Annotated in this window: 56 protein-coding genes, 2 tRNA genes and 2 pseudogenes (2 of these 60 cut by a window edge); 25 read left to right on the forward strand and 35 right to left on the reverse strand. The window is 65.8% G+C overall.

Annotated features, from left to right (window positions below):
- Both MI302_RS01075 and MI302_RS01080 read right to left on the reverse strand, forming a co-directional pair.
- Positions 1-6, reverse strand: partial view of a hypothetical protein gene (locus MI302_RS01075; protein ID WP_015718256.1) — the 5' end (the start) only. 837 nt of this gene lie to the left of the window's left edge; only the first 6 of its 843 coding nucleotides appear in the window; the start codon lies at positions 4-6; its stop codon lies off the left edge, out of view.
- Positions 7-58: 52 nt separating this feature from the next.
- On the reverse strand, positions 59-892 hold the full coding sequence (locus MI302_RS01080) for a hypothetical protein (RefSeq protein ID WP_038029866.1): 834 nt from the start codon (positions 890-892) through the stop codon (positions 59-61).
- Positions 893-1044: 152 nt separating this feature from the next.
- Here MI302_RS01080 and MI302_RS01085 point away from each other — a divergent pair, with 152 nt between their 5' ends.
- Positions 1045-2775, forward strand: a complete 1731-nt coding sequence (locus tag MI302_RS01085) for a hypothetical protein (protein ID WP_239725963.1) — start codon at positions 1045-1047, stop codon at positions 2773-2775.
- A gap of 217 nt (positions 2776-2992) precedes the next feature.
- On the opposite strand, the gene MI302_RS01090 is transcribed toward MI302_RS01085, so the two are convergent.
- From MI302_RS01090 to rlmB, 5 genes are read right to left on the reverse strand one after another with little or no spacing between them, the layout of a single operon-like run.
- Entirely contained in the window at positions 2993-3214 is a 222-nt protein-coding gene (locus tag MI302_RS01090) for a DUF2905 domain-containing protein (RefSeq protein WP_038029865.1), read from the reverse strand.
- The gene (locus tag MI302_RS01095; RefSeq protein WP_019550379.1) at positions 3201-4109 is read right to left on the reverse strand and encodes a glucokinase; all 909 of its coding nucleotides are present in this window, start codon (positions 4107-4109) and stop codon (positions 3201-3203) included. The genes MI302_RS01090 and MI302_RS01095 overlap by 14 nt, the downstream gene beginning before the upstream one ends.
- Positions 4106-4342, reverse strand: a complete 237-nt coding sequence (locus tag MI302_RS01100; protein ID WP_038070601.1) for a hypothetical protein — start codon at positions 4340-4342, stop codon at positions 4106-4108. The genes MI302_RS01095 and MI302_RS01100 overlap by 4 nt, the downstream gene beginning before the upstream one ends.
- Positions 4327-5397, reverse strand: coding sequence for a M20 family metallopeptidase (locus MI302_RS01105; RefSeq protein ID WP_239725964.1), 1071 nt, complete (start codon positions 5395-5397; stop codon positions 4327-4329). The genes MI302_RS01100 and MI302_RS01105 overlap by 16 nt, the downstream gene beginning before the upstream one ends.
- 4 nt (positions 5398-5401) lie before the next feature.
- The gene (rlmB, locus tag MI302_RS01110) at positions 5402-6118 is read right to left on the reverse strand and encodes a 23S rRNA (guanosine(2251)-2'-O)-methyltransferase RlmB (protein ID WP_239725965.1); all 717 of its coding nucleotides are present in this window, start codon (positions 6116-6118) and stop codon (positions 5402-5404) included.
- 46 nt (positions 6119-6164) lie between these two features.
- Here rlmB and MI302_RS01115 point away from each other — a divergent pair, with 46 nt between their 5' ends.
- The 5 genes from MI302_RS01115 to MI302_RS01135 all read left to right on the forward strand — a co-directional run bounded on the left by MI302_RS01115 (position 6165) and on the right by MI302_RS01135 (position 8723).
- Positions 6165-6599: a universal stress protein gene (locus tag MI302_RS01115; RefSeq protein ID WP_239725966.1), complete on the forward strand. Its 435-nt coding sequence runs from the start codon at positions 6165-6167 to the stop codon at positions 6597-6599.
- A complete protein-coding gene (locus MI302_RS01120; protein WP_239725967.1) occupies positions 6600-7115 on the forward strand; it encodes an LOG family protein in 516 nt (171 codons plus the stop codon). It begins immediately after the preceding gene.
- A complete protein-coding gene (locus MI302_RS01125) occupies positions 7112-7495 on the forward strand; it encodes a glyoxalase/bleomycin resistance/dioxygenase family protein (protein WP_038028704.1) in 384 nt (127 codons plus the stop codon). Before MI302_RS01120 ends, MI302_RS01125 begins: the two co-directional genes overlap by 4 nt.
- Before the next feature lie 13 nt (positions 7496-7508).
- Entirely contained in the window at positions 7509-8258 is a 750-nt protein-coding gene (locus MI302_RS01130; protein WP_239725968.1) for an HAD family hydrolase, read from the forward strand.
- 75 nt (positions 8259-8333) lie between these two features.
- The gene (locus tag MI302_RS01135; RefSeq protein WP_239725969.1) at positions 8334-8723 is read left to right on the forward strand and encodes a hypothetical protein; all 390 of its coding nucleotides are present in this window, start codon (positions 8334-8336) and stop codon (positions 8721-8723) included.
- 54 nt (positions 8724-8777) lie between these two features.
- On the opposite strand, the pseudogene amrB reads toward MI302_RS01135, so the two are convergent.
- Positions 8778-8879: pseudogene (gene amrB / locus MI302_RS01140) on the reverse strand (AmmeMemoRadiSam system protein B); the annotation flags it as partial.
- 54 nt (positions 8880-8933) lie between these two features.
- Between amrB and MI302_RS01145 the strand changes: the two are divergent.
- Positions 8934-10370: an SWIM zinc finger domain-containing protein gene (locus MI302_RS01145; protein WP_239725970.1), complete on the forward strand. Its 1437-nt coding sequence runs from the start codon at positions 8934-8936 to the stop codon at positions 10368-10370.
- 164 nt (positions 10371-10534) lie between these two features.
- On the opposite strand, the gene MI302_RS01150 is transcribed toward MI302_RS01145, so the two are convergent.
- Positions 10535-10867, reverse strand: a complete 333-nt coding sequence (locus MI302_RS01150; protein ID WP_239725971.1) for a nucleotidyltransferase domain-containing protein — start codon at positions 10865-10867, stop codon at positions 10535-10537.
- Positions 10830-11214 (reverse strand): annotated as a pseudogene (locus MI302_RS12225) (HEPN domain-containing protein). Before MI302_RS12225 ends, MI302_RS01150 begins: the two are co-directional and overlap by 38 nt.
- Positions 11215-11268: 54 nt before the next feature.
- Here MI302_RS12225 and MI302_RS01160 point away from each other — a divergent pair.
- The 3 genes from MI302_RS01160 (at position 11269) to MI302_RS01170 (ending at position 12207) form a co-directional block, all read left to right on the forward strand.
- A tRNA-Ser gene (locus MI302_RS01160) sits at positions 11269-11359 on the forward strand.
- Between the two features lie 8 nt (positions 11360-11367).
- Positions 11368-11460 (forward strand) — tRNA-Ser (locus MI302_RS01165).
- 36 nt (positions 11461-11496) lie between these two features.
- A complete protein-coding gene (locus MI302_RS01170; protein ID WP_239725972.1) occupies positions 11497-12207 on the forward strand; it encodes a DNA/RNA nuclease SfsA in 711 nt (236 codons plus the stop codon).
- Here the strand turns inward: MI302_RS01170 and MI302_RS01175 are convergent.
- Together MI302_RS01175 and MI302_RS01180 are read right to left on the reverse strand one after the other, a co-directional pair.
- The gene (locus MI302_RS01175) at positions 12160-12906 is read right to left on the reverse strand and encodes a ZIP family metal transporter (RefSeq protein ID WP_239725973.1); all 747 of its coding nucleotides are present in this window, start codon (positions 12904-12906) and stop codon (positions 12160-12162) included. The genes MI302_RS01170 and MI302_RS01175 overlap by 48 nt on opposite strands.
- A gap of 10 nt (positions 12907-12916) precedes the next feature.
- Positions 12917-13615, reverse strand: coding sequence for a carboxylesterase (locus MI302_RS01180; protein WP_239725974.1), 699 nt, complete (start codon positions 13613-13615; stop codon positions 12917-12919).
- A gap of 94 nt (positions 13616-13709) precedes the next feature.
- On the opposite strand from MI302_RS01180, the gene MI302_RS01185 reads away from it, so the two are divergent.
- Together MI302_RS01185 and MI302_RS01190 are read left to right on the forward strand one after the other, a co-directional pair.
- The gene (locus MI302_RS01185) at positions 13710-14534 is read left to right on the forward strand and encodes a DUF4388 domain-containing protein (protein WP_370687352.1); all 825 of its coding nucleotides are present in this window, start codon (positions 13710-13712) and stop codon (positions 14532-14534) included.
- A gap of 2 nt (positions 14535-14536) precedes the next feature.
- Positions 14537-15892, forward strand: a complete 1356-nt coding sequence (locus tag MI302_RS01190; RefSeq protein ID WP_239725976.1) for a sodium:alanine symporter family protein — start codon at positions 14537-14539, stop codon at positions 15890-15892.
- Here MI302_RS01190 and MI302_RS01195 read toward each other — a convergent pair.
- Genes MI302_RS01195 through MI302_RS01205 form a run of 3 tightly spaced genes read right to left on the reverse strand, consistent with a single transcriptional unit; the run spans position 15889 to position 17755 of the window.
- A complete protein-coding gene (locus tag MI302_RS01195) occupies positions 15889-16164 on the reverse strand; it encodes a hypothetical protein (RefSeq protein ID WP_239725977.1) in 276 nt (91 codons plus the stop codon). The two genes, MI302_RS01190 and MI302_RS01195, sit on opposite strands and share 4 nt — an antisense overlap.
- A 2-nt stretch (positions 16165-16166) precedes the next feature.
- Positions 16167-16643 (reverse strand): YbaK/EbsC family protein, encoded by a 477-nt coding sequence (locus tag MI302_RS01200; protein WP_239725978.1) that lies wholly within the window; start codon positions 16641-16643, stop codon positions 16167-16169.
- Positions 16640-17755 (reverse strand): M20 family metallopeptidase, encoded by a 1116-nt coding sequence (locus MI302_RS01205; protein ID WP_239725979.1) that lies wholly within the window; start codon positions 17753-17755, stop codon positions 16640-16642. The genes MI302_RS01200 and MI302_RS01205 overlap by 4 nt, the downstream gene beginning before the upstream one ends.
- Positions 17756-17953: 198 nt before the next feature.
- Between MI302_RS01205 and MI302_RS01210 the strand changes: the two genes are divergently transcribed.
- On the forward strand, positions 17954-19573 hold the full coding sequence (locus MI302_RS01210; protein WP_126178055.1) for a 30S ribosomal protein S1: 1620 nt from the start codon (positions 17954-17956) through the stop codon (positions 19571-19573).
- 95 nt (positions 19574-19668) lie between these two features.
- Here the strand turns inward: MI302_RS01210 and MI302_RS01215 are convergent, their stop codons facing one another.
- The 11 genes from MI302_RS01215 to thrS all read right to left on the reverse strand — a co-directional run bounded on the left by MI302_RS01215 (position 19669) and on the right by thrS (position 30068).
- Positions 19669-20931 carry a cytochrome bc complex cytochrome b subunit gene (locus MI302_RS01215; RefSeq protein WP_239725980.1) on the reverse strand — a complete coding sequence of 421 codons (1263 nt, stop codon included), beginning with the start codon at positions 20929-20931 and terminating at the stop codon, positions 19669-19671.
- A 9-nt stretch (positions 20932-20940) separates the two neighbouring features.
- Positions 20941-21570: a ubiquinol-cytochrome c reductase iron-sulfur subunit gene (locus MI302_RS01220; RefSeq protein WP_239725981.1), complete on the reverse strand. Its 630-nt coding sequence runs from the start codon at positions 21568-21570 to the stop codon at positions 20941-20943.
- Positions 21571-21599: 29 nt separating this feature from the next.
- Entirely contained in the window at positions 21600-22085 is a 486-nt protein-coding gene (locus MI302_RS01225; protein WP_239725711.1) for a DDE transposase family protein, read from the reverse strand.
- A gap of 50 nt (positions 22086-22135) precedes the next feature.
- Entirely contained in the window at positions 22136-22690 is a 555-nt protein-coding gene (locus MI302_RS01230; protein ID WP_239725712.1) for a transposase, read from the reverse strand.
- 44 nt (positions 22691-22734) lie between these two features.
- Positions 22735-23217 (reverse strand): cytochrome C, encoded by a 483-nt coding sequence (locus MI302_RS01235; protein WP_126200189.1) that lies wholly within the window; start codon positions 23215-23217, stop codon positions 22735-22737.
- Between the two features lie 13 nt (positions 23218-23230).
- On the reverse strand, positions 23231-23959 hold the full coding sequence (locus MI302_RS01240) for a c-type cytochrome (protein ID WP_239725982.1): 729 nt from the start codon (positions 23957-23959) through the stop codon (positions 23231-23233).
- Positions 23960-24055: 96 nt separating this feature from the next.
- Positions 24056-24823, reverse strand: a complete 768-nt coding sequence (locus tag MI302_RS01245) for a sugar phosphate isomerase/epimerase (RefSeq protein WP_239725983.1) — start codon at positions 24821-24823, stop codon at positions 24056-24058.
- 24 nt (positions 24824-24847) lie between these two features.
- On the reverse strand, positions 24848-26065 hold the full coding sequence (locus MI302_RS01250; protein WP_239725984.1) for an ABC transporter substrate-binding protein: 1218 nt from the start codon (positions 26063-26065) through the stop codon (positions 24848-24850).
- A 48-nt stretch (positions 26066-26113) separates the two neighbouring features.
- The gene (locus tag MI302_RS01255; protein ID WP_019550353.1) at positions 26114-27304 is read right to left on the reverse strand and encodes an ABC transporter substrate-binding protein; all 1191 of its coding nucleotides are present in this window, start codon (positions 27302-27304) and stop codon (positions 26114-26116) included.
- Positions 27301-28089 (reverse strand): PaaX family transcriptional regulator C-terminal domain-containing protein, encoded by a 789-nt coding sequence (locus MI302_RS01260; RefSeq protein ID WP_019550352.1) that lies wholly within the window; start codon positions 28087-28089, stop codon positions 27301-27303. Before MI302_RS01260 ends, MI302_RS01255 begins: the two co-directional genes overlap by 4 nt.
- A complete protein-coding gene (gene thrS / locus MI302_RS01265) occupies positions 28089-30068 on the reverse strand; it encodes a threonine--tRNA ligase (protein WP_239725985.1) in 1980 nt (659 codons plus the stop codon). The genes MI302_RS01260 and thrS overlap by 1 nt, the downstream gene beginning before the upstream one ends.
- A 203-nt stretch (positions 30069-30271) precedes the next feature.
- On the opposite strand from thrS, the gene MI302_RS01270 reads away from it, so the two are divergent.
- The 4 genes from MI302_RS01270 (at position 30272) to MI302_RS01285 (ending at position 37634) form a co-directional block, all read left to right on the forward strand.
- A protein-coding gene (locus MI302_RS01270; protein ID WP_239725401.1) for an IS630-like element ISTth6 family transposase occupies positions 30272-31305 on the forward strand; the annotation gives its coding sequence in 2 pieces (ribosomal slippage) (positions 30272-30761 and positions 30761-31305; 1035 coding nt in all).
- Between the two features lie 117 nt (positions 31306-31422).
- The gene (locus MI302_RS01275; protein WP_239725986.1) at positions 31423-34803 is read left to right on the forward strand and encodes a PEGA domain-containing protein; all 3381 of its coding nucleotides are present in this window, start codon (positions 31423-31425) and stop codon (positions 34801-34803) included.
- 216 nt (positions 34804-35019) lie between these two features.
- Positions 35020-36291: a carboxypeptidase-like regulatory domain-containing protein gene (locus MI302_RS01280; protein ID WP_239725987.1), complete on the forward strand. Its 1272-nt coding sequence runs from the start codon at positions 35020-35022 to the stop codon at positions 36289-36291.
- Positions 36288-37634: a S8 family serine peptidase gene (locus MI302_RS01285; protein WP_239725988.1), complete on the forward strand. Its 1347-nt coding sequence runs from the start codon at positions 36288-36290 to the stop codon at positions 37632-37634. Before MI302_RS01280 ends, MI302_RS01285 begins: the two co-directional genes overlap by 4 nt.
- Here the strand turns inward: MI302_RS01285 and MI302_RS01290 are convergent.
- Together MI302_RS01290 and MI302_RS01295 are read right to left on the reverse strand one after the other, a co-directional pair.
- On the reverse strand, positions 37631-38950 hold the full coding sequence (locus tag MI302_RS01290) for an S-layer homology domain-containing protein (protein ID WP_239725989.1): 1320 nt from the start codon (positions 38948-38950) through the stop codon (positions 37631-37633). The two genes, MI302_RS01285 and MI302_RS01290, sit on opposite strands and share 4 nt — an antisense overlap.
- Before the next feature lie 34 nt (positions 38951-38984).
- Positions 38985-40208 carry an MFS transporter gene (locus MI302_RS01295; RefSeq protein WP_239725990.1) on the reverse strand — a complete coding sequence of 408 codons (1224 nt, stop codon included), beginning with the start codon at positions 40206-40208 and terminating at the stop codon, positions 38985-38987.
- Here MI302_RS01295 and MI302_RS01300 point away from each other — a divergent pair.
- Complete coding sequence (locus MI302_RS01300) at positions 40165-41133, forward strand: hypothetical protein (protein ID WP_239725991.1); 969 nt, start codon at positions 40165-40167, stop codon at positions 41131-41133. The two genes, MI302_RS01295 and MI302_RS01300, sit on opposite strands and share 44 nt — an antisense overlap.
- Before the next feature lie 45 nt (positions 41134-41178).
- On the forward strand, positions 41179-41598 hold the full coding sequence (locus tag MI302_RS01305) for a hypothetical protein (protein WP_019550349.1): 420 nt from the start codon (positions 41179-41181) through the stop codon (positions 41596-41598).
- 55 nt (positions 41599-41653) lie between these two features.
- Here the strand turns inward: MI302_RS01305 and MI302_RS01310 are convergent, their stop codons facing one another.
- Positions 41654-41854, reverse strand: a complete 201-nt coding sequence (locus tag MI302_RS01310; protein ID WP_239725992.1) for a hypothetical protein — start codon at positions 41852-41854, stop codon at positions 41654-41656.
- Between the two features lie 13 nt (positions 41855-41867).
- The gene (locus MI302_RS01315) at positions 41868-42491 is read right to left on the reverse strand and encodes a hypothetical protein (protein ID WP_239725993.1); all 624 of its coding nucleotides are present in this window, start codon (positions 42489-42491) and stop codon (positions 41868-41870) included.
- A gap of 23 nt (positions 42492-42514) precedes the next feature.
- Here MI302_RS01315 and MI302_RS01320 point away from each other — a divergent pair, with 23 nt between their 5' ends.
- From MI302_RS01320 to MI302_RS01335, 4 genes are read left to right on the forward strand one after another with little or no spacing between them, the layout of a single operon-like run.
- Complete coding sequence (locus MI302_RS01320; RefSeq protein ID WP_239725994.1) at positions 42515-43237, forward strand: metallophosphoesterase; 723 nt, start codon at positions 42515-42517, stop codon at positions 43235-43237.
- On the forward strand, positions 43204-44013 hold the full coding sequence (locus MI302_RS01325; RefSeq protein ID WP_126205237.1) for a DNA polymerase III subunit delta': 810 nt from the start codon (positions 43204-43206) through the stop codon (positions 44011-44013). The genes MI302_RS01320 and MI302_RS01325 overlap by 34 nt, the downstream gene beginning before the upstream one ends.
- Positions 44010-44798: a regulatory iron-sulfur-containing complex subunit RicT gene (locus MI302_RS01330; protein WP_239725995.1), complete on the forward strand. Its 789-nt coding sequence runs from the start codon at positions 44010-44012 to the stop codon at positions 44796-44798. The genes MI302_RS01325 and MI302_RS01330 overlap by 4 nt, the downstream gene beginning before the upstream one ends.
- A gap of 1 nt (position 44799) precedes the next feature.
- Positions 44800-45075 (forward strand): hypothetical protein, encoded by a 276-nt coding sequence (locus tag MI302_RS01335; protein ID WP_239725996.1) that lies wholly within the window; start codon positions 44800-44802, stop codon positions 45073-45075.
- Here MI302_RS01335 and MI302_RS01340 read toward each other — a convergent pair.
- Together MI302_RS01340 and MI302_RS01345 are read right to left on the reverse strand one after the other, a co-directional pair.
- Positions 45063-45986 carry an ABC transporter permease gene (locus MI302_RS01340; protein ID WP_019550342.1) on the reverse strand — a complete coding sequence of 308 codons (924 nt, stop codon included), beginning with the start codon at positions 45984-45986 and terminating at the stop codon, positions 45063-45065. The two genes, MI302_RS01335 and MI302_RS01340, sit on opposite strands and share 13 nt — an antisense overlap.
- Positions 45983-47815: an ABC transporter permease gene (locus MI302_RS01345; RefSeq protein WP_239725997.1), complete on the reverse strand. Its 1833-nt coding sequence runs from the start codon at positions 47813-47815 to the stop codon at positions 45983-45985. Before MI302_RS01345 ends, MI302_RS01340 begins: the two co-directional genes overlap by 4 nt.
- A 102-nt stretch (positions 47816-47917) precedes the next feature.
- Between MI302_RS01345 and ubiE the strand changes: the two genes are divergently transcribed.
- Positions 47918-48595, forward strand: coding sequence for a bifunctional demethylmenaquinone methyltransferase/2-methoxy-6-polyprenyl-1,4-benzoquinol methylase UbiE (ubiE, locus tag MI302_RS01350; RefSeq protein ID WP_239726482.1), 678 nt, complete (start codon positions 47918-47920; stop codon positions 48593-48595).
- 2 nt (positions 48596-48597) lie between these two features.
- On the opposite strand, the gene MI302_RS01355 is transcribed toward ubiE, so the two are convergent.
- Together MI302_RS01355 and MI302_RS01360 are read right to left on the reverse strand one after the other, a co-directional pair.
- Complete coding sequence (locus MI302_RS01355; RefSeq protein WP_239725998.1) at positions 48598-49047, reverse strand: arsenate reductase ArsC; 450 nt, start codon at positions 49045-49047, stop codon at positions 48598-48600.
- Positions 49048-49103: 56 nt separating this feature from the next.
- Positions 49104-50792 carry a M3 family oligoendopeptidase gene (locus MI302_RS01360; protein ID WP_015718207.1) on the reverse strand — a complete coding sequence of 563 codons (1689 nt, stop codon included), beginning with the start codon at positions 50790-50792 and terminating at the stop codon, positions 49104-49106.
- Between the two features lie 49 nt (positions 50793-50841).
- Between MI302_RS01360 and MI302_RS01365 the strand changes: the two genes are divergently transcribed.
- The gene (locus MI302_RS01365; RefSeq protein WP_015718206.1) at positions 50842-51243 is read left to right on the forward strand and encodes a thioesterase family protein; all 402 of its coding nucleotides are present in this window, start codon (positions 50842-50844) and stop codon (positions 51241-51243) included.
- Here the strand turns inward: MI302_RS01365 and MI302_RS01370 are convergent.
- On the reverse strand, positions 51240-53091 hold the 3' portion of the coding sequence (locus MI302_RS01370; protein ID WP_239725999.1) for an endonuclease MutS2. The gene runs 389 nt beyond the window's last position; the window shows 1852 of its 2241 coding nt (coding positions 390-2241); its start codon lies off the right edge, out of view; it ends in the stop codon at positions 51240-51242. The two genes, MI302_RS01365 and MI302_RS01370, sit on opposite strands and share 4 nt — an antisense overlap.

Raw genomic sequence — 53091 nt, forward strand, 5'->3', positions numbered from 1 at the left:
TTTCATGGTTCACCGAAAGGGCGAAGGCCTGGCCCTAGGGCCAGGCCTTCAAGGTCGCTTACCAAGCAGTCGTGGCCAGGGTGTAGGTGAGGTTCGCGGTGCTCTTGCCCCAGAGGTCGCTGTTGACCTTGACGGCCACCACCACCAGGTCGTCCAGCCAGCTCTTGTAGCCGCATCGCTCGGGGTCTTGGCCAGAGCGGGTTCCCGTGGGGCCGGCCTGCAGGTTGCGGGGTACCAGTTCCAGGGTGGCTCCGTTGGGAAGCTCGTAAAGCCCCGTGGGCGCGCCGAAGGTATCGCAGGGGTTGTCCTGGATGTAAAGGTGCTGGATGCCCTGGGCTCCTTGGGGGTCGTTGCGGTTCACGGTCAGGTGCCACTGCTTCCCGTTGGAGAACTTCTGCAGAACGAAGGTGCGGTAGCAGACGAAGTAGTTCTTGCTCCCCGGCACCAGTTCCCCGTCCTTATCCAGCTTGATGGGAGGATAGGCAGTCACCGCCCCGCCGCCATTGATGGCGATGTTGGGCCAGGTGGTGGGTGCGTAGCTGGTGCCCAGGGGCAGGGTCTGCACCTGGTTGTAGAAGTTATCTCCCAACTGGGTCTTGACGTCCTTGTCTGTAAGCCCATAGACGCAGACCATCTGCCCGCCGAAGTCCGGCGTGGAGTTGGGCCAGGAGGCCCCGTCCAGCCCCGTCAGGTCAAAGGTCAGGGTGGTCACGTCCAGGTGCAAAGCCGTGGCCTTGGGGAGGATGAGCTCGATGGTCTGGTTCACGGCGGCCGAGTCGGCGCCCTTGGCGTAGGCGTCGGGGCCGTTGCCCCTGGTGGGGGCCACGGTGGGAGCCTGGGCCAGGGCCAGGGGTGCCAAAACCAATACTGCTGCCAGAATGCCTTTGCGCATATTTCCCTCCGAATCTGCCCCTCGAGGTGGTGGCCTCTCAGGACGCCCTCACCCTAAGGGAAGGAGCGTTACGGAAGCGTTACAGGAAGAAGACCCGTAGCCTAGGGACCTTCCAGGGATGTGGTAGTATGGAGGGCAAGGAAGGTAACGCTTTGAAACGCGCCCTTAACGATCCCGTTTATGCCCTGCCCCTTTGTGGCCGGGCGAGGGTGCTTTACCAGGGCAAGGAGGTACGCCTTTCCCGGAAGGGGCTCGCCCTCCTTTATTACCTGGCCCTCGAGGGACCCACCTCGAGGGCCCGCCTGGCTGACCTCCTCTACGGCCACGGCTCGGCCCTGCAGAACCTGCGGGTGGAGCTCCACCGCCTGGGCCAGGCCTTGGGGCGGGAGGTGTTTCCCAAGGGGCAGGATCCCCTGGTCTTGCCTCCCTGGCTGCGGCTGGAAACCTCGGGGCACGGGGAGGTCTTGGAGGGATTGGAGGAGGTGGGGGGGCTCGAGGAGTGGGTTTTGGAGGTGCGCGCCCGCCATGAGCCTGCTCCTGGCCTTCCCTGGCGCCAGGAGCTTTTGCGGGAGCTGGCTTCCTTGCGCCCTCCTTTTCTTTTGGTCTTACGGGGCAGGTTGGGGGCAGGGCAGCGGGAGCTGGCCAGGGAGCTGGCCCGGGTCCTGGGCTTGGCCTTTCACCAGAGCCTGCGTCCGGAGGGCCTGGTTTACCTGGAATTCCCTTACCCTCAGGTCCCCGTGCGGGAAATCCTGCGCTCCAAGGCTTTTCTGGTCCTGAGCCTGGACCCCGGGGAGGACCCCCGCTTCTTCCTGGAGCTAAGGGCCCACTATCCCCCAGAGCGCATGCGGGTGCTGGAGCTGGCTCCCTTAAGCTGGCTGGAGGCCCGGGAGGGGCTTTTGGCCGGGTACACCTTCCAGCAGGCGGCAGGGGCCTACTTCTTGGCAGGAGGGCAGCCGGAGTGGATACCCGAGTGGCTGGCGTGCACCACTTCCCCCCAGCGCCCCCTGGCCCAGCTTCGCCTTAAGGCCCGCTGGCTGAGCGAGCCGGCCCGGGTGGCCTTGGAGCGGCTTTCGGTGGTCTCCGGCCTCATCCCCGAGCAGGTCTTGGATGCCCTCGGAGCCTTACCTTACCTGGAGGAGCTGGAGCGCAAGGGGTGGCTGGTGTACCAGGGAGGGTATCGCTTCGCCAGGGAGGCGGAGCGCCGCCTCTTCTATTCCATCCTGTCCCCGGGCCGGAGGCACGAGCTCCACGAGCGGGCGGCCACCGCCTTGGCCTTGGCGGGGCGCGGCCAGGTGGAGGCTTGGCACCGAAAAGTCTTAGGGGAAAGCTACGAAAGCCTTCTTAACCCTCATCTACGGGAGGCTCTTGTGACGACTCCCCGGACTAAAGTCCGGGGCTTCTCGGGGTTTCCCCCGAAGGCCCCGTCCGGGCCCAGAAAGACCTTGACTCCGTATCGGCAGGCGAGCGCAATGCTTCTGGCTCTGCCACGGGTGTTCGTTTGGAGTTTTACCCATCGGACTACCCGATGGAACCCCCTACTCCAAGTTTCAAGGTCCACGGGGAACTTTGTCCCCAAGAACATTGTACCAAATCCGTGTCCACCTGTGGTGGACGTGGGGGAGTCCATGTATCCCCGGTTTGAAAACCGGGGGATTATAGCTCCCCCACACCCCCTCTTTTCTCTAAGCGGGGGAAGGGTGTGGGTCAAAAGAGGGCTGGGACGGGAACTCGCCTTGCTCACGCAAGGGGGCGAAGGCGCCTTCCCCCTGGGGCAGGGGTTTGGCCTGGCCCTTCTGGAACCGGGGGGAGAAGGCGCACCTGGACTTTTCCTCCCTGGAGGAGGAGGCGGTGTTGGAGCTTCTGGGGGAGGCCTATGCTCCTGAGGATTCCTGGGGGCTACTTTTAAGCGTGCGGGGGGCCTGGGGGGAAGGGCACCTGCGGCTGGAGGGATCCTTTGCCCATCGGCTTCTCCTTCCCCCTGGTCCTTTTCACCTGCGCTTTTCCGGCGTGGGGGTGGCCGAGTTTACCCTGCGGGCCTACCGCCCGCGGTCGGACGAGGGCACCTTCCGTTCGGGCAAGGCTCCGGTGGACGTGTGGGTTTTAGCGGCGAAGAAGGCCCAGGAGGTTCCAGAGCAGGGTGAGAAGAAGGGAAAGAACCAGGGCCGAGGTGAGGGGAATGTACACCCGTAGGCCTTCCCGCTCGATGCGGATGTCCCCCGGCAGGTGGCCGAACCAGGAAAAGAGCTTGGGGAAATAGAGGAGCACCAGGCCAAGAAGGACCAGCAAAACTCCCAGGAAAAGTAGAGCCTTACCCACCTCCATCCCGAACCTCCAGATAGGCGGTGAGGGCGGCACCCAAGAGCCCAGCCTCCCCTCCCAGAAGAGCCCGGCGCAAGGGGGGAGCCTCCCAGCCCGCCAGGTAGTGCCGGTAGGCTTCCTCCAAGGCTTCCCAGTAGGCCTGGGGGGCGTTTAGGGCAAGTCCCCCGCCCACCACCACCACCCCGGGGTCGAAGGCCTTGACCAGGCTGGCCAGGCCCATGCCCACATAGCGGGCTGCCTGAAGGAGGATGCGCCGGGCCCTAGGCTCGCCTTCCTGGAAGAGCTGGAAGAGCTCCTTGGTATCCACCTTGCGGTGGTAGGCGTAGGAGGCTTCCCGCTCCAGGGCCCTGCCCGCCGCCAGGGCCTCGAGGCATCCCTCCAGCCCGCAGCCGCACACCGGCCCCCCGGGAAGCAGGGTGATGTGGCCGAGCTCCCCTCCCTGGCCTCTTTCCCCCCTCAAGACCCGCCCCCCCAGAACCACCCCACCCCCGATCCCCGTGGATACCGTGAGGAAGAGGGAGCTACCTTCTCCCCTTGCCGCTCCCAGGTGGTGCTCGGCCAAGGCGGCGGCGTTGGCGTCGTTTTCCAGATGGACGGGCCTTTTGGTGGCCTCCTCCAGAAGGCGGCGGATGGGGAAGTTCACGAGGCCCCGGATGTTGGGGGTGAAGCGGATCACCCCCTCCTTAAAGTCCAGGGGCCCCGGGGTGCCCAGGCCGATGGCCACACCCTCCACCCCAGCCTCCGCCTCCGCCTTCCTGGTGGCCTCGGCCAGGGCCTGCACCACCGCCATCCCGCCTTCCTCGGGGGTGGGAAGGACCACCTTGGAAAGAAGCCTCGTGCCGTCAAAGACCCCGGCGGCGATCTTGGTGCCCCCTAGGTCCAGGCCCACCACGGTCATGGGATCTCCTCCTCCAGGGCTGCTTCCGCTTCCCCCAGAAGGGCCTCGGGCACAAAGAGGTTCACGTCTCCCATGTAGGTGCCCAAGGCCGCCTCGGGCAGACCGGAAAAAGGGGTTTCCAGGACGACGGGGATGCCCCTGGCCTCGAGCCTCGCCTTCACTCCCTCGGCCACGGGCCGGGGGGCGGTGAGGAGCTTCCGGTAGGGGGTGCCGGCGATCAAGCGGCGTTCCATAAAGCCTCCACCAGGCGCACGTAGTCCTGGGCGGCCCTTTCCACCTCGGCCAAGGAAATATGCTCCCTGGGGGTGTGGGCTAAGGAGGGATCCCCCGGGCCGTAGCCCATGACGGGAGCCTTGGTGCCCAGATAGGGGGCGTCGGTGGTGAAGGGCCAAAGGCCCGCCCCTTCCTGGCCCAGGGCCTTAAGGGCCGCAAGGAGCAAGGGGTGGTCCTCCGGCAGGCGGTAGGGAGGCCAGAGGGCGGGGATGACGAGGCGCACCTCCCCCGAGGCCCGTTCCTCCTCGGGAATGTAGACCGAGGCATCCCCCAGGGCCTTGAGCCTTTCCAAAAGAGCTTCCAGGTTGGCCTCGGGCTCGTAGCGCACATCCAGGTACAGGCGCACCACCCCGGGGGTCTGGTTCCGGGCCCCGGGGTAGGTGTCCACCCGGGTGGGGGTGAGCTTGAGGCCGGGGGAAAGGGGAAGCTCCTTTAGGGCCAGGAGGTACTCCCCGAGGCCGAAGAGAGGGTTTTCCGGGCCCGAGAGGGCGGCGTGGGCCTCCTCCCCTTCAAAGTCAACCCAGACCTCCGCCCGGCCCCGGTGGCCCCGCATGAGCCTTCTTCCCGAGGGCTCCCCCAGGATGAAGGCCAGGGGGGAAAGCCTTTCTGCGGCATGACGGCTCCCCAGGCCCCCCACTTCCTCCTGCACCGTGGCGAGGAAGCGCACCCGTCCCTTGAGGGGTCTTTGGGCAAGGGCCTCGAGGGCCAGGAGCATGGCCACCAAAGGACCTTTCATGTCCACCGCCCCCCGGCCCCAGACGGCCTCCTGGGCCACGGTGCCCTGGGGGTAGGGCCAGTGCAGGGGATCCCCCACGGGCACCACGTCCAGGTGCCCGGTTAGCACCACCTCGGGTTCCTTCTCCCCCAGAAGGGCCTCCACGTTTCCCGCCTCGTCCAGGGTGGCCGTCAGGCCCATGCCCTTAAGGGCCTCCAGGAGAAGGGCCGCCGCCTCCCCTTCCTGCCCGGGGAGGCTTTCCGCCTGGAGGAGGCGGGAAAGAAGCCGGATCCAGTCCACGACCCTATCCTACACCCCGGCCCAGGGCTGCCATGTAGAGGGCTATCCCCAAGGCCACAGAGGCGTTCAGGGACTCGGCCTCCTCCCGGATGGGGATGCGGAAAAGCTCGTCGCAGCTTTCCCTGACCAACCGGCGCATCCCTTCCCCTTCCGAGCCCACCACCAGGGCCAGGGGCCTTTGGAAGTCCAGCTCCTTGGGGGTTTTCCCCCCCCTTACATCCAGGCCGTACACCCAAAGCCCCTTTTGCTTGACCTCCTCGAGGGCCCGGGGAAGGTTTTTCACCTTCACCACGGGAAGCTTTAAGGCGGCCCCGGCGCTGGCCTTCAGGGCCAGGGGCGAGAGGGGGGCGCTTCGGCGCTCCTCGGACACCACCCCGTGGGCTCCTAGGGCCAAGGCGCTTCGGATCATGGCCCCGTAGTTCCTGGGGTCGGTGATGCCGTCCAGGAAGACCAGAAGGGGAAGCTCCTTGCGGGCTTCCGCCAGAAGGAAGGCTTCCTCCAGGGGAGCGTAGCGGGGTTCCTCCACCTCCGCGGCCAGGCCCTGGTGGTGGGTGGTCCGCAAGAGGGTATCCAGCTCAATCCTGGGGACCAAGGTGTAGTCCGCTCCCAGCCTTTCCAATTCCCTTAGGAGCCAGGCCTCCACCCCTCTGGCCACCAAAACCCGCCGTACCCGGCCTTCCTTCAGGGCCTCGAGGACCGGGTTCCTTCCGTAGATCCACATGGCCTGAGTTTACGACGGGGTATCATGAAGGCGAAGGAGGCGAGCCATGTACAAGACCATCCTGATGCCCACGGACGGAAGCCCCTGTAGCTTCCAGGCCCTAGAGCACGGCCTTTCCCTGGCCAAGGCCTTGGGGGCCAAGGTTCACTTCCTCTACGTGCTGGAGAATCCCGCCCAGGCCATCTGGATCGTTCCCGAAAGCGTTCCTTATGGCCTTGAGCTTTTGGAGGACCTGAAAAAGGCGGGGGAGGAGGCCATTGCCAAGGCCTTGAGCCTGGCTCAAGAGAAGGGGGTGGAGGCCACGGGGGAGGTGAAGGAGGGGGTGCCGGTACCCACCATCGTGGAGGCGGCCAAGGGCTTTGACCTTCTGGTCATGGGTACCCACGGGCGCACCGGGCTGGACAAGCTCCTCCTGGGCTCGGTAACGGAGGGGGTCCTGCACCGGGTTTCCATTCCCGTCCTGGTGGTGCGCTGCCGCTAGATGCGCTTGGTCTCTGCCTTTGTCTCCTCTCGCCTCGCCCCGGAGGACCCCCTTTACGCCAAGCTGGTCCGCTACGGGGAGGTGATGGCCGAGGAGGGCTTCGGCCTGGCCTGTGGGGGCTACCAGGGAGGGATGGAGGCCTTAGCCCGGGGGGTGAAGGCCAAGGGGGGCATGGTGGTGGGGGTCACCGCCCCGGCCCTTTTCCCCGAGAGGCAGGGGCCCAACCCTTACGTGGACCTAGAGCTTCCGGCTGCCACCTTGCCCGAGCGCATCGGTAGGCTTTTGGACCTGGGGGCGGGGTACCTGGCCCTGTCGGGTGGGGTGGGCACCTTGGCCGAGCTCACCCTGGCCTGGAACCTCCTCTACCTGCGGCGGGGCCTGGGGCGGCCCTTGGCGGTGGATCCTTACTGGCTTTCCCTCCTCAAGGCCCACGGGGAGATCGCCCCGGAGGACCTGGCCCTTTTGCAGGTGGTGGCGGACGAAGAAGACTTGCGGGCGTTTTTGCGGAGCCTATGAGCGAAACCCTTGTGGTGTACGTGCCGGATCTGGGCCAGGGCGTGAGCTTCTATCAGGCTTTGGGGCTGGCCCTGGAGGAGCTGATCCCGGAACGGGAGGCCCTTCTGGCTCCCCTCGAGGGGCCCCTCCTCCTCCTGCGCCCTGGAAGCGGGGGAGTGGAGCAGGGGCCCAACCGACCCCGGCCCGAGGGGCATGGTTTTGCCCGGCTGGGGGTGGAGGAAGGCCGTCTGGTGTTCTTCGTGGAGAACCTGGAGCACGAAAAGCTTCGCCTTGCCAAGTACGGCCTTCCCTTTCGCGAGGCAGGGGAGCACCTCCTCCTCTTTGACCCGGGGGAGAACCCGGTCTTGGTGCGGGAGCTTCCCCCAGAGAAACATTCCTGACCCGAGGAGATACATGAAGCTTTGGCTTTTGGACCTGGACGATACCCTTCTTGTGGACCACCGGGTGAGCGAGGAGATCTTGGGCCGCCTGGGGCAGGAAGCAGGGATGGAGGGGCTACCCCAGGCGGTGCGGAGAAAAGCAGAGGAGTTCTTCCGGCAGGCTCCCTTCTACCCCTGGGCCGAGCGCATCGGCCATTCGGCCCTGGAGGCCCTTTGGGCCCGCTACTCCACCCCGGGGCTGGAAGCCCTAGCGGAGTGGGCCTGGCCCTTTCGGGAAAGGGTTTTCCGTGAATCTCTTTTGGAGCTTGGGGGTCCAGGGGAAAGGGCGCGGGAGTTGGCGGAGGCCTTCTTTTGGGAACGGCGCCGCTACCCCCTTTTCCCCGAGGTGCCGGAGTTTCTGGAGGCCCTTGGAGCCAGGGGGGGCATCCCGGTCCTCCTCACCAACGGCGTGCCCGACCTGCAGCGGGAGAAGCTCGTCGGGGCAGGCCTTGGGGAGGCTTTTCCCCTCACCTTGGTTTCCGGGGAAGTGGGGCTTGGCAAACCCGACCCCAGGCTCTTCCGCATGGCCCTTTGCGCCTTTGGCGTGGGCCAGGAGGAGGCGGTGATGGTGGGGGATAACCCCGAGCGGGACATCAAGGGAGCCCTTTCGGCGGGGATAAGGGCGGTGTGGGTGGACCGGGGCCACCGCCCCAAGGACCCCCGGTATCCCGCCCACCTGGAAGTCCAGGACCTCCGGGAGGCCTTGGCCCTCCTGGAGACTTGACCCTCCTTGGCCGCATTTAATACCCTTTGTGATTTCCTTCCGTGGGCCAAGGGCTTCCTGGGATAGCCTTGGACCATGTACGAGGCTTTGCTCTTCCTCCACAACCTGGTGCGCTGGTTCGTTCTAGCCTTTGGCTTCCTGGCCCTTTGGCGCCCTGGGGCTAAAGAAGGAGCTTTTTTCGCCCATGCCCTCACCCTGCAGGTGGTGTTGGGGATCCTGCTGGCCTTTGTGAGCCCTCTCTTTCAGGGAGCCTTGGCCAGCCTCGAGGCGACCCTGCAAACCCCAAGCGAGGCCCGCTACTTCGTGGCCGAGCACTGGGTGGGGGGGCTTGTGGCCTTGGGCCTGGCCCACGCTGGGCTTTCCCAGGCCCGAAAGGGAAAGCCCCGGGCCCGGCTCCTCTTCGCCCTGGCCCTGGCGCTGGTGCTCCTTTCCATTCCCTGGTTCCGGCCCCTCTTTAGGCTTTAGGTGGGGAAGGCCAAGGTGGCCCCCCTCAACCGCTTGCCCACTGAGGTCAGGGGTTCATAGGCCTTCCCCAAGATAGGCTAAGGCAGCGTACCCCACCACCCGGCTTTGGTCCCCGAAGGCCTCGGCGCTGGTGGCGTAGGCCAAAAGCTTTGGCCGATTTCATGATACCACGCCTCTTGGGTTCCTCCTGCTGCGCCTTAAACTGGTCTTGTGCTGCCTTTCCCCCCAAAAAAGGAGGAGGACTTTGCCCCTCTTTTTCCCCCGGAGGTCCTCAGGCGGGGACTGGCCTACTTCCAGGAGGGCCGGGTGCTCCGGGTTTTTCGGGTAGGGGAGAGGGTTTTCGGCCTGGTGCAGGGTTCGGCGGAAGCCCCCTACCAGGTGGAGGTGGGTCCCGGGCTTTTGGGCCAGTGCACCTGCCCTTATCCCGACTTCCCTTGCAAACACGCAGCGGCGCTTCTCTATGCCTACGTGGAGGGAACGGTGCCCGACCTTGCGCCCCTGATTGAGGCTTTGACGCCCGAGGAGGCCAAGGACCTTTTGAAGAAACTCGCCGTGATTCCCGATGTGGCTTTGTATCTGGCGGAGGCCCTGGCCCCGGAGAAGGCCTTCTTGGAGGCGGTAAAGGCCCTGCGTTGGGCTTTCCGGCTGGGAGGAGGGTTGGGGGAAACCAAGGCCTTGTCCCTACGCTTGGACCGGGCGGGGAGGGAGGAGGTGGAGGCCTATCTGGAGGCGCTATTGGAAGCTCCCTTTGACCCGGAGCCCTACTTGCGGGTAGCCCTGGAGCGCTACCTGGCCCTCACCCCTAGGCTTTCCTTCCTCCTGAACCTTTACCTGAGGCACCCTTCCGAGGCCTTGCGGGAGGCTTTCCTGCAGGTGGCGGGGGAAAGGGGGGAGGAGGCCCTTCACCTTTTAAGGGGTGGGAACGGCTTGGGGCTTAAGCGGGCGCTTAGGGCCGAGCTTCTCTTCCGCCTGGGGCGGGTGGAGGAGGGGCTTTCCGCCTTGCGGGAGGGGCTTGAGGGGGTGGAGGACTACCTCCATCTGGTGCACCGGCTCCTTTCCTTAGGCCGGGTGGAGGAGGCCTTAAGGTATGCGGAGGAAGCCCGGGACTGGTTTGGGAAAGACCCCAGGCTCCTTTCCCTTCTGGACCTGTTGGTGGCCCATAGGGGGAACCCGGAGGACCACCGGGCCCGCTTTGGGGTAAGGCCGAACCTCGAGGACTACCTGGCCCTAAAGTCCAAGCTGGGCCGGGAGTTTTACCGGGAGCGCAAGGCTCTTCTCAGGCAGGTGCGGGACCCTGCTCTTCTTGCCCGCATCTACCTCTTGGAGGAGGATTGGAAGGCCTTGGACCGCCTGTTGAGGAACGCCCCGCCGGAGGCCTATCCCGCCTTGGCGGAGGTCCTGGAGGAGAAACTTCCCGAGGAGGCCAAGAGGCTTTACCTGGAGGCGGCAAGGCGCGAGGTGGAAAAGGGAACCCGCAAGGCCTACCGGGAGGCAGCCAGGCTCCTTGGGCGCCTTTCCCGCCTGGACCCCAAGGCAGCCCGTGAGGCGGCCTTGGCCTTGCTGCAGGCTTATCCCCGTCGACGCGCCCTGAAGGAGGAGCTCAGCTTTTGGCTCTCGGAAAAGCCTCATGGGCCTATGACAGAATAGCCTTGTGCAGCGCTTTCCCTGGGTGGAGGTCTTCCGGGGGCTTGCCATTTTGGAAGTGGTTCTCCATCATGTTACGGGCCGCTTCCTGCGGGAGCTTGATCCGGGAGGCTGGGAATGGCATCTTCTGGCGGCGGTGAACCGCGGTTTGTCCTGGCCTGGCTCCGCTAAGAGTCTAGAAGGGGGATGGCCTGGGCCAGCATCTGCCTAAGAAGGGGTTCTAAAGCCTTTGCTTCCTCCTCCGTGTAGGCGTGAAGCTCCACCGGAAGGCCCTTAAAAGCCTTCCGCGCTAGGCGGTTAAGGTCCCCGCGGGCAGGGCCTTGGTAGATGAGGAGGAGGTCCAGGTCGCTTCCCGGTAGCGCCCGACCTGTGGCCCAGGAACCGAAGAGGTAGGCCTGCCGCAGGGGAAGGTCTTCCCTTAGCACCCCAAGCCCCTCCTTCAGGCGCTTTAGGATTTCCTCTTTAGTCCATGGAGGGAAGAAGACCCTGACAGAAGGCATAGATTTCCTCGGTATGCTGCAAAAGCCGCTCGGCCTCGGGGCGCCGGTAGCGCTCAAAGGGAGCCCCTTCAGGGAGGGCATCGGGATAACGGGTGGGGATGTAGGCCTTATCCAGCTCGCTGGCTGCGTCTAGGAGGGACTCGCTTACGGGATGCCGCTTGGCCAGCTCCTCCAAAAGACCCAGCACCGAGTGCCCCCAGGCCACAGCTCCTAGGTGCTGATTGTTGGGCGGAGAAGGCGGCCCACTCGTAAAAGCCCTTTTCCAAGGCGAAGCGGGCGTGCTCCAAGTCCCTCCTTGCTTGAAGGATAAAGTCCCGGCTTCGCTCCACAAAGGCAGTATAGCCCATCCCGATTGACAACCTGAGGAGCTTGCCGCATAGTAAACCTTGCGGCCATACCTTGGAGGGTTGGCCGAGCGGTTGAAGGCGGCGGTCTTGAAAACCGCTGTGGGCTTCAGGCCCACCGGGGGTTCGAATCCCTCACCCTCCGCCAGAAGGCTTGGAGAGGTGGCCGAGTGGTCGAAGGCGGCACCCTGCTAAGGTGTTGTACCGGGAAAACCGGTACCGCGGGTTCGAATCCCGCCCTCTCCGCCAGGAAGCCCGGTCTTAGACCGGGCTAACGTTTTGGTCATGCTGGCCTTGCCCTTGCCTCCCTTAAAACCCTGCCGTTTCCTGAAGAGGAAAAACCGCTTCCTGGTGGAGTCGGACGTGGGGCCCTTGCACCTTCCCAACTCCGGGCGGATGGGGGAGCTTCTCCTTCCCGGGACCCCTTGCTTTTACCATCCCAGGGCTACCCCCAAGACGGTGGGGCAGCTTCTTCTTTTGGAGAGCCGGGGCGTGCTGGTGGGGGTGGATGCTTCCTTGGCCAACCGCCTCCTGGAATTGCTTTTGAGGGAAGGGGTTTTCGGCTCCCTTGCGGATTTGCGAAAAGAGGTGCGCCTGGAAGGGGAGAGGCTGGACTTCTCCGCCCGGATTGGGGGGAAAGAAGCCCTTTTGGAAGCCAAGAACTGCAACCGGGTGGAGGAAGGCCTGGCCCTTTTCCCCGATGCCCCTACCCCTCGAGGCGCCCGGCACCTGAGGCTTCTTTCGGGGTTTGCCCGGGCCGGGGGCTTGGCCTATGCGGTGTGGATGGTCCAGCATCCCCTGGCCCGGGCCTTTGCCCTCGACCCTGAGGACCGGGTTCTTTACCAGGCAGCCCGGGAAGCAAAGCGGGCTGGGGTGCAGCTTCTGGCCTACCGGGTGCGGCCGACCCTCGAGGCCCTCCACCTGGAGGAGCAGCTTCCCTGGGTCTGGTTACCCTCCCAGGAGGATCTGGAAGGCCACCATCACGGCCGCGGCTAGGGTGAGGACCGTGGCCACCCACTCGGCCTTGGCTTCCTTCAGGGCCTCGGGGAGGATCTCCGCCGCCACCATCCAGATCATGGCTCCGGCGGCGAAGCCCAGGCCCACCGGCAGGGCGGGCTTGAAGACCTCCACGAAGAGGAAGGCGGGCACGGCCATAAGGGGCTGGGGGAGGCTAGAGAAGATGCTCCAAAGGGCGGCTCCCAGCACGCTAACCCCCCTGGGGATCAGAACCAGGCTGATGGCCAGGCCTTCGGGAATGTTGTGCACGGCGATGGCCAGGGTGATGAAAACCCCCAAGGCCTCCCCGCCTCCAAAGGCCACCCCCACCCCCACGCCCTCGGCGAAGGAGTGGAGGGTCATGATCCCCACGATCATGAGGGCCTTGCGGGCATCCAGGCCGCTCAGGCTCCCAAAGCTTATTTCCCGGCCATGGAGGAAGCGGTGGGAAAGCTGGATGAAAAGAAGACCCAGGACCACCCCCAAGAGGGTGCGGCCCAGGTGGTAGTGCACCCCCTCGTAGATGAGGCCGAAGCTGGCCGAGAGCATCAGGCCAGCGGCCGCGGCGTTGGCCAGGCCCAGGTGGTGGGCCAGGATGCGGCGGGTGAAGAGGAAGGGCAGGGCTCCCAGGCCCGTGGCGATGGCAGTGAATAGGGCGTATAGAAAGACGGTCCAGGGGTAGGTGGAGGCAGACTCCATGGCCTTTATCTTAATGCAAGTGAGTACTATTAGCAATAAGCCAATCCCGGACCGCCAGGGCCACCGCCTCCCGGTCCCGGTCCAGAAGAAGGTCGTGTCCGCTTTCGGGAAAGACCAGGTACTCCTTCCTCGAGCTTCCCAAAAGGGCATGGTAGCCCCGCACCCCGGCGGGGTCCACCACCTTGTCCCGGCCCGCCTCGATCACCAGGGCGTTGGCCTTCACCTTGGGCAGGACATCCGGGGTGCGGCGCATTAAGGCCAGAAGCTGAAGCAGGGCCCGGGTGGGGAAGTAGGGGTAGTTGGGGTTTTGCTTCTTGAGCTCGGGGTCCTGGATGGAATCGGGGCCGGGAAAGCGGGGGATCAGCCAGGCCAGGAGGGGCGCCAGGGGGGCAAGGGGATGCTTGAGGGCCATGGCCGGGGCCAGGGCCACCAGGGCCTGGGTGGGGGTTTCCGCCGCCAGGTGGGCGGAAAGCAGGGCTCCCATGGAAAGCCCCACCACCCCTCGAGGCTCGGGCAGTTCCCGGTAAAAAGCCCGGGCTGTTTCCAGCCAGTCCTGCCACCGCACCTTGAGGAGGTCCTCCGGCCGGGTGCCGTGGCCGGGAAGGGCTGGCTGGCTCACCTGAAACCCAGCCTCCCGCAACACCTGGGGCAAGGGACCCAGGGTGAGGACGGGATGCGAGGTAAACCCGTGAAGCAAGAGGAGGTTCATGCCCCTAGCTTACGCAAATGGGTTTGCCCTTCGGGCAAAGCAACAGGGTACCCCGCCTGGACGCTTGGGAGGTGGCATGGTAAAACGGGGGGGAATGCTGGGTCAACCGCCGGGCCATTCTGGGCAACCTTCAGGCCACCTTGAAGGCAACCTTGCGGAGTTTCCCTTCTCGGCTTTGGTGGGGGCTTTGATGAGCACCGGGCGCACGGGCCGGCTTCTCCTCCGCACCCCTTACCTGGAGGGGGAGGTCTTCCTGCAAAACGGCCAGGTGGTCCATGCCCGGGTGCGCTCGGGGGAGAAGGTCTTGGAGGGGGAGGAAGCCTTGGACCTTCTCACCGGGATCAAACGGGCTCCCTACCGCTTTGAGCCCGAGGTGTCGCCTCCCCACACCACCCTTCTTGGGGGGCTTGCGGTGCCTGCTCGCCTGGCCGAGGCCGAGGCTCAGTGGCGGGGGCTTGCCCTTCCCGCCGACTGGGGGTATGTCCTGCGCCTGCCCGCAAAGGGAGGTGCGGTGGAACTTGGCCCCGAGGCCTTGCGGGTTCTTGCCCAGGTGGAGGGAAAACGCATCGTGGAGGTGCTCCTGGCCCCCGGGACCCTGCGCCTGGCCCGCATCCTGCATACCCTTTTGCAAATGGGGGCCCTCGAGGCGGTCCCCCTGGTGGAGGTGCCGCCCGCTTCCCTTCTGGTCCTTCCCATCTACGGCCCGGGGTCCGGGGTGGCCTATGTGGACGAGGCCCTTTACGCCGAGTGGGCCCGGGCCATCCGCCACGGGTTCCGCCTGCGCCTAAGGCCTCCCGAGGTGGTGATGGAGGTGCGGCCCAGGCCCAACATCCCGGGCCGGCTGGGCCTATTGGAGGAGGATCTCAGGCGCCTCCGCCTCAGGCGGGGGGATAAGGTGGAGGTGGTGCCGGAGGTATAGCCATGGATATCCTGGCCTTAAACGAGTATCTCAATCGGGTCGTATACGGCTTTCCCATGAAGCTGGTCTTCCTCCTGGTGGGGGCCTATCTGGTCATCTTCCAGATCCGCTGGTTCAGCGCCCCCTTGCGGATGATGCGGGTTTCCTTCAGCGAAACCCTGGGAGCCATCCGCGAGCGCACCTACGGCTTCGGCGGGCAGATCACGCCTTTCCAGGCCACCATGGTGGCCCTCTCCGCCACGGTGGGGACCGGTCACCTTTTGGGCATGCTGGCGGCGGTGCTCGTAGGGGGCCCGGGGGCGGTCTTCTGGATGTGGCTGGGCTACTTCTTCGGCACCGGCACCAAGTTCGCCGAGGCCACCTTGGCGGTGCATTTCCGCCGCCGCTATGCCGATGGCTCGGTTTCCGGCGGGCCCATGTACTACCTGTACCGGGGCCTACCCAGGCTCCGTTTTCTGGCCTACTTCTTCGCCTTCTTCGCCGCCGTGGCCGCCTTCGGCATCGGCAATCTCTCCCAGGCTGGGGCGGTGGGGGGTGCCCTGGCTCCTTTAGGGGCGCCTCCAGCTTTGGTGGGGCTTTTCCTGGCCCTGCTGGTGGGGGTGGTGCTGGGGGGAGGCATCGTGCGGGTGGCCCGCTTCGCCCAGGTGGTGGTGCCCTTGAAGCTCCTTCTTTTCCTGGTGGCGGTGGTTCCCCTTCTGGTGGTTTACGGGGGCCAGATTCCAGAGGCCCTGGCCCTGGTCTTCCAGGCGGCCTTCAGCCCGGAGGCAGCCTTGGGGGGAGCGGCGGGGTATAGCCTCTTCGCCGCCATCAACGCCGGGCTTGGCCGGGGCATCTTCGCCAACGAGGCGGGCTTGGGCTCCGCGCCCATCGCCCACGCCCAGGCCCAGGTGGACCATCCCGTGCGCCAGGGCTTCTGGGGGGTCACGGAGATGTTCGTGAGCTTCCTGGTGACCAGCCTCACCGCCCTTACCTTCATCGCCTCCGGGCTTTGGCGAGGAGGGGGGAGCGCCGCCGAGGCTGCTAGCGCCCTCTTCCAAGCCCATCCCCTCGGGCCGATTATCCTGGCCGTCACCGTGGCGGTCTTCGCTCTGGGGACCATGGTCTCCTGGGGGTTTTACGGGGAGGAGGCCGCGGCCTTTATCTTCGGGGAGGGGATCCGCTGGCCCTACCGCCTCACCTTCGCCGTCTTGGCTTTCGTGGGGCCCTTGGGGGGCCTCGAGGCCTTCCTGGCCATCTCCGACACCCTAAACGGCCTCATGGCCATCCCCAACCTCATCGGCCTGGTGCTCTTGGGGCCGGTGGTGGGGCGGCTCGTCTACGGCTTCTTCCGGGGAGAGCCCTGGGTGCCTCCCCGCTAACCCCACTCCCGGATGGGCACCAGCTCGCCCCCCGCCACCTCCTTGCGCACCGGGCGGAACCGCCGGTCAAACCAGATCTCCAGCACCGCCCGGTCCAGGCTCTTGGGGGCCACGATCTCCTTGCGCACGTAGTAGCCTCCTTCCACCGGGCTGATCTCCATGCTCTTGGAGAGTCGAAGCTCCACCACCTCGCCGCTTTTCGTGCGCACCCGCACCCGGAAGGCCAAAGGCCCTTCGGGCTTCACATGGGGGTCTTCACGAAAAAACCACATGCCTAGGCCTCCTTGAGATCGGCCACCTGGGCTCCTGTGAGGGCCAGAAGCTCCTCTGGGGTCAGGGAGAAGAGGGCCTTGGGAGTACCCCCTGCGGCCCAGACCAGGGGGTAAGCCAGGAGGTCCTGATCCAAAAAGGCAGGAAGGGGGGTTTCGTGCCCCACAGGGGGCACCCCACCGATGGCGTAGCCGGTCAGGGCGCGCACCTCCTCCGGGGTGGCCCGCCTCAGGGCTTCACCCGTGGCCCTTTGGGCCTTGAAGGGGTCCAGGCGGTTTTTGCCGCTTATCAGGAAGAGGTAGGCCCCGTTTTCTCCCAGGAAGACCAGGCTTTTTACAATCTGACCCACCTCGGCCCCCACGGCCTCCGCCGCCTCCTGGGCGGTGCGGGTGGAGGTGGGAAGCTCCACCACCCTTAGATGGCCGAATCCCCTTTCCTCCAAGAACCTTTGCACCTTCTTTGCGGAAGGGGAGAGGTTCATAGGGCATAGAGGAGTTCGGCCAGCAGGGCCGTGCGTCTGGGGATCTCCGAGACCACCACGTACTCGGTCTTCTGGTGGGCGTCGCCTCCAAAGAGACCGAGGCCATCCAGGGTGGGCACCCCAAGGGCGGCGGTGAAGTTGCCGTCGGACCCTCCGCCCACCCGGCCTGGACATAAGGAGAGGCCCAGGGCCTCGCCGATGGTCCGGGCCTTTTCAAAGAGGGCCAGGCTTTCCGCCGTGGGCTCCATGGGAGGGCGGTTAAGGCCTCCGGAAAGCTCCAGCCTGGCCCCGGGGAGGATGGGGGTGAGGCTTTTAAGGCCCTCCTCCACCCGCTTCACCTCCTCCAGGGTCCAGGCCCGGAGGTCGATCTCCACCCAGGCTTCCTCCGCCACCACGTTGCTCACCGTGCCCCCCGCCACCACGTTGGGGCCCAGGGTGGTGCCCTTTTCCCGGTCCTCGAGGGCCGCGACCCTTACGATCTGGTGGGCGAGTTCCAGGATGGCGTTCACTCCCTTTTCCGGCTCCACCCCCTGGTGGGCGGCCTTGCCCAGGGCCTTAAGGCGGTAAAGCCCCACCCCTTTTCGGGCCACCTTGAGATCCCCTTCCGCCGTGGGAGGCTCGAGGACCAACACTGCCCTGGCCTTTCTGGCGGCGGCCTCGATGAGGGGCCGGCTTTCTTTGGAGCCGATCTCCTCGTCCGGGGTGAAGAGGATTTCCAAAGGGGGAAGCTTTCTTCCCGTGGCCTCCGCATGGCGAAGGGCGTAGAGCAAGGCCACGATGCCCCCTTTCATGTCGTAGACCCCGGGCCCCACCGCCCGGTCCCTTTCCACTCGGAAGGGCTCGGGGAAGCTTCCCCTGGGATGGACGGTGTCGTAGTGGCAAAGCACCAGGACCGGGGCTCCTTCCCCTTCCCGCTTCAAGAGAAGGATGGGGCCCAAGGGAGTGTCCTTGCGGGAAAGCCGCCCCTGGAGGGGCCCGAAGGCCTCTTCCAGGAAGGCCGCCGCTTCCATTAGACCCTTCAGGTCCTTGGAGGGGGATTCCCGGCGCACGAAGGCCTCGAGGTCCTTTAAAAACTCAGGGAGCTTCGCCTGCATCCAGGCTAGGGTTTCCATGGGCTCATTATGACCTAAGCCCAAGGGGCCTGGTGCCTCTTGGCAAGGGGGCCTCCCCGTGGTATAAAGGAAGGGTATGCCCTTCGGGGCCGGTTCACACGGAAGCGGGGAGTGAGGCTTCTCCCCCTCCTTTTCGTGTGGACGTGCGCAAAGTGCGCCCGCCTTCCCTGGAAGGCGCGTAAGGAGGAAAGAGGCGGCATGGAAGAAAAGGCGACCCAGGTCAGCGAAGCCAACTTGACCCCAGGCCAGACCTTCAGCATGGAGGAGGCCCTTCAGGAAACCGAGGCCCGCTTGGAAAAGCGCGTGCGCCCGGGCCAGATCCTGACGGGCAAGGTGGTCCTGGTGGGCTCGGAGGGTGTGGCGGTAGATATCGGCGCGAAGACGGAAGGCATCATCCCCTTTAACGAGCTTACGGAGAAGTCCCTTCCCGAGGAGGAGCTAAAGGCCCTTTTGAAGCCCGGGGATCTGGTGCGGGTCCAGGTGATCAAGGTGGACCCCGAAACGGGCCAGGTCCTTCTTTCCCGCAAGCGGGTGGAGGCCACGGAGCACTGGGACCGCATCCGGGAGCTTTATGAGAAGGGCGAGCCGGTGACCGTCACCGTGAAGGAGAAGGTCAAGGGGGGCGTGGTTGCCGACCTGGATGGCGTGTCCGCCTTCATCCCCGCTTCGCAGCTGGACCTCAAGCGCATCCCCAACCTGGATGCTTACGTGGGCCAGCAGATCCTGGTGAAGATCATCGAGTTTAACCGCAAGAAGGGGCGGGTTCTCCTCTCCCGTCGGGCGGTTTTGGAAGAGGAACAGAAGCGGGCCAAGGAGGCCTTTTTCCAAAGCCTGCAGCCCGGCCAGGTGGTGGAGGGTACGGTGGTGGACGTCACCGACTTCGGGGCCTTCGTGAACCTGGGCCCGGTGGACGGCCTGGTGCACCGTTCCGAGATCACCTGGGGGCGGTTTAACCACCCCAAGGAGGTCATCCACAAGGGGCAGAAGGTGCGGGCCCAGGTGGTTTCCGTGGACCCCGAGAAGGAGCGGGTCAACCTTTCCATCAAGGCCCTGATCCCCGATCCCTGGACCACCGTGGCCGAGAAGTACCCGGTGGGAAGCCGGGTCCGGGGCAAGGTGGTGGGCCTCACCCAGTTCGGGGCCTTCGTGGAGGTGGAGCCTGGCCTCGAGGGGCTCATCCACATCTCCGAACTCTCCTGGACCAAAAGGCCCAAGCACCCCTCCGAGGTGGTGAAAGAGGGGGACGAGGTGGAGGCGGTGGTCCTTCGGCTGGACCCCAGTGAGCGCCGCCTTTCCCTAGGGCTCAAGCAGACCCAGCCCGATCCCTGGCAGCTCCTCACGGAAAAATACCCCCCGGGTACCGTGGTCAAGGGCAAGGTCACCGGGATCACCGACTTCGGCGTCTTTGTGGAGCTGGAGCCGGGCATGGAGGGGCTGGTCCATATTTCCGAGTTGGACCACGGGCGCATTGAGAACCCCGCCGCCCTCTTCAAGAAGGGGGAGGAGATGGAGGTGGTGGTCCTCAACATCGACCCCGTGGAGCAACGGATCTCCCTCTCCCGCAAGCGCCTCCTGCCCCCCCCGCCTCCTAAGGTGGAAGAAGAGCGGCCTCGTCGGGCCAAGGGCAAGGAGGCCCGGGGCAAGAGGAAGCCTGGACCGCGCCGCGAGGAGCGCCGGGAGTACGAGTACGGGGCGGTGGCCGAGTACAACCTGTACGATGCCTCCGCGGTGCCCACGGCAAGCGCCAGCGTGAAACTCGGGGACCTCTACGGAGACCTGCTGGCCAGCCTGGGCCTCGAGGAGGAGAAGCCCTCCTAAAGCTTCCAGAAGTTATGGGACCCCGCCTTGGCGAAAGCCAAGGCGGGGTGGTTTACCGGGGCCCCCACTCCGCCGGTAGGCAGAGCGGGGTGGTATTACTGGAGAGCCTCTTCCTCCTTCTTCCCGTAGAAGATGCGGAGCAGGGTGTAGGAAACGAGGTAGGTGAGCAAGGGCCCGCCCAGGACCAAGGTCCAGAGCACGGCGTTGTTCCCCAGGAGGGAGCCCTGCTGCTGGAAGTCGATCTTGTACCCGGCTAACGTGGTCATGAGGAAGAAGACCAGGAGAGCCAGGATGACACTGGTGCGCACCGGATGCTCTGAGGGAAGCTCCATGTAGCGCATCTTGTCCTTGCGGGTGTCCACGAAGGGCAGGAGGAGACCCACCAGGCCCAGGATCCCCGGGATCACCACCCCCCCGATGAACTCCGGTCCTATGGTGGCCCCGAAGAGGTGGAACTCCCAGCTGGAGGGGATGATCTGCAGGATGCCGTAGATCCAGAGGAAGTACCAGTCGGGCTTGACCGCCGGGGTGTTGGGGGTGGGAGGGCCGAAGGCTTCGATGGGGTGGGCCAGGAAGGCCCCGGCGATCATGGTCATGATGCCCACGTACAGGGCGAAGAGGATGCCCATCATCACCAGCTGCTGGGGGTACATGGGCACGCCGAGAATCCTTCCAGGGGCCACCCTTTCCGCATACCGGGGCTGGGTGTGCTTCTGCTTCATCATGATGGCCATGTGCGCCCCGATGAGGGCCATGAGAAGCAGGGGAAGCCAGAGGACGTGGAGACTATAAAGCCTGGGGATGGACTTCTCCGAGCCCGGGAACTCTCCCCCGAACATCACCTGGGCCAGGGTGGTACCCACCCAGGGGATGGAGTTTGCGATCCCGTAGCCGATGCGGGTGGCGGTGACCGCGTAGTTGTCGTAGGGAAGGGCATATCCGGTGAAGGCGGTGACCACCGCCAGGCCCAAAAGGGCCAGGCCCACCAGGTAGTTGAGCTCCCGGGGCTTTTTGTAAGCTCCCGAAAGTAGGATCCGGAGCATGTGCAGGAAGGCGGCGGCGATCATCACGTGGGCCGACCAGTGGTGGAGGCTACGGATCACCGCCCCGAAGGGAAGGCTGTCTATGTAGAGGACGCTGGCGTAGGCAGCGGGCACGGTGCGGCCGTCGGGGAGCTTCACCTCCCGGATGGAAGGCTCAAAGTTCAAGGTGAGGAAGATGCCGGTGAGCACCAGGACGATGAAGGCGAAGAGGGTGATCTCCCCCAGGAAGAAGGAATGGTGCACCGGGAAGGCCTTGCGCAAGACCTTCTGGTAAAGGCCCGTGAGGTCCAGGCGTTCGTCTAACCACTTGTACATGCTTCCCTCCTAGACGTGGCGGAAGAAGCCCGCTTCCGCCTTCACCCCCACCTCGCCCAGGAACTCCCCGGCGGCCACCAGGACGCCTTCTTCCACCTTAAGGGGAAGCTGGGGTACAGGCCTGGGCGGGGGGCCAGCGATGACCCTGGCTCCGCGGGCGAGGTCATAGATTCCACCGTGGCAGGGACAAAGGCCTGCCTTCTTGTCCGCCACCCACTGGCTCACGATGCAACCCAGGTGGGTGCAGACGGCGGAGTAGGCCACGATCCCTTCCACCCCGTTCTGGGCCACCTCGGGGGCGAGCTCCTCGGGGTTATAGCGCACCACCAGGACGGTGTTTTTGGCCTCGCCGCTTTTCACCACTTTGGTCTTGGGGTCCATGGGGTAGGCCAGAACGAAGGGGTCGCCGGGCTTGAGCTCCTCAGGGCGGATGGGTTTAGGCTCACCCCCGCCTTGGGCGTAAACCAGAATGTCTCCCGGCTTCAGGGGTTCCTTCTCCGGGGTGACCTCGGCCTTGGGGCGCAGGCTCGCCCCCACGTAGAAGGCGGAAACCAAGGAGAGGCCGATTCCGGTGCCGATGGCGGTCTTCAGGAAAAGCCGCCTGCGGGATCTTTGCAAGCGAATCTCGCGTTCGTCCATGCTTCACCTCTTACCAGCAGACTTGACCGCTATACCGCATAGAGCCCCAGGAACCTGAGGGCGGAGAGGGGATGGAAGGAGAAGGTCTCCAGGGCCGCCTTCTTCTTCCGCACCCCCCTGCGGTACAGCAGGGACACCAGAAAGGCCCGGAGGACCGCCAAGACTTGCGCCCCCACGCCCCGCACCTGGCAGGCGTCCTCATGGAGGAGGACGTCCCGTACCCAAAAGGACCGGTTCTCCACCTCCCACCGGGAAAGGAGAAGCTCCCCAAGCCGCCTCGCGTCCGCCTCCTCGGCTCCCAAGCTGGTGAGGGCGTAGCTCGCCGCGCGCCGTACCTCCCCCGTCCCCTTGTGCACCACCTCCCGCTCCACCCGCACCACCTGTCGGCACCCGGGAAAGGCCAAGAGCGCATCCGGCAGATAAGGGGAAGCCCAGACCCGGTAGGTCCACACCTCCCCGTCCCGCACCACCTCCCAAGCTGACTCCGTCTCCCCGGGAAGCCGCCTTTCCTCCATCCCCTTGAATACCTCCAGAGCCCACTCCAGCAGTTCCCCCTGGTTGGCCTTCAGGACGAAGAGGTATGCCCCCCTTTTTCCACCACCTTCCCCGCCACCTCCGGGTACAGGTACCCCGCGTCCCCCACCACTACCTTCCCTTTGAGTCCCTCCGCCCCCAGGCGGTCCAGGAGCTCCAGAAGCGCTTGGTCCTCCCTCCCCTCCACCCGGGCCTGGGCCAGGGTGGTCTTGAGGTGCAGGGCCAGGACCTCCACCAGCTTCACCTGGGCGCTTTTCCCCTTGCCGCTTCCCCGCAGGTGCTTCCCGTCTACCACCAGGACTTCCCCAAGGTCGGCTTCGGGGAAGACCTGGCCAAGGGCCGCCTGGAGCTTCTCAGGATCCAGGCGGTGAAGGAGAAGGGTGATGGCGGTGTGGCCTGGGGCCTTGCGCAGGCCCAGGTGGGGCAAGAGGTGGGGGTTGGCGCGGGCGAAGCGTTCCACGCCCCTCAGGGAGTCCACGCGGGAAAGAAAAGCCACCAGGATGAGGGCCAGGAGGCCCCAAAGGGGGTACTGCCGGTTGCGGGCCCGGGGGTCGGGGATCTGGGACAGGGCTTCGCGCAGGGTCATGCCCCCTCTTTACTCCAGGAGCCGCATATAGGTCAAGTCTGCTCTTACCAGGGGAAGTGGCTCTTCTCCTCCTCGGTGATCACCTCGTCCCGGCCGAAGAACTTCTTGTAAATGCCCAAAAGGGCGGCTACCACTAGGCTGATGGTTCCGAAGACAAAGCCCTGGAGCCAGGTGGGGTTATGCCCGGTCTGGGCGGCGTAAGCGATAAGGCGCACAAAGAAACCGGAGAGGGCGGTGAGGAGAAGAACCAGGACCACACCCACCGCTACCGGTGCGGTGGAGGGAGTGGGGAAATGGCGGCCGGGGCGCAGCTCTACTCCCTCCAGCCAGTAGGACACCAGGCCGATGAGCCCGTAGAGAAGGAAGACGGCGCCGAAGGCCATCAGGCCGATCTGGCCCACGGAGAGCTCCTCTCGAGTGTGGCCCAGGAGGCGGGCGATGTGGAGCCCATCCAGGTAGGCCATGTAGAAGAGGCCTGCGGCCAGGATGAGGGCGAAGGTGGGTACGATGGGGTCGTTGCGGTACATGCCTTAGCCCTCCTTATTCCACCGGGCCGAAGTTGTTGCCGAAGCTGTTGCGGATGTAGGTGGCCACGGCTTTGAGCTCCTCTTCCGAGAAGGCGGCTCCCACCGGGGGCATCGCCCCGCGCCCGTTCTTTACGACGCTAAGGATCATCTGGGCGTCCTTTAGGTTGGCGTTGCCCGCCAGGGCAGGCATAACCGGGGGCATTCCCTGGCCGTCTGCCCCATGGCAGGCGGCGCAGTTGGCCTCGTAGATGGACTTACCCTTTTCCATGAGGGCCTGGTCCACGCTGGCTGTGGCCTGGCTGCCTCCTTCCTTAGGGGCTTGGGCTTCCTGGGCCGGAGGGGCTAGCTCGGTTACCACTTTCTCCGTTGCTGGAGAAAGGGCGAAGTAGGCCCAGATGCCGCCCAGTACGACCACCGAGGCCACCACGTACCAGATGGGGTTGAAGCGGACCGGTTCCACGGGGAGCTCGGGTTCCCCCACGGCCAGGCGGAGCTCCAGAGTCCCCGCTACCTCGCCCCCCTCGTCTAGGCCCAGGACCATCACATCGGGGTAGTTGTTAACGGTGAAGGGGATTTCTCGGACCTCCTGGCCTCCGCCGCGGAAGTGGGTTACCACCCGCAGGACATGCTCCCCGTCGGGGATCTTTCGGGTGTCCAGGTTTAGCCGGTAAGGGGGCTCCTTCAGAACCGCCAGGGGCTCGCTGGCCCCGTCCAGGTACACCTCAATCCGGTCTACGACCATTCTGCCTCCCTTTGTGAAGGGGGGTACAAACCCCCACTCCACTACTATAAGCGTACCCTGGCAAGGACAGATGTCCCCCCTTATGGAAGGGGAGGCTTAGGAGGCAAGGAGGGCCTGCAGACGGGAAAGGCTCTGGCGTACTCCTTGGATGTTCCCACCCACCTCGAGGGCCGCGGTGGCAGGGAAGCTCCTCAGCCGGGGGGCCAGCCTTTCCCAGGGCACGGCTCCCGTGCCCACGGGCAGGTGGTCATCCCGGCGGGCGTGGTTGTCGTGGAGGTGCAGGTGGATGAGCCGGTCTCCCAGGGCCTCCCAGTAGAGGAAAGGACCCAGGGGACCCAGCTCCACCAGGGCGTGGCCCACATCCAGGCAGAAGCCGTACTGGGGGAAGCGGTCCAGGAGGGCCCTTAGCTCCTCCGGGCCCCGGAGGAGATCCTCTTCGGCAAGGGCCAGGTTTTCCAAAGCCACGGGGAAGGGCAGGGGCAGGAGGGCGGAGAGGGTCTTTTCCAGGGTCTCCCGGGCCAGGCTTAAGGCCATGGGGTGGCGCACGGGCACCTGGCCGGTGTGGAGGACCCCCACCTTGGCCCCCAGGGCCTCGCCGAACTCCAGGGCCCGTTTGAGGCGCTCCTCGGCCAAGGCACGGACGCTGGGGATGAGGCTGGCTGGGTTCATCTCCACGAAGGGAAGGTGCAGGGTGAACCCCACCCCCAGGGCTTCCCCCGTGGCCCGCAAGGTCTTGGCGTCGGGAAGGGGCAGGACCTCGTGCAAGTCGTAGGGAACCTCGAGGTCCAGCCCCAGTTCCGCCGCCAGGCGGAAGGCTTCCTCATAGCCCATCTCCGCATTGAAGGGACTGAAACCTAGGCGCATCCCTGCCATTTTAGCGGGTGCAGTCTACCGGATGGCCTCCGCCTTCCGCTGGGCTTCCTCCAGGGCCTTCTGGGGAGGAACCCCGCCCTTCAGGGTCTTTTCCAAGGCCTCTGCCAGGACGCTGGCCCAGGCGGAGAACTGGGGGATGCGGGGGCGTTCCTGGGCATGGGCGATCTGTTCAAAGGCCACCTTGCGGAAGGGGTTTTCCCGGTAGAAGCCCTCCAGGAGGGGAATGGCCGACTTGCGCACGGGCACGTAGTAGCTGGCCTGTACCCAGCGGGCCACGTTTTGAGGCTCCATAAGGTACCTCCAAAACTCCAGGGCACCCCGCACCTGGGCCTCCGTGGCCCCTCGGAGCACCACCAGCTGGGCCCCGCCCATGGGGACCTTGCCCCCGGGTTCCCGGGGCACCGGGGCTACCCCTAAGGTGAAGGCGAAGGAAAAGTTTTCCGCAGCGGGCCAGTTGGCGATGGAGGCCATGACCATCATGCCCTTGGTGCGCACGAAGTCCAGTTGGGCGAAGGTGGCCTCGGCCATACTCCTTGCGGAAAGGGCCCCGGCGCGGTTTAGGCGGTGGAGCATCTCCAGGGCCTCGAGGGCCTCCTTGGAGGTGAAGTTGGGCTTGCCTTCCCGCACCAGGTTCCCACCCCGGCTGGTCACCATGGCCTCAAAGAGCCAGGCCTGGGGGTCGGTGACGAAGATGAAGCCCTTGGCCTGGCGGGAGGTGAGGGCCTTGGCCACCTCCTCAAACTCCTTCCAGTTCCTTGGGGCCTTAAGCCCCTTGGCCCGGAAGACGTCCAGGTTGTAGAAGAGAACCGGGGTGGAGGTGTTTAGGGGAAGGCCGTAGCGCTTACCGTCCATCACCCCGTAGTTCCAGGCGGGTTCAAAGAGATCCTCCAGGAAGGTGCGCTCCAGGTTTAGATAACCATCCAGGGCCAGGGCCCGGCCTTCCCCGATGAGGCGGGGAAAGAAGCTGATCTCCGCCTGGAAGAGCACGGGCTGGCTTCCCGTGCGTAGGGCGGCCACCAGCTTGGTTTCCGCATCCCGGTAGTCCCCTGCATACTGGGGTACCACCCGGTAGAGCCCCTGGCGGGCGTTGAACTCCTGGGCGAAGGTGGAAAGAAGCCTCCCCGCGGGGCCATCCATGGAGTGCCAGAAGGAAACCTCCGTGCGGGTGCCGGCCTGGGCCAAGGCCAGGGGAAGGAGGAGAAACCCTAGGGCCAGAGCTAAGGGCTGTTTCATGGGGGGGATTTTACCATCCCAAAAGTCAAGCCTGGGTCAGGGGCTTCTTTAGCGCCTCTCCACCCCCATGGCCTTCCTCTGGGCCTCCTCGAGGGCCATCTGGGGCTTCACCCCCTGCTTCAGGCTTCGTTCCAGGGCTTCCTCCAGGTAGCTGTACCAGACCACCAGCTCCGGGTCCTGGCTCCAGGGGCGGGCCACCTCCGCCTGGGCGAAGACCGCCTGCCTTTCGGGGTCTTTCAGGAAATCGGCAAGCTCCCTTTCCGCTTCTTTTCGCAAGGGCAGGTACCAGGTGGTCCGCACCCACTCCGCCTGGCGTTTGGGTTCCAGGAAGTGAAGCCAGAAGGCCACGGCTCCCCGGGCCTGCTCCGGGCTTGCCCCCTTGAGCACCGCCAAAGCTGCCCCGGAAAGGGGTACCGCACCCCCTTCCCGCCGGGGCAGGGGGGCCAGGCCCACGCTAAAGGGCAGGGAGGTTTGGGCCAGCACCACCGGCAGGGCGGTGGTGGGTCCGATTCCCATGAAGGCCTTGGTGCGCAGGAAATCGGCCACGGCGAACTGGGCCTCGGCCAGGTTTCTGGCCTGGGCGTGCCCCTTCTGCACCATGCGGTAAAGCATCTCCAAAGCCTCCACCACCTCCTTGGAGGTGAAGGCGGGAAGCCCATCCTTGACCAAGCTTCCCCCCAGGCTCATGACGATGGCGTTGAAGCTCCAGATGTCCGTGGAGATAACAAGCCCCTTGCTGGTGCGGCTGGTGAGCCTTTGGGCGGCCTCCTCCACCTCGGCCCAGGTCCTGGGGGGCTTAAGGCCCCGGGCGCGGAAGGCATCCTTGTTGTAGTAGAGGACGGGCACGGATAGCCCCAAGGGAAGGCCATAGGTCTGCCCCCGGACCTGGGTGGTTCGCATCATCTCCGGATAGAGGTCCCTGGGCAGGTTCTGGAGGTAGGGGTTCAGAGCCAAGGCCACCCCTTCCTGGGCCAGGCGGGGGAGGAAGGAAAGCTCCCCGTGGAAAAGGACTGGGGCACCCCCCGAGCGCAAGGCGGCCAGGAGCTTTACCCCTGCCTCCCGGTAGTCCCCCACGTAGCGGGCCTCAATCCGGTAGGTGCGCTGGGACTTGTTGAAGCTTTTTATGGCCTCCTCCAGGACGGTATTCCCTGGGGGGCCTGCCGTGTGCCAGAAGGGAATGACCGCCTGGGCCTGGGCCAGGGTGGCCAGGATCAGGGGAAGGGATAGAAACCGCCTCATCCCCTAAAGGTTATCCCGCCCGGGGTGAGAGGGCTGAGAGAGAGCCTTTTAAGGAAGGGTTCGGCCTGCCGGTAAAGGGTTTCCCGAAGGGTGAGGAAGCGCTCCCGGGCGGAGGGGCCTGGGAAGCCTGGGGGAAGGAGCTCGGGGGGAAGAAGAGGGTCCAGGAAAAGGAGCTTGCGCATCTCGTGCACCAGACGGGTCAAGGTCCGGAAGGCCAAAAGGGGGTCCTCGAGCACCGGGGGCACGCTGGAGAAGAGGGTTTGGTAATGGGCCGAGGCCTCCTTAAGGGAAAAGGCGCGGAGCACTTCCTCCTTCGGCCCGAGGTGTTCCGCCCGAAAGAGGGTGGCGGAAAGCCCGTAAAAGGCGAGGAGCTCTTGGGTGGCGGCGAGGTCCACCCCCGCCCCCAGGTAGACCCCGCTTTGCAGGCTGCCGTAGCCCAAAAGGGCCATCTCCCGCCGAAAGCGTTCCCTTTCCCCCCGCTCCTTTGGGCCTTCCGGCAGGACCAGGAGGAAACGCCCGTCCCAGGAGGTCCTGGCCTCGTAGAGGCGCCGCCGAACCTGGCGCACCTGCCAGTAGACCCGGTTGGAAAGGGCGTAGTAGGCGATGCGCCCCCGCCGCTCCGGCACTACCCAGCCCCTTTTGGCGCTCCGGGAGAGGGCCGCCCTCACCGCTGCCTCGGAGAAGCCCAGGACCTCCATCATGGTGATGAGGTCCCGCACCCGGGCGCGCCGTTCCGGGTAGATGTATTCCACAAAGAGGGTGAAGATGGTGGACCTGGCCCGCATCAGAGGGTTGGCTCCAAAAGGCGTTCCTTGTATTCCTTAAGGGCGGCCTCGAGGAAAGCCGCCAGGGGCATGCTTCCCAGGTTCCCCCGGTGCCGTCTGCGGACGCTCACCGTGCCCTCGGCCTTTTCCCTGTCCCCCACCACCAGGACATAGGGCACCTTCTGCACCTCGGCGTCGCGGATACGGGCCTGCATGCGCTCGGGGCGGAGGTCGGCCTCGGCCCTGAGGCCCGCTTCCTTGAGCTTAAAGACTACCTCCTTGGCGTAGTCCTCCTGTTTTTCCGAAACCGGCACCACCACCACCTGCACCGGGGCGAGCCAGAGGGGAAAGTCCCCGGCGAAGTGCTCGATGAGGATGCCGATGAAGCGCTCCAATGAGCCAAAGGGGGCGCGGTGGATCATGACAGGGCGGTGTTCGGCCCCATCCGGCCCCACATAGGTGAGGCCGAAGCGCTCAGGGAGGTTGTAGTCCACCTGGATGGTGCCGAGCTGCCACTCCCTTCCCAGGGCGTCCTTCACCACGAAGTCCAGCTTGGGGCCGTAGAAGGCGGCATCCCCTTCCTCCACCGTGTAGTGGAGACCAGCTTCCAGGGCTGCCTCCTCAATCTGTCTTTCCGCCAGGGACCATTTAGCCTCGTCCCCCACGTACTTGTCGCTTTTGGGGTCCCGGGTGCCGATGCGGGCCCTATAGTCCTTAAGGCCCAGGGTGGAAAGCACCTTCAGAACCAGGTCCAAGACCCCCAAAAACTCCTCCTTCACCTGCTCGGGGGTACAGAAGAGGTGGGCGTCGTCCTGGGTGAAGCCCCGTACCCGGGTCAAGCCCAGAAGCTCCCCCGCCTTCTCGTAGCGGTAGACGGTGCCGAACTCGGCAAGCCTCAAGGGAAGCTCCCGGTAGGAGCGCTTCTTAAAGGCGTAGATGCGGATGTGGTGGGGGCAGTTCATGGGCTTTAAGAGGTACTCCTCCTCCTCGCCCCTTTCCTTGAAGCTGATGGGGGGGAACTGACTTTCCGCATAGTAGGGGTAGTGGCCGCTGGTGCGGTAAAGCTCGAGGCTCCCGATATGGGGGGTGGTGACCAGCTGGTAGCCCCGCCTTATCTGCTCCTCCCGCATGAAGGCCATGAGCTCCTCCCGGATCACGTTCCCCTTGGGAAGCCAAAGCACCAGCCCCTTCCCCACCATGGGATCGATCAGGAATAGCTCCAGCTCCCGCCCTAAGCGGCGGTGGTCCCGCTTCTTGGCCTCCTCCAGTTGCCAAAGGTATTCCTTTAGCTCCTCAGCGGTGCGGAAGGCTACCCCGTAGACCCGCTGAAGCATGGGCCTTTTCTCATCCCCCCGCCAGTAGGCCCCGGCCACGTGGGTGAGCTTGAAGTGGGGGGGAATGCGGCCCGTGGAGGGCACATGGGGCCCGCGGCAGAGGTCGGTGAAGCCGTAGGCCTCGTCTCCTTGCTGGTAGAAGCTGATCTCCTCCTCCTCGGGCAGGTCCAGGATGAGCTCGGTCTTGTAGGGGTCCTTGCCCTGGTAGCGGGAAAGGGCCACCTCCCGGGGCAGCACGAAGCGGCGCAGGGGAAGGTCTTTGGCGATGATGGCCCGCATTTTTTCCTCTATGGCGGGCAGGTCCTCATCGGAGATGGGCTCGGGGGCGTCTATGTCGTAGTAAAAGCCCTTCTCCACCACCGGACCCACCCCGAGCTTCACGCTTTCCGGGTCGTAGCCCTTTTCGGCGAAGAACTCCTTCACCGCTTGGGCCAGGACGTGGGCCAGGGTGTGGCGGAAGAGGAGCTGGTACTCGGGGTCCTTCTCCGTGAGGAGGCGCACCTTTGCCCCCTCGGGGAGGGGCTTCAGGAGGTCGTAGAGCTCCCCATCCACAATGGCCCCCACGGCTTCCCGCTCCCAGGCGGGCCCTAGGGCCCGGGCCACGTCCTTGGCCGTGGCCCCCTCGGGCAGGTCCAGGGCCTTCCCATCCGGCAGGTACACGGTCATGCCCTCCACTATACGCCGTTCATGCCCTCTGCTCTACTCTGACCCTGCCCTGAAGGGGGCGCGGCACCATGGTAAAGGGGGTGAAGGCTTGTGGAAATGCCGTGGAAAAAGAAGCTAAAAGAGGCCTTAAGCTACGCTCGGCAAGGCTTGACATGAGGGGGTGGTGTGCGTAAGATTAAGTGCCAACCCCTTATCATCTCAACATGGCGGCCCCACTTCGGATCCAGCTGACCCCTGAGGAGGACCGGCTCCTCCTGGAGCTCTCCCTGGACCCAAGGACCCACAAGAAGACCCGCCTGTGGGCCATGATGGTCCGCCTGGCGGCCGAGGGCTGGACCGCCCCAAAGATCGCCCAGCACTTCCACAAGGACCGCACCACGGTCTACCTCGTCCTCCGGCGCTTCGTGAGGGAGGGTCTCCAGGGCCTCGCCTACCGCAAACCCCCGGGAGCTCCCAGGAAGTTCACCCCCGAGATGGCCGCCTTCGTGGAGGAAAGGCTGGCCGAGGATAGGGTCTGGACCGCCCCGCAGCTTGCGGCAGCCCTAGCCGAGCGCTTCGGGGTCCGCCTGGCCCCCAAGGTGGTGGCCCGGCACCTGAGGGCCATGGGGTACGTGTGGCGACGGACGCGGTACGTGCCTCCGGGAAAGCCCACGGAGGAAGAGGTGAAGGCTTTCGCGGAGGAGGAAGAGGAAGCAAAAAGGGGGCGGAGGAGGGGGTGATGGAGGTGGGGTACCTGGATGAGAGCGGGTTTTCCCTGACCCTTCCCCCTACCTACGCCTGGGGTCGGAGGGGGGAGGCCAAGGGGGTGCCCCGGGCCTGGGGTTCCCGGGGGCGGGTGAACGTGGTGGGGCACTTGGTGCGGGGACGGGAGGGGGAGCGGCTTTTCTTTGCCCTTTTGGAGGGGCCGGTGCGGTGGGAGGTGGTGCGGGGGTATCTGGACCGGGTGGCCGAAGGTTTAGCCAAGCCCCTGAAGGTGTTCATGGACAACGCGCCCTTCCACCGGTCCCGGGAGGTGGAGGGGAGGAAGGAGGCGTGGCGGGAGCGGGGGCTTATGGTGGCCTACCTGCCGCGGTACAGCCCGCATCTGAACCCCATGGAGAGCGTCTGGCGGCGGGTGAAGGGGTTCCTGATGCCAAGGCGGCACTACGGGAGCGTGGAGGAGCTTAAGGAGGCGGTGGCGCAGGCCCTGAAAGCCCTGGGGGGTGTGGAGTTGAAAATCTTGGGGGAGGGTACTTAGCCTCGGATGCCGCGCGGTGCTGCCCCGAGGAGATAGCGGGCCTCGCCCGCGCGGCGCCGGACCCGAAGGGGGCAACGCGGAAAACCCCTAGGGCAAAGCACTAAGGAGGTGCAGGGTATGAAAGGAGTAAGGCTAAAGGCATTTGGCGTGGCCCTGTTGGGCGCTTTGGCCCTCATCTTTGCGGGCTGCGGTCAGCAGGGTGGCGGGGGTAACCAGCCACCTCCGGCTACCACCGGTAAGGTCACCCTGGTGGTGGTGGACAACGCTACCGGTCAGGGCGTGAGCGGCTATAGCGCTACCTACACCCCAGCTATCAGCGACGTCAACAGCGTCACCCCCGGTGACTACACCGTCAAGGTGACCAAGACTGGCTATTTCGATGCCTTCGCTGCCTTCAAGGTGCGGGCTGGGGAAACCACCACCGTCAACGTTTCTTTGGTACCTGTGCCGCAGAACACCTCTCCCGGTCAGGGCAAGGTGGCCGTGCTGGTGGTGAACGGGAACGGGACGCCCATCCAGGGGGCCACGGTGTCTGACGGTGCCAACACCAAGACCACGGATGCCCAAGGGCGGGCCGACCTCACCTACACCGCCGCGGGCACCCACGCCATCAGCGTGAACGCCAGTGGTTACCTGGGGGACGCCAAGTTGGCCAGCGTGGAGCTGGGCAAGACGGTAGCCCTCACCTTTAAGCTCCAGCCTGAGCCCACCCCCGCCCCCACTACGGGCACCCTGGTGGTCCACGTCTACGCCGAGGACACCGGCCAGACCCTTGCCAGCGCTAGCGTCAGCGCTTCCCCGGCCCTCAACTTCTCTAACGGCGGCCTGTTTACGGCCACTGCCAGCCCCGGCACCTACACGGTGAGCGCGAGCGCCCCGGGCTACCTCTCCGGGAGCCGGGCCGCCAACGTGGAGGCGGGCAAGACCACCGTGCTCAACCTCGGCCTCAGGAAGAACACCGCCTCCGGCCCCGTGGGTGGGATTGAGATCCTCTCCGTCAAGGACCAGTGGGGGGTAGACCTGCCTTTTAAACTCGAGAAAAACCCGGCCAAGAAGGTGAACCTCTACGCCTCCCAGACGGAGGAGCCGGTCTGCGTCACCGTGAGGGTGACCAAGGACGGCCAGCCCGTCCAGAACGCCCGGGTGCGGGTCACGGCGGTTAGCGCCGATCCGCAAGCGGTGGCGCTTTATAAGGGCTGCGAGACCCAGAACGTGAGCGAGCTGGACTTCGTAACCACCGATGCTAACGGCATCGCCAAGTTCAGCTTCCAGGGCCTGGGCAACTTCCCTGTTGCCCCCTCAGAGGAACCCGTCAAGTTCCTCGTCTCCGCCAGTGAGGAGGGCTCCGGCTTCACCGCCTCCTCCAAGGAGTTCAAGGTCTTCTTCTACAACATCACCCACCTCTACCTGCGGGATGGCGGGGAGGACGACCAGTTCGCTCAGCCCCCTCGTCAGGGCGACGACATCGTCAAGTACAGCGACAAGCGCACCGGCTACGACTTTGGCACCATCGTCAACGCCTTTGACTTCAGCGACTCTACCAAGAACCTGCACCTCTTCCGGGCCGAGGTGCGCCGGAAGCAGCCCACCACCGATCCCTCCCCCATCACCGGCTTCGGCTACGTGCGCTACGAGCTGGTGGGCGGGGACGTCTCCAAGGTGGACCTCTGCGACCTCAGCCCGGACACGGACCCCGAGCACCCCACCGCTGAGACCTGCGCCACCTCCGTCGCAGACAGCGATGGCTCGGGCATCTCGGTCAAGCCCAAGTCCAGCGTCACCGCCAGCGACCTGCCCATCAGCGTCCAGGTGAAGGCCACCCTGGTGGTGCAGGCTTCCTACGGGGAAAGCACCTACTACTTCCCCCTCAAGGACTTCACCTTCACCAAGACCTGGACCGGGGCGGCCCTGGCCATTGAGAAGACCGGGCCTTCCGTCATCGGCTGGAGCGGCACGAGCCACAACCCGAACGACGTCACCCTGATAGCTAGGGGCGCTTCCGTCCCCAGCGGGGCCACCTACACCTACACCATCACCGTCAAAAACCTGAGCACCACCGAGACCGCCCAAAACGTGGTCATCACCGATCCCCTGCCCGCCGAGCTGGGCTTCGTCTCCGCCAGCAGCGGCGGCACCTACGACGCTGTCCTCCACCAGGTCACCTGGGACCAGACCACCACCCCCAGCCTCACGAGCATCGCTCCCGGCGGCTCCGTGAGCGTAACGGTCACGGTCTACGCCCGCCACAAGCCGGGCTACGTCTGGAACGATAAGAACCAGGACGGCACTGCGGATAACGACACCGGGTTTGGCCAGCCTGGGTACTACTACAACACCCGGCCTCCCGTCCTAGGGACGGATACCCGCTACCCCGATCCCTACCCCATTGACAACCCCGCCCTGGCCAAGGGGAGCAACACCCCCCAAGCGAGCACCTCCAAGCGGATCTACGTGGTGCGGCCCTTCTTCACCCTGACCAAGACACCTAAGACGTCCTCCGTCTTCCGGGGAGACCTGGTCCGCTTCACCCTCACGCTCACCAACCAGGACCGCGCCCAGGCGCCCATCAACGACCCCGACTACCAGACCCTGAAGGCCAACTACCCCGCCGACTACGCCGCCGCCCTCACCGGCTACCAGGTGAAGGTCCGCGACCTCTTCGGCGAGGGCCTGGACTACGTGAACTCCAGCCCGGCGGGCACCTTAGACCAAAACGGCAAGACCCTCACCTTTGACCTCGGCGACCTGGCTCTGGGGGCTTCTAAGGAGATCCTGGTGGACCTCCGGGCGAGCGAGGTGGGAGAGTGGCAAAACTGCGCCCGGCTCTACGCCTACAACCTGAACCAGCGCCAGATCAATGCTGACTACCCCCGCTGGAACGTAGCGCCCCAGCTGGAGCCCAATCCGGGCACCGACCCCAGGCCCAGCCCGCCCTACACCCTGGAGACCGCGAACCCCGACACCGTGGGTAACTACCTGGAAGCCTGCGCTTCCGTCACCGTGCAGGAGCGGCCCACCCAGTACGCCCTGGGCATTAGCTCCCTCGGCGAGTTCAACAACCTGACGGGTGGCACCGCCACCGACCCGGTGGGGAACGGGTCGGACTACGTCTACCGCTTTGAGATCCGCGCCTGGGAGGGGAGCACCGGGCCCCAGACCAACGTGACCCTCACGCTCACCCGTACGGCCGGGAACTCCACCTTCGCGGGCACAACAGGCGTGAAGGGCGTGGACTTTGAGGTGGAGCTGGACCCCGACGGGCCCTTCGGCTCCGCCCCCTACCAGACCGTCTTGAACAGCGATGTCCAGGTGGTGTCGTGGGGCGACACCGGGGTGCAGATTCGGTACATCCCCGGCCTGCAGCCCGGGGCCACCCTGCGCTTCAGCGTGCGGGCCAATGCGGTGAATGGGGCTAACACCACGATCAAGGCCGACGCCTCCAGCACCCAGGCACCGGGGCCCTACACCGTCTTTGAGACCACCACCATCATCCCCTAGCCGGGTCTAGCCCCAAGCCCCCGCCCTTCGGGGCGGGGGTTTCCTTTGGTGGGGGCCCCGGATACCACCCCAGGCGGGCCTAAAGCCCGCCTGGGGGCCCCGGGGTAAAGTCCCCGTGAAGTTTTTTTGGAAGCGGGAAGCGCAGGAAAAAAGTAAAGGGTATGGGTCCAGCGTCTGGGACCGTCGGCGGGCCAGGTTCGGTATATAATCCGGGCTATGCGTGGGGCTCTGCTGGGGGTGCTCCTGGGGCTGGCGGCCTGCGCGGCACCCCCCCGCCTTGCGGAGGTGGAGGGCGCCCTCTCCCTGGGGCCCGGGGGGCCTCCCGTGGCCGGGGCCTGGGTTTACCTGGAGGGCCCCCAAGGGGCCTGGGGGGCCAGGACCGAGGCCGGAGGGCGGTTCCACCTCCTCGTTCCCCCCGGCCCCTACCGGGCCTGGGTGGAGGGGGAGGGGCTTGCGGGAAGTGAGGTGCGGGGCCTTTTCCTCCCCGCGGGCCGAACCTTCCTCCCCCTGGTGGCCCTTCCCCCTTTCCGGAGGGAGTGGCCCCGGAATCCTCCGCAGGTCTCCGGGGAGGCCTGGGTGGAGGGGGGCCTGGTCCGCTACCGCGCGGGGATGGAGGCCCAGGGGGGGCTTACCCCTTTGGCCCTCCTGGTGGGCCTGGGGGTGCAGCCGGGAAGCCTGGTCTCGGGGGTGGGGGAGCACCTCTACCTGGAGGAGACCCGGGACACAGGGGTGCGCACCCTGGACCCCAAGGGGATGGGGGGGCCGGTGGAGCTCTGGCTGGTGGGCTACGACGCCAACAACAACCGAACGGCCCTGCGGATCCCCTTGGACCTGCCCAAGGGGGAGGCCTCGGGCGCGGTGCGGGGCCTCAAGGCCGTGGCCTACACCCTGGCCCGGCGGGTGGAGGCCCTGGACCTTGGGGGGGGATACAGCCTCTTCGTCCGGCTCTCCTGGGAGGGAGAGGGGGGGCCCTATGTTCTAAGGCGCCTGGCCCCCGGGGGGGACCTCACCCTGGCCCAGCTCCCCGAGGGGTTTACCGGGTTTACCGACACCCTGCCGGGCCTTCGGCCCGGGGAGCGGGTGTGCTACCGGGTGGAGGCTCCCCAGGGGGTGGCCTCTGCGTGTACTACGCCCCTTTCGCCCCTCTCCTTGCGCATCCTCTCCCCCGAGGAGGGGGCCCGCACCGGCCCTACCCCAAAGCTGGCCTGGCGGGTGGAGGGGGGAGAGGGGGCCCGGTCCTTCCGGTTCCTTCCGGTCATCTGGGACCAGCTCTCGGGGGGCGGGAGGTTTCTGGAGCCCACAGGGGCCACGGAGGCGGAGGCGCCCCCCCTCCTTCCCGGGCGCCCCTACGCCTTTGAGCTCTACCAGGCCTACGCCGTGGACGACGCGGAAAACCCCTCCGCCTACAGCGTGGCCGCCGACCGGCAGGGGGTCCTCTCGGGGGTGGCGGTGCCGGGGCCTGCGGTGAGCTTTGGGGTGATCCCATGAGGTGGGCGCTTCTTCTCCTCCTTCTCGCCGCCTGCAGCGCGCCCCCGCGCCCTCCGGAGGGGCAGGGCCTGGCCCTGGTGGTGGGCTACGCCCGGGAGGAGGACGTGGAGCGGGCGGCCGAAGGGCTTTCCGCGCGGGGTGTGGAGTGGCTTCCCGCCTTGAAGGCCGCCCGGCTTCGCCTGCCCCCAGGGTTTTCCCTAGAGGAGGCCAAAAGGCGCCTTCGGCCCTTGGGCTTCCGGTACGTGGAGGGGGAGGGCCAAAGGAGCTATGGGCCTCTTCCCGAGGCCCTGGGGGTCCTGGGGGCGAGCCCCTACGCCTGGCACCTCCAGGCGGTGCGGGCGGAGGAGGCCTGGGGGGTTTCCACCGGGGCCGGGGTGAAGGTGGCGGTCCTGGACACCGGGGTGGACGCCACCCATCCCGCCCTCAGGGGCCGAGTGGCCGAGGGGCTGGACGCGGCCACGGGGGAGCCTCTTCCGGTGGATACGGACCAGAGCCAGGGGGAGGTCCACGGCACCCACGTGGCCGCCCTGGCCGTGGGCGAGGGGGTGGGGGTGGCCCCGGGGGCGGTGCTCCTCCCGGTGCGGGTTTTTTCCCCGGAATATGTGGGCGACTTCCAGGTGGCCCAGGCCCTGGTGTGGGCGGTGGACCAGGGGGCCCAGGTGATCAACCTCTCCTTCGGGGGAAGCGGCTACTCCCACCTGCTGCATGAGGCCGTGAACTACGCCCTGGAGAGGCTTCGGGTGGTGGTGGCGGCGGCGGGCAACCAGGGGAGCGTGGCCCGGTTCTACCCCGCCGCCCTTCCCGGGGTCATGGCCGTGGGGGCGGCGGACGGCCGGGGCAACCCGGCCTGGTTCAGCAACCGGGGGGGCTGGGTGGGGGTGTGGGCCCCGGGGGTGCGGATCTACTCGGCCTTTCCAGGGGGGGGGTATGGCCTCCTCTCCGGCACCTCCATGGCAGCCCCCACGGTGAGCGGGATCGCGGCCCTTCTGAAGTCGGGGCGTCCCTTCTTGGAGCCCTTTGCCGTGCGGTGGGCCCTGAAGGCGGCCCCGGGGCCGGATGCGGTGGCGGCCCTTCAGGCCTCGCCTACCCAGCGATCCTCCTGCCTGTACCTGCAGGTCTTCCGGGGAGGGGAGGGGGTGGCCGGGGCAGATCTCGCCCTGGAAGGGCCCGAGGTTTACTACGCCCAAAGCGACGACCGGGGGGAGGCCAGGTTTCTCCAGATTGCCCCGGGGAATTACCTCCTGAGGGTGGCCGCCCCTTTGCCTGAGGGCCGGCGCTACTACGAGGAAAACCTGACCCTAGGGCCCTCTTCCTGCCTTGTGCCCAAGCGCATCCTCTTTTAGAACCTTAAGGCCAGGCCAAAGGCCAGGGTGGAGCGCTGGCTCGCTTGGCCGTCAAAGAGGTAGCGCTGATGGCCTTCCAGGAAGAGGCTTAGGGAGGGTACCAGGCGGAACCCGGCGCCCACCAGGAGCTGGCCAAAGGAGGGGCCATTCAGGTAAAGCCCCCCTCCCACCCCAAAGTAGCCGTCCAGGTCGCCGTAGGAGGTGCGGAAGGTGAGGTCTAGGCTGGCGAGGCCTTGGGCGGGCTTGGCGAAGGGGGCCTCGTAAGCGAGCCTCAGGCCCAGGGGACCGAGCAGGGCGTCGTGGCCCAGGAAAAGGCGGCCGTACCCATCCTTCTGCACGTCCCCCTGGTAGAGGGCGAGGCCCAGGTGGAGGGGAAGGCGGCTTGGGGTCAGGGTGGCCTTCAAGGCCTTCAGCTCGGCCTCCAGGGCCTCTAGGCGGGCCCGGTCCTGGGCCTGGGCGGTCTCCAGGGCCTCGAGGCGCTCTTCCAGGCGGCCGAGACGGTCCTCCAGGTCCTTAAGCCCCCTTTCCAGGCCGGCGACCCGGGGCTCTAAGGCTTGGAGGCGGGCCTGGGCCTCTTGGGCCAGGCGCCTGGCCTCCGGGAGGTCCTTCACCGCTTCCCCTAGCCTCCGCAGGGCCTCTTCTTGGGCGGATCGGGCCTTCTCCAAGGCCTCCAGCCGGCCCCTTTGGTCCTCTTGGGCCTTCCTCAGGGCTTCAAGCTCCTTGGGGTCGGCTTGGGGGCGGCCCTCCAAGGCCTTTAGGCGCTCCTCGAGGGTCTTCTGGGCCTCTTGGAGCCTGCGAAGGTCCTCCTCGAGGCTTCGGGCCTGAAGGGCCTTTTGCGCGGCCTCGAGGCCCTTCAGGGCTTCCTCCAGGGCCTGGACCCGCCGGGCCAGGCCGTCCTTCTCCTTCCGGAGGGCCTCGAGGGCCTGAGGGTCGGTCCCGGGCTTGGCTTCCAGCTCCCGCACCCTGGCCTCGAGGGCCTCCTTCTCCTCTTTGAGGGCGGCCAGCGACTGGGCCTGGCCCTCCAGGTCCTTCTTTAGGGCTTCTACCCCCTTAAGGAGGCGATCCACCTCCTCGGGGGAGAGCCGGTCCAGCCCGTAGGCGGCCAGAAGGCGGTAAAGGGCTAGGGCCGCCTCCTGGCGGCTCAGGGGTTCCCGCCAGCGGTAGCTCCCGTCGGGGTATCCGATAAAGACGCCCTTAGCCAGAAGGATTTCCACGGCTTCCTGGGCCCAGGGGGAGGGCGGAGGATCCTCGTTTTGGGCTAGTCCCAGGGTGCCAAGAAGGATAACCGAGGCCAAAACCCGATGAATAGGTTTCACGCAACCTCACCTCCTACCCCATTATAGGCCTCGCTTACCCCTCCTCCGGGAGCCTCCTTCCCAGGAGGAGGGCCAGGGCGTAGAGGAAGGCGGCCAGGAGGAAGAGGGCAGGAAAGCCCAGGCGGTCCACCAGGTATCCCCCGAGAACCGGGGAGAAGGCGAAAACCCCTGCCAGGGTGTTGGCGAGGCCGATGGCGGCGCTCCGCTCCCCGGGCGGGGCCAGGTTCAGGAGGTAGGTGGTGGTGGAAAGCCCCAAGGCGGCCAGGTAGGCCCCCTGGAGGAGGAAGACCAAACCGAAGAGGTGCCGGGGTAGGAGAAGGGCCAGAAGGGGAGTGAGGAGGGCCAGGAAAGCCCCGGCCTGGAGCACCCCCTTGGAGCCCCGCTCCGCCAGCCTGGCCCAAAGCAGGTTGGAAAGGGTGAAGGAAAGGGCGTAAAGGGAGAGGTAAAGGCCCAGCTCCTGTCCCTGTCCCAGGGTGCGCACCGCATACACCGCATAAAAGGGCTCGGCCATCCCCGCAAGGCCCAGGAGAACCCGCACCCGGAGGTAGCGGCGGAAGCCTTGGTGCTGGAGGGGCAGGCGCAGGGAGATCCTTTCCTCCTTGGGGGGTTCTTCCGGCTCCCGGGTGAGACCGAAAAGGTACCAGCCCATGCCAAAGGCCAAGGCTCCCAGGGCGAAGAGGAGGGCGTAGGGAAGGGGAAAGGGAAGGGGAAGGGCAAGGATTCCCCGGACCCCGAAGCCCGCCAGGAAGGCCAGAAGCCCTCCGATGAGGTTCCGGGCGGAGAAGAGGTGGGCCCGGCGCTCCACGGGCGTGGTCTTGGCCACCACCTCCCAGAAGGGGAGGCTACTGACCCCGGTGAAGAGGGCATTCAGGAGAAGGCCCGCGAGGAAGCCCGCAAGGAGGAGGTGGGGCCAGGGACCCAGGAAGAAGGTGGCCAGGGCCATGAGGATCACCCCGGAAAGCCTTAGGGCCGCCACCTTCCGGTAGAGCACGATCTTCCGGGGAAAGCGGGCCACGTAGGGGGCCAGGAAGGCCTGGGGGATCATACCTCCAGCCTGCAGCAAGGCGGGGAGGAGGCCGATTAAGGCTCCCGGGGCCCCCAGCTTGGCGGCGAAGCTGGTGAGGACGATGTTGGGGTTCAAGAAGGTATCCCCCAGCCACACCAGCCAGCCGTTGAGCACCGCCAGGCGGTAGTTGCGCTCCCGAAGGTCTAAGATGGTGAGGATGCTGCTTCTTCCTTCCCTTGGGCCCTTCCACATCCTGCATCCACGCTACAACGCCGCCACGGTGCTGGCCCTTTTGGAAAAGGCCGGTGCCCCCGTCCTCTACCTGGCCTCCCACTCGGAGGAAAGCCTGCGGGAAGGGCTTTGGCGGGAGGAGGACCCCCTTCTCTTTCACCTGCTTCCCTGGGCGGAGGCGAGGGGCATCCCTGTGGTGGCCCTGGACGAGGAGGCGCACCTTAAGGAGGAAGCCGAGGCCTTCCGCCAAGCCCTAGCCCAGCATCCCTTGGGTAAGCCCCATCTGGAGAGGATGCAGGCCTTTGATCAGGAGCTTTTGCAGCTCCTCAAGACCCCCCTTACCCCGGAGGTCCTGGGCTCCCAGGCCTTCCTGGACCATCTGGGCCAAATCTACGAGGGGTACGCCCAGACCTTCGGGGAAGGTCCGGCCACGGGATTCCGGGCCCGCCGCATGGAAAGGGTGGCGGAGGCTTTGAGGGGCCGGGAAGGGGTAGTGGTGGCGGAGCTTCTGGACTACCTCCTTCTGGCCAAGAGCTTTCCCGAGGCCTTGCCCAAGGTCCATGTGCCCACGGAGGCGGAACGGCAAAGGGCTCTTTTGGACCGGGCCTGGCAGCTTAAGGAAGAGGACGACTGGACAGGGCTTCTTGAAGGGCTCTTCGCCATTGGAGGCCCTGAGGCCCTTTACCTGGCGGCCCAGATCTACCTGGCGGCGGGGGAGTGGCAGGAGGCCTTAAGCCTCATGGAGGAGGTGTTCCGCATGGATTTCCAGCACCCCGGCTACCTGCCGGGCTACGTGCTGGCCCGCTTTGGCCAGCTATTGGACCTGGCCGGGGAAAGGGAGCGGGCCCTGAGGGCCTACCGGGGGGTCCTGGCCCTCTCCTGGGCCCCGGAGGAAGCCAGGACCCTCGCCTTGGCCGGGCTGAGGAGCCCTTTCCGGCTTCCCTAGCCCTCTGGGGCATTTGTCCCGGTGGCCCTTGTCTAAGATGGAACCATGGAGGTGGAGATTCGCCGTGCCCGCCACGCTGCGTACCTCCGCCTGGCCGCGGCCCACGCGGGGCCCCTGGGGCCTGCCCTTTTAGGGCATCCCGAGCTGGCTCCCCTGTACTCCAAGGCCTATGCGGCCTGTGGGGGTGCGGAGGGGCTTCCCTGTGCTGGGGTGGGGGGGGAGCCCAGGGTGTGCGTGGTGCGGCGGCTGGAGCATCTGGCCTACAGCGCCCTGCGGGGGGGCAAGCGCCGGCGGGAGCAGGAGAAGGCCATGGTGGAAGGGCTTCTGGTGTGCATGGGCCACCTGACCCGGGAGTTTCCCCCCGAGTTTACCCCCGTTCTCGAGGCCACCCGCAAGGCCCTGGAAAAGGACCTGGAGTATCTTCGCAAGGAGCTTGCTGAAAGGGAAACAAGCCGGGTTTCCTGAGGTGGGAAACCCGAAAGTGCAAAAGGCGTCCTCCTTTGGCCGGAGGGCGCGGAGTTTAAAGCAGGTGGTGCATCTTGCCCAAGATCAGCATCAGGGCCACGGTGCTGGCGGCCAGGACGATGAGCATCAACATAAAGAGGATAAAGCGCAGGTCAAAGGTTTCCCCCTCGGTGGTGAGCACGCGGGGGTTCAGGATCAGGTAGAAGAGCAGGGTAACCAGGGCGGCTCCCAAGGCAAACAGCGCGATGTACATCATATTCTCCCTCCTGTTACCAGAGGCTGAGAAGCGCCTCCAGGCTTGCCCGTAAGTTTACCAAACCCACCCCGTAGGTGGGAATCCCCAAGGCCAAGCCCACGCTTCCCCAATAGGGCCCTGGGCTTATGGGTAGCCCAAGGGGAAGAGGAGGGCTTTCCCAGGGCCCGTAGGCCCGCACCTCCTGGTAGGTGAGGCCCGTGGGCGCCTCCACCCGCAGGACCAGGGGTTCCTCCTCAGCTTCCAGGGGTTGCCAGCCCCTTGGGGTTTCCTTGGCTCCCGGGAAGCCTTGGCCAAGCCCCTCCCCGGGAAAGGCTAAGAGGAGGCGGTCTGGGCGGGTTTTTTCCAGGAGGTGGGCCAGGGGTGCCCGGGTGGGGCCGGAAAGGGGAAGGCCCTCTAAGGTGGGAGAGAGGGGCGAGGGATCCAGGGCCAGAAGGATCCGTCCCCGAAAAGAGAGGCCGTTTAGAGCCTGGAGCACGGCCAAGGCCTCCTCGTAGGGGGCGTGGAGGAGGTAGGTCCTTCCTCCTCGGCCGCCTTCCAGGTAGCAGTAAAGGGTGCCGAATTCGTCCAGTCCTGCCCGGAGGTGTTCCGAGAGGACCTCGAGGTCTGCGGAAAGCTGTTCCAGCAAGGAGGAAACCATGTTCTCATGGTATCCTAAACCCCGTGCGCTACCTGGTCCTCTCCGACATCCACGGGAACTGGCCTGCCCTGGAGGCGGTGCTAAGGGCCGCTCCCTCCTTTGACCGGGTGCTTTTCCTGGGGGATGCGGTGGGCTACTATCCGGATGGGGACCGGGTGCTGGACTGGCTCATGGAGGTGGGGGCCCAGTGCGTCTTGGGCAACCACGATGCCTGGCTTCTGGCCCTGGACCGTTTGCCCCAGGAAGGGGTGGTCCTGGAGATCCTGGCCTGGCAACGGGAGCGGTTGTCCTCCAGGCACCTGGACTTCCTCTCCTCCTGGCCTTGGCAGCAGGAGGTGGAGGGGGCGCTTTTGGTCCACGGCAGCCCCTGCGATCCCCTGGAGTACCTGGACGAGCTGGAGCTGGCCCGCCAGGCCTTCGCCTGTACGGACCACCGCCTTACCTTCCACGGGCATACCCACCTGGCCGGGGCCTTTTTGGAGCTTTCCGGGCCCCGGCCTTGGGTGCGCTACCAGCGCTATAGCGCAGGAGGAGAGCTCCTTTTGCCTCCCACGGTGCGGGCCCTGGTCAACCCAGGTTCGGTGGGCCAGCCCCGCGACCACGTGCCGGGGGCGGCCTTTGCCCTTTGGGAAGGGGACCGGATCGCCTTTTTCCGGGTGGATTACGACCTGGAGGCGGTGGCCCAGCGCCTGGCGGAGGAGGGGTTTCCCACGTGGCTCTACGAGCGTCTGACCCTGGGGGAATAATCGGCCACGAGGCCATTTTGGAGCTCCTACCCCGGCTTGGCGCCTCCACCCTGCTCTTTTCGGGGCCGGAAGGGGTGGGGAGGCGCCGGGTGGCCCGCTGGTACGCCTGGGGGCTGAACCGGGGGTTTCCTCCCCCCGCCTTGGGGGAGCATCCCGACCTTCTGGAGATAGGTCCCCCGGAGCGGGGTTTGAAGGGGCGGGTGGAGATCCGCCTCGAGGAGGTGGAACCCCTTTTCGACTGGTTCGCCACCCACCCCCGGGAGCGGGTCAAGGTGGCCATCCTGGATGCCGCCCACCTCCTTACCGAGGCGGCGGCCAACGCCCTTTTGAAGCTTCTGGAGGAACCTCCCTCCTACGGGCGCATCGTCCTCATCGCCCCAAGCCGTGCCACCCTACTTCCCACCTTGGCCAGCCGGGCCCTGGAGGTGGCCTTTGCCCCGGTGCCTGAGGAGCGGCTTTACCCCTTGACCCAGGACCCGGAGCTTCTGGCTTACGCCGGCGGGGCTCCAGGCCGGCTCTTAAGGGCTCTGGCCGACCCCACTGCCTTTCGCGCCCGCATGGAGAAGGCCAGGGAGGTGGGTGGCGCCTCCTCCTGGCGGCGGTTTGGCCTCCTGAAGGAGCTCTTCGCGGACGAGGAAGGGATTTTCGCCCTTTATGCCGCCTTCCGCCACCGTCCGCAGGCGCTTCTGGCCCTCGAGGCCGCCTGGGAGGCTCTGGAGCGGTATGTGAGCCCGGACCTGGTCCTGGCCCGATTGGCCTTAGACTTGGAAACATGACCGTGGGCGTTCGCCTGCACGCCGATCTGCGCAAAGCCCGCACCCCTGTCCTGCGCTACTTCCGTTTCCAAGGGGATCCCCCACCCCTGGAGGCGTATGTGGTGGTGCGCACCAGCCGGGGCCTGGAGGTGGGCAAAGTGCGCACCCCGCCCCGCAAGGAGAAGGAGGCCGGGGAGGTGGTGCGCCTGGCCACCAAGGAGGATCTGGACCTGGCCTCGAGGCTCCGGGCCAGGGCGGAGGAGGCGACCTTTTACCTGCGGGCCCGCCTTCAGGAAGAGGGAGTGAGGGCCAAGGTCCTGGGGTGCGACTTCACCCTGGATGGCCGGCACCTCACCGTGCACTACGCCGCGGAGGAGCGGGTGAACCTCAAGCGCTTCACCCGGGAGCTTTCCGAGCGGTTCGGGGCCCGGGTGGAGTTTTTGGCCGAGGGCCCCCGGGAGGAGGCTGCCTACCTGGGCACCCTGGGTGCCTGCGGGATGGAGTCTTGCTGCTCCACCTGGCTACAGGGTTTCGCCCAGGTTTCCATCAAGCTGGCCCGCGACCAGGGGCTTCCCCTGAACCCCGAGAAGATCTCGGGTCCTTGCGGACGGCTCCTTTGCTGCCTGGCTTACGAGCATCCCGTGTACCAGGAGCTTTTGGCGGAGCTTCCCCGCAAAAACGCCCGGGTCTGCACCAAGGAGGGGGTGTGCGGCAAGGTGCAGAAGGTGAACCCCTTGAAGGGGACGGTGGAACTCCTCCTGGAGGAGGGGAAGGCGGTGGAGGTGTCCAAGGAGGAACTGGCTTAGGATGAGCGGAGCCCAGGTTTTCGCCCGAAAGGTGCGCCGCCTGGTGCTGAACCGCCAGGGCACCGAGGCCCAGATCTTCCTCCTTGCCCCTGGGGGGGAGGGTTTCCTCTACCTGCGCTCGGATGGCTTCGCCCACTTTGCCCAGGGTCTAGGGGCGGAGGAGGTGGCGGGCTTCACCTTGGAAAAGGGGCGAGTGGAGCTCCGCTTCCAAGACGGCAGCGCCCTCAGCCTCCGCTACCGCCTGGGGCGGTGGGTCAAGGTCCTTCACTTCTCGTAGGGCCTTCCCACCGCCGCCGGGGGTCGGCTCTTGCCCATGAAGCCCGCCAGCACCAGAACGGTGACCACGTAGGGGAAGGCCTGCACCAAGACCGCAGGCAGGATCTCCGTGCCCTGAAGCTGGATGGCCAAGGCGCTGGCGAAGCCGAAGAGCAGGGTGGAGAAAAGGATACCCAAGGGGTGCCACTTCCCGAAGATCATGGCTGCCAGGGAGATGAACCCCATTCCCGCCGACATGCCCCGCACGAACTGGTTGAGGAAGCCGATGGCCAGGTAGGCCCCGGCGAGGCCGGCCAAAACTCCGGAGAGCACCACCCCGATGTAGCGCATGCGGTACACGTTGATCCCCAGGGTGTCGGCGGCTTCGGGATGCTCGCCCACGGCCCTGAGGCGCAGGCCGAAGGGGGTCTTGAAGAGGACCCACCAGCTTAGGGGCACCAGGAGGAAGGCCAGGTAGACCAAGGGGGAAAGGGCAAAACCCTCGGAGCCCCAAAGGGGCAGGCGGTTTACCACCTCCTTGGAGTTGGTGGCGTTGCCGTAGAAGTAGGTGAGCACCAGGCTGGGGGCTCCCAGGGCCAGGAGGTTGATGGCGGTGGCGCTGATGATCTGGTCGGCCCGGTATTTGATGGAGACCACCGCATGCACCAGGGCCACCAGCCCTCCCACCAGCATGGCGCTTAGGACCCCAAGCCAGGGAAGCCAGGGATGGGGGCCGGGGCCTAAGGTGTGTTCCACCCTTTCCACCACCACCGCGGCGGTGAGGGCTCCGAAGAGGATGATGCCCTCGAGGGCGATGTTCACCACCCCGCTCCTTTCGGAGAACATCCCCCCCAAGGCGGTGAGCAAAAGGGGCGTGGTCTGGCGCAGGGTGGAAAAGAAGAGGGCGATCCAAAAGGCAGCGTCCAGGTTCATGGGGTCTCCTCCCTTTCCTCTCGCTTTCGGCTTTCTTCCCTAAGCTCCACCTCGGCTGCTCGCAGGGGGTCGGTGAAGTAGCGGGGCAAAAAGCCCCCTGCGGCGATGAAGAGAACGATCAAGGCCTGAAGCACCGCCACCAGTTCCCGGCTGATGCCGAGCTGCAGGTTCACCTGCAATCCGCCCGTGAGGAGGATGCCGAAAAGCCAGGCGGCGAGGCCCACCCCCAAGGGGGTGTTCTGGCCCATCAGGGCCACGGCGATGCCGTCAAAGCCCACGGAATAGGGAAGGGATTGCTTCAGGCGGTACTCGTCAATCCCCCCGCCCAGCACGTAGTGGGTGGCGGCCAGGCCCGCCAAGGCCCCTGCCAGGAACATGATGAGCACCATCTTCCGCCCGGCAAGCACCCCTCCGTACTCCGCCGCCTTGGGGGCCAGGCCCATGGCCCTAAGCTCGTACCCTCCCACGGTGCGGAAGACGTAGAAGTGGAAGAAGAGAAGGGCCAAAAGGGCCAAAAGGAAGGCCCCGTTGAGCCGCACCGAGGTGAGGTCGGGGCCGAAGTTCACCGCGGGTCCCGGTAGAAGGCCGCCCACCGCGTAGCCCGCCACTCCTCCGAGGAGGCCCATGAGCACCCGGTGGCCCAGGCTCTTCCGGGTGAGGAAGTAGCCCAATAGGCCCAGAAGGAGGGCGAAGGGCAAGGCCCAGGATAGCTCTCCCCCCGGGGCCAAAAGCTCGGTCCAATGGGGGATGCGGGCCTCGGGACGGATCTCGTGGCTACGGGCCTCGTACCCTGGGTATTTGAAGGGCAGGTACAGGGTGCGGCCGAAGAACTTGTACTCGTTGGCGGAGATGAGGAAAAGGAACAGACTTGCGGCGATGTAGTTCAGCATGATGGTGTTGATCACCTCGTGGGCCCCGAAGCGGGCCTTAAGCCAGCCGGGCAGGGCACCCCAAAGCCCTCCGGCTAAAGCGGCGGCCAGGATGGCGAGGGGCAGAACCAGCCACCTGGGTCCCGGCAGGTACACCCCCACCAGCATGGCGGCGATGGCCCCCAGGATGAGCTGCCCTGGGGCCCCGATGTTGAAAAGCCCTCCGCGGAAGCCCAAGGCCACGGCTAGCCCGGTGAAGATCAAGGGGGTGGCCAGGAGGAGGCTTTGCAGGAAGCCCGAGGGGTTGACCAGGGGGCTAAAAAGGAGCTGGTAGGTGTAGGTGATGAGGTCCAGCTTCAGCATCCAGGCTTCCCTTAGGGTCTCGGCCTCTCCTGGGGCCTTCTTCATCACCGCCACGATGACGCCGCCCAACAAGGAGGCCAGGAGGAGGGAGAAGAGGGGCACCACCACCCCCCGGCGGCGCACCAAAAAGGCCAGGCCACCCGGGGAGAAGAGCCTGGAAAGGAGGAGAAGGTAAAGGCTAAAGGCCAAGGTGGCGTAGCTGCCAAGCCCCAGGCTGTACCGCCTGAGGATGGGCCTTTCCGCACCCGCGTTCACCTGGGCCACGCTGGCTTGGAAGAGAAGGTAGGTGAGGAGGAAGAGGCCTAGGCCCAGGATCCCCATGAGGAAAAGCTTCCGGGCGGGCTTGGGAGTCCAGGCCAGGACCAGGGTGAAAGCCAGCCAGGCCAGGGAGGGATAGAAGACACCCCAAAGCCAGCCGTCCCCGTAGCCCGGGGGCAAGGTTCCCTGGGGGAGATGGTGGCCGAAGGGGCTTAAAAGCACGCCTTCCCCGCCAAAAAGGCGATGGGGTACCGCCCAGGGCGCCAGGTACCAGAGAAGGAGGAGAACCCCTCCCCCCAGGGCCACCAGGATTCCCAGGCGCTTACGGTCCTTCCACACGCCCACGATTGTACCCTAGTCCCGTAGGTCTACGGCCCCGGGCCGTGCTAGACTTCTTTCGTGGAGGTTTCTCCCCGGGAAAAGGCCGAGCGGGTGCGGCGCATGTTTGCGGAGATCGCTCCCCGCTACGACCTTTTGAACCGGCTTCTTTCCTTTGGCGCCGATCTTCGCTGGCGCAGGCGGGCGGTGGCCCTGGCTTTGGAAAAAAATCCCGGGCGCATCCTGGACCTGGCCACGGGTACGGGAGACCTGGCCCTTATGTTGAAGAGGAAGGCGCCCACGGCTCAGGTGGTGGGGGCGGACTTCGCCCTGCCCATGCTGGAGATCGCCCGCAGGAAAGCCCGGGCGCAGGGCCTTGCGGTGGAGTTTCTGGAAGCCGATGCCCTGTCCCTGCCTTTTCCCCAAGGGAGCTTTGAGGCCATCACCATCGCCTTCGGTTTCCGCAACTTCGCCGACTACCGTAAGGCTCTTTTCGAGCTCCGCCGGGTCCTGGCCCCGGGGGGGCGGCTGGTCATCCTGGAGTTTCCCCCGCCTCCCAGGGGGGTCTTTGGCCTGGTTTACCGGGTTTACTTCCAGAGGCTCCTTCCCTTCCTGGGGGGGGTGATCTCGGGTAGCTTCGGGGCCTACCGCTACCTGCCGGAAAGCGTGGAGGCCTTTCCCCCGCCGGAAGCCTTAAAGGGCATGATGGAGGAGGCGGGCTTCAAGGTGCGCTACGAACTCCTTACCTTCGGGGTGGCTGCCATCCACATCGGGGACCTCGAGGCCGGGTCAGCCCGATAGGGCTACCTTGCGGCTTCCTCCAGCTCCTCGTCTGTGGGGATACGGCCAACTTTCAGGTTTTCCACCAGGTAGCGGGCCATGCGCCCGAGGGCGTCCCGCACCCTGCGCCACTCCCCCAGGGGCTTTCCCGAGGGGTCGGGGAAGAAAACATGGCGCTTTGCCGTCTTTGCGGGGTAGGCGGGGCAGGCTTCCTTGGCGGCATCGCACACGGTGAGAACCAGGTGGAAGTCCCAGGGATCGGGGAGCTCAAAAAGGGTTTTGGAGAAGTGCCCCGTGGGGTCAATCCCCACCTCGGCCATCACCCGCTTGGCCTCCTCCTTGACGAAGGTCTTCTCGGTGCCGGCGGAGTGGACCTCGAGGTCCACTCCCATTTCCCTGGCCCAGTGCCGGAGCCAGCCCTCCGCCATCTGGCTGCGGGCGGAGTTGTGGGTGCAAAGAACCAAAAGACGCATCCTATAAACCTAACCTTCCCCAGGTCAGGGGACGGTCAGGAAGGTGCCCGGCTGGGCTAGGCAAGCCTCCTCTCCAGCTCCTCCACCTTCTCAGCCAGAACCGCAAACCCCCTTCGCCAGAAGGCGGGGCTTTCCAGGTCAAAGCCGTAGCGGGCCGCCAGCTCCTTGGCCCGGTACATGCCCGAGGTGGCCAGAAGCTCCTCGTAGCGCCCGGCAAAGCCCGGGTCCTCCTTGGCCTCCTGGTACACGGCCAAGCCGAAGAGGAGGCCGAAGGTGTAGGGGTAGTTGTAGAAGTCGGAGCCGTAGTAGTGCCCCTTCACCGCCCACATGTAGGCATGGTGGGTGGCGAGGACCTCCCCGTAGGCCTCCTTCTGGGCCTTCAGCATGAGCTCCTTGAACTCCCTGGGGGAAAGCTCCCGGGCCTTCCTTCCCTCAAAGACCCAGGACTCAAAGAGGAAGCGGCTATAGATGTCCACCACCACCTGGGCCGCTCCTTGCAGGTAGGCGTCCAGGATGAGAAGCCCCTCTTCCGGGGAGACTTCCTTAAGGGCCGCCTCCACCACCAGGGTTTCGTTCATGATGCTGGCGGTCTCCGCCAGGGTCATGGGCACCTCCCGCAGGCTGGCGGGCACCCGGGCCAGGGCGAAGTTGTGGTAGGCGTGGCCCAGCTCGTGGGCCAGGGTGGAAACCGACTCAAAGCTTTCCTCGTAGTTGGCCAGGATGAGGCTTTTTCCCCCGCCCCTTCCCATGCAGTAAGCCCCGCCGATCTTGCCCTTGCGGGGCAGGAGGTCCATCCAGCGCTCTTGGAATGCGGTTTCCGCCACTTTAGCGGCGTTCGGGACCAGGGTGGCGAGCTTTTCCCGGATGAAGTCCCGGGCCTCCTCCAGGCTCCAGCGCCGGCCCTTTCCGATGGGGGCAAAGAGGTCCCACCAGTCCAGCCTTTCCTTGCCCAGAGCCTTGGCCTTCAGGAGGTAGTAGCGGTGGAAGAGGGGAAGGCTTTCCCGTACCGCTTCCAGGAGGGCCATGAGGGCCTTCCGGGTGATGCGGTTTCGGTGCAGGCTGGGCTCGAGGTCATCCCGGTAGCCCCGCCTGCGGTTCAGGACAGAGGCTTCCCCCTTGACCCCGTTTAGGGCGTAGGCCAGGGGCACCTCGTGGCCTTCCCAGGCTTTGAGCTCCGCCTGGTAGGCCTTCTTGCGCACCTCCTCCTCGGGGCGGAAGTAGAGGTTCCGCACCTGGGTGATGGGCAACTCCTCCCCGTCCACTACCGCGGTGATCTGGCTGGTGAGGTTCTCGTGGAGCTTGGACCAGGCCTGGCGTCCGGAGAGGGATAGTTCCGCCGCCAAGACCTCCTCTCCTTCGGGCATCATGTGCAGGGCTTCCTCCCGGGCCTCCTCCACCAGGATGCGGTAAGGCCCCGCCTCCTCGGGGTCCTGCAGGGCCAGGTAGCGGGTGAGGCGGGGCCTTAGGCGGGCGAAGTCCAGGAAGAGCACCTCCAGCTCGGAGAGCTTGGCCAAGGCGGCCTCGTCGGTGGTGTCGGCGGTGAAGCGGGCGTAGAGGTAGGCCCAAAGGGGGGTGGATTCCTCCAAAAGGGCGTCCAGGGAGGCCAGGACCTCCTTTAGAGGGGCTTGTTGGTCCACCTGCTCCTTGAGCTGACCAATCCGCTTCCTCACGCCTTCCCAGGCTGCCTGGAACTCGGGGCTTTCCAGGCCGGGGAAAAGGGGGGTTAGATCCCACGTGGTTTCCATGGCCCCACTATACCTGACCCGCGGGTCAGCCGTGGTATACTCTGGCTTCGTGGAGGGTTTTCCCGTATCCGTACCCATACAGGTGCGCTTCCGCGACCTGGATGCCCTGGGGCATGTGAATAACGCGGTCTACCTCACCTACTTTGAGGTGGCCCGCGCCGCTTACTTCCAGAGATTGGAAAGGGACTGGGTGGAGAAGGGGCATTTCATCCTGGCCCGGGCGGAGGTTGATTTTCTGAAGCCCGTTTTCCTCGAGGATCCCGTGGAGGTGGGGGTGCGGGTGGTGCGCATCGGGCGGAGTAGCTTTGACATGGAGTACCTCCTCCTGGCCAGGGGGGAGGAGGCTGCTCGGGGCAAGACGGTCCAGGTTTGGCTGGAAGGAGGCAGGCCTGCTCCTTTGCCCCCGGTCATCCGAGGGCGCATAGAGGCCCTGGAAGGCCGCTCCTTCTAGCCCTTCAGCACCACCACCGTGACCCCATGCCCGCCCTCGTGGGGAGGGGCGTCGGCGAAGGTTTCCACCCGTTTGTCCCGCCTTAGGGCCTCGCGGATGGCCTGCCTTAGGGCTCCGGTACCCTTGCCGTGAAGGAGGCGCAGGGTGGGGAGGCCCAAGGCGCGGGCCTCCTCCAGGGCGGAGTCCACCTCCAGGAGGGCTTCCTCCACGGTAAGCCCCCTGAGGTCCACCTCCTTCACCTCCCTTCGCGGTTTTAGGCCGATGGCCTTTGGGGTTTCCTGGGCCTTAAGGGGGGTGAGCTCCTTGGCCTTCACCGTCATCTTCACCGGGCCCACCTGGACCAGGGCTTCCTCTCCCCTTAGCTCCAAAAGCCTTCCCTGACGCCTCAGGGAGGGGATCTCCACCATCTGTCCCGCCTCGAGGCCCCTAGGCACCTCCCAGGCACCCTTGGGCGTGGCCCTGGCATACCTTTCCCTCAGGGCCAAAAGCTCCCGCAGGGCGTCCTTTTTCCCTTGGGTTTTGGCCTTTTCCTTGAGGGCTTTGAGCTCGGCCTCCACCTTTAGGAGCTTCTGGCGGACCTCCTCCTCCAGGGCCTTGAGCCTTTCCTGCCGCTCCTCCTCAAAACGGGCTTCCCGTTCCTCCAGCCGCTTCCTTAAGGCTTCCACCTGGGCCATCTGGGAGAGGAGTTGGCTTCTTTCCTCCTCCAGGCGTAACCTTTCCGCCTCCAGCTCCTCCAGGAGGGCTTCCAGCCTTCCCCCCTGGGGCAGAAGGCTTTCCGCCCGCTTCAGCACCGCCTCGGGCAGGGAAAGCCTCCTGGCGATGGCTAGGGCGTAGCTCCGCCCAGGCACCCCCAGGACCAGCTCGTAGGTGGGGCGCAGGCCCTCCAGGTCAAAGCGCATGGAGGCGTTTTGGATGCCCGCTCGCCCCTGGGCGAAGGCCTTCAGGGGGGAGAGGTGGGTGGTGACCAGGCCCTTGACCCCTTTTTCCAGGAGGGCTTCCAGGATGGCCTGGGAAAGGGCGGCTCCCTCCTCGGGGTCGGTGCCGCTACCCAGCTCGTCGATGAGGACCAGGCTTTGGGCCGTGGCGCTTTCCAGCATCTCCTTGAGCCTTCTTAAGTGTCCGGCGAAGGTGGAAAGGTTTTCCTGAAGGGATTGCTCATCGCCGATGTCGGCGAAGACCCTGTCGGGCCAGGCCAAGGTGGCCTTCTTGGCCGCCACGAAAAGCCCCGACTGGGCCATGAGCACCGCAAGGCCCAGGGTTTTTAGGAGGGCCGTCTTTCCCCCCATGTTGGGGCCGGAGATGAGGATGAGGCGCTTTTCCCCGTCCAGGGCCAGGGAGTTGGGGACGGGATTGGGGATGAGGGGGTGGAAGGCTTGGAAAAGCTCGTAGGCTTCCCCGAAGCGGGGCCGGCTAAGCCCGAAATCCCGGGCCAGGGCTGCCTGGGCCTGGACGAGGTCCAGAAGGCCCAGGGCCTTAAGGGTGCCGGACAGTTCCTCATCGGCCGCCAGGGCCTCGGAAAGCTCCCGTAGGATGCGGTTTACCTCCTCCTCCTCCTGAAGGCGCAGGGTTTGGAGGCGGTTGTTCAGCTTCACCACGGAAAGGGGTTCTATGAAAAGGGTGGCCCCGGATTCGGACTCATCCAGGAGAAGGCCGGGAATCCTTTGGGCCATCCCCGCGCGCACGGGGATACAGTAGCGCTCGCGGCGCAGGGTGACGAACCGGTCCTGGATCGCCTCGGGGTGGCGGTCCATGAGGGCGTAGAGTTTGTCCAGGATCTGTTGGCGCAGGGGCTTGAGTTCCCGGCGGATGGCGAAAAGCTTGGGGCTTGCCTCATCCCGCACGGCTCCT

This window comes from Thermus sp. NEB1569, from assembly GCF_022385295.1.
Taxonomy (GTDB): domain Bacteria; phylum Deinococcota; class Deinococci; order Deinococcales; family Thermaceae; genus Thermus; species Thermus scotoductus.

Bases quoted from the DNA above. Each gene is read 5' to 3' on its own strand.
- MI302_RS01080 (WP_038029866.1), bottom strand. From the start codon at position 892: ATGCGCAAAGGCATTCTGGCAGCAGTATTGGTTTTGGCACCCCTGGCC.
- MI302_RS01090 (WP_038029865.1), bottom strand. From the start codon at position 3,214: ATGGAGGTGGGTAAGGCTCTACTTTTCCTGGGAGTTTTGCTGGTCCTT.
- MI302_RS01095 (WP_019550379.1), bottom strand. From the start codon at position 4,109: ATGACCGTGGTGGGCCTGGACCTAGGGGGCACCAAGATCGCCGCCGGG.
- MI302_RS01100 (WP_038070601.1), bottom strand. From the start codon at position 4,342: ATGGAACGCCGCTTGATCGCCGGCACCCCCTACCGGAAGCTCCTCACC.
- rlmB (WP_239725965.1), bottom strand. From the start codon at position 6,118: ATGTGGATCTACGGAAGGAACCCGGTCCTCGAGGCCCTGAAGGAAGGC.
- MI302_RS01115 (WP_239725966.1), top strand. From the start codon at position 6,165: ATGTACAAGACCATCCTGATGCCCACGGACGGAAGCCCCTGTAGCTTC.
- MI302_RS01120 (WP_239725967.1), top strand. From the start codon at position 6,600: ATGCGCTTGGTCTCTGCCTTTGTCTCCTCTCGCCTCGCCCCGGAGGAC.
- MI302_RS01125 (WP_038028704.1), top strand. From the start codon at position 7,112: ATGAGCGAAACCCTTGTGGTGTACGTGCCGGATCTGGGCCAGGGCGTG.
- MI302_RS01130 (WP_239725968.1), top strand. From the start codon at position 7,509: ATGAAGCTTTGGCTTTTGGACCTGGACGATACCCTTCTTGTGGACCAC.
- MI302_RS01135 (WP_239725969.1), top strand. From the start codon at position 8,334: ATGTACGAGGCTTTGCTCTTCCTCCACAACCTGGTGCGCTGGTTCGTT.
- MI302_RS01150 (WP_239725971.1), bottom strand. From the start codon at position 10,867: ATGCCTTCTGTCAGGGTCTTCTTCCCTCCATGGACTAAAGAGGAAATC.
- MI302_RS01170 (WP_239725972.1), top strand. From the start codon at position 11,497: ATGCTGGCCTTGCCCTTGCCTCCCTTAAAACCCTGCCGTTTCCTGAAG.
- MI302_RS01175 (WP_239725973.1), bottom strand. From the start codon at position 12,906: ATGGAGTCTGCCTCCACCTACCCCTGGACCGTCTTTCTATACGCCCTA.
- MI302_RS01180 (WP_239725974.1), bottom strand. From the start codon at position 13,615: ATGAACCTCCTCTTGCTTCACGGGTTTACCTCGCATCCCGTCCTCACC.
- MI302_RS01185 (WP_370687352.1), top strand. From the start codon at position 13,710: ATGCTGGGTCAACCGCCGGGCCATTCTGGGCAACCTTCAGGCCACCTT.
- MI302_RS01190 (WP_239725976.1), top strand. From the start codon at position 14,537: ATGGATATCCTGGCCTTAAACGAGTATCTCAATCGGGTCGTATACGGC.
- MI302_RS01195 (WP_239725977.1), bottom strand. From the start codon at position 16,164: ATGTGGTTTTTTCGTGAAGACCCCCATGTGAAGCCCGAAGGGCCTTTG.
- MI302_RS01200 (WP_239725978.1), bottom strand. From the start codon at position 16,643: ATGAACCTCTCCCCTTCCGCAAAGAAGGTGCAAAGGTTCTTGGAGGAA.
- MI302_RS01205 (WP_239725979.1), bottom strand. From the start codon at position 17,755: ATGGAAACCCTAGCCTGGATGCAGGCGAAGCTCCCTGAGTTTTTAAAG.
- MI302_RS01210 (WP_126178055.1), top strand. From the start codon at position 17,954: ATGGAAGAAAAGGCGACCCAGGTCAGCGAAGCCAACTTGACCCCAGGC.
- MI302_RS01215 (WP_239725980.1), bottom strand. From the start codon at position 20,931: ATGTACAAGTGGTTAGACGAACGCCTGGACCTCACGGGCCTTTACCAG.
- MI302_RS01220 (WP_239725981.1), bottom strand. From the start codon at position 21,570: ATGGACGAACGCGAGATTCGCTTGCAAAGATCCCGCAGGCGGCTTTTC.
- MI302_RS01225 (WP_239725711.1), bottom strand. From the start codon at position 22,085: ATGGAGGAAAGGCGGCTTCCCGGGGAGACGGAGTCAGCTTGGGAGGTG.
- MI302_RS01230 (WP_239725712.1), bottom strand. From the start codon at position 22,690: ATGACCCTGCGCGAAGCCCTGTCCCAGATCCCCGACCCCCGGGCCCGC.
- MI302_RS01235 (WP_126200189.1), bottom strand. From the start codon at position 23,217: ATGTACCGCAACGACCCCATCGTACCCACCTTCGCCCTCATCCTGGCC.
- MI302_RS01240 (WP_239725982.1), bottom strand. From the start codon at position 23,959: ATGGTCGTAGACCGGATTGAGGTGTACCTGGACGGGGCCAGCGAGCCC.
- MI302_RS01245 (WP_239725983.1), bottom strand. From the start codon at position 24,823: ATGCGCCTAGGTTTCAGTCCCTTCAATGCGGAGATGGGCTATGAGGAA.
- MI302_RS01250 (WP_239725984.1), bottom strand. From the start codon at position 26,065: ATGAAACAGCCCTTAGCTCTGGCCCTAGGGTTTCTCCTCCTTCCCCTG.
- MI302_RS01255 (WP_019550353.1), bottom strand. From the start codon at position 27,304: ATGAGGCGGTTTCTATCCCTTCCCCTGATCCTGGCCACCCTGGCCCAG.
- MI302_RS01260 (WP_019550352.1), bottom strand. From the start codon at position 28,089: ATGCGGGCCAGGTCCACCATCTTCACCCTCTTTGTGGAATACATCTAC.
- thrS (WP_239725985.1), bottom strand. From the start codon at position 30,068: ATGACCGTGTACCTGCCGGATGGGAAGGCCCTGGACCTGCCCGAGGGG.
- MI302_RS01275 (WP_239725986.1), top strand. From the start codon at position 31,423: ATGAAAGGAGTAAGGCTAAAGGCATTTGGCGTGGCCCTGTTGGGCGCT.
- MI302_RS01280 (WP_239725987.1), top strand. From the start codon at position 35,020: ATGCGTGGGGCTCTGCTGGGGGTGCTCCTGGGGCTGGCGGCCTGCGCG.
- MI302_RS01285 (WP_239725988.1), top strand. From the start codon at position 36,288: ATGAGGTGGGCGCTTCTTCTCCTCCTTCTCGCCGCCTGCAGCGCGCCC.
- MI302_RS01300 (WP_239725991.1), top strand. From the start codon at position 40,165: ATGGTGAGGATGCTGCTTCTTCCTTCCCTTGGGCCCTTCCACATCCTG.
- MI302_RS01295 (WP_239725990.1), bottom strand. From the start codon at position 40,208: ATGTGGAAGGGCCCAAGGGAAGGAAGAAGCAGCATCCTCACCATCTTA.
- MI302_RS01305 (WP_019550349.1), top strand. From the start codon at position 41,179: ATGGAGGTGGAGATTCGCCGTGCCCGCCACGCTGCGTACCTCCGCCTG.
- MI302_RS01310 (WP_239725992.1), bottom strand. From the start codon at position 41,854: ATGATGTACATCGCGCTGTTTGCCTTGGGAGCCGCCCTGGTTACCCTG.
- MI302_RS01315 (WP_239725993.1), bottom strand. From the start codon at position 42,491: ATGGTTTCCTCCTTGCTGGAACAGCTTTCCGCAGACCTCGAGGTCCTC.
- MI302_RS01330 (WP_239725995.1), top strand. From the start codon at position 44,010: ATGACCGTGGGCGTTCGCCTGCACGCCGATCTGCGCAAAGCCCGCACC.
- MI302_RS01335 (WP_239725996.1), top strand. From the start codon at position 44,800: ATGAGCGGAGCCCAGGTTTTCGCCCGAAAGGTGCGCCGCCTGGTGCTG.
- MI302_RS01340 (WP_019550342.1), bottom strand. From the start codon at position 45,986: ATGAACCTGGACGCTGCCTTTTGGATCGCCCTCTTCTTTTCCACCCTG.
- ubiE (WP_239726482.1), top strand. From the start codon at position 47,918: ATGTTTGCGGAGATCGCTCCCCGCTACGACCTTTTGAACCGGCTTCTT.
- MI302_RS01355 (WP_239725998.1), bottom strand. From the start codon at position 49,047: ATGCGTCTTTTGGTTCTTTGCACCCACAACTCCGCCCGCAGCCAGATG.
- MI302_RS01360 (WP_015718207.1), bottom strand. From the start codon at position 50,792: ATGGAAACCACGTGGGATCTAACCCCCCTTTTCCCCGGCCTGGAAAGC.